This window comes from Rhodococcus oryzae (assembly GCF_005049235.1).
Lineage (GTDB): Bacteria > Actinomycetota > Actinomycetes > Mycobacteriales > Mycobacteriaceae > Rhodococcus_G > Rhodococcus_G oryzae.
The window spans coordinates 1-57,671 of the sequence record NZ_SUMD01000017.1 but is presented as its reverse complement, the minus strand read 5'-3'; the positions used below and the strand labels follow the sequence as shown (position 1 = coordinate 57,671).

Below are 57,671 nucleotides of genomic sequence, written 5' to 3'. Positions count from 1 at the left end.
CAGCGCGATCATGCTGAACGGGGTGTCGCGGGTGATCTCCTTGACCGCGGTACCGAACTGCTCCTCGGGGCTCGCGGGGGGAGCCGGTGCGGGCTCGGGTGCCGGCGCCGGTGCTGGTGCTGGTGCGGGAGCCGGTGCGCCGCCTGCGATGTCGCCGGGCGCGGTCAGCTGCGGGATCTGGATCGACGGCGGAAGCGAGATCCCGGGGGGCAGCGGCAGGTTCTGCGGCAGCGGGATCTCGGTGGGGAGGTTGGCCGGGATCGGGATCTTCTTCAGATCGGAGAGGTGGAGGTCGGGCAGGTCGAGTCCGGTGATGTCCTTGAGCGGGATCACGATGTCGGGGACCTGCGCGAGGACCACCTCGGCGATCTGCGTCGGGACGGCCGACGGCGCGGAGGTGGTGGTGGTACGGACGCCGGTGGCGCTGGTGACGCCCCAGACCGCGAGCGGGCTCGCGATCGCCAAGGCGGCAACCGTGCCAAGAACGATTGACGGCTTTGGTCGGCGGTAAGGCAAAAGGGACTCCCTCAGTTGTGGTTCGCGGGTGTCGGTGTCAGCAACTGGTGGTACAGGTGTGACGGTTGTTGCCATCGCTAGTCACTCTTGCCACACTAGTCACAAACTTTCCAACGCTCAACCTTAACTTGAGGCTTTCGAGATCGGCACGTACGCGCCACCGCGCGTCATCCCGTATGTCGCGCGCTGACGATCAACTCCGTCGATGAGGAGATCAGGGTATGGCGAGGACCCGAAGGAAGAAGTTTGTCGTCGGTCGACCGATGCGGGGCGGCTGGACACCGCTCGCGATGCGGGCCGCGATCCTGGGGCTGGCGCCCGCACTCCTGGTCGGCGGCACCGTCGGCGTTGTGGTCGCGACCAGGTCCGCGGGTCCGGATGTCGCCGAGACCGTCGCGGCCGACGCCCCGTACACCCTGACCGGCTACGGCCACGGTCACGGCCGGGGGATGGGGCAGTGGGGCGCGTACGGCTACGCCAAGCAGGGCTGGACCGCCGAACGCATTCTCGGCTACTACTACGGCGGAACCACACTCGAAGCCTTGGGGGACAAGACGATCGGCGTCCGGCTCATGGGCCTGGACGGCAAGGGTCTCGATGTGTTCTCTGATTCGCCGATGGGAGTGGCGGGCCGGACCGTGGCGCCAGGGGAGGCCGCGCATCTCACCGCGGCCCCCGGCGGTGGCGCGACGGTGGTCGTCACCAGGGGCTGCGACGGCGAGGTGCTGTGGCAGGAGTCCACCGCGCACCCCTGGCTGGACCCCGTCGATCTCGGCCCGGACCGGCCGGCGAACGAACACCTGAAGCTGTGTGGTGGCGGCGCGCCGTTCCGCGGCTCGCTCGGCGTCGCGCTCGAGGGCGACGCGCCCCGGGTCGTCAACCACGTCGGCATGGAGGACTATCTGCTCGGCGTCGTGCCAGCGGAGTCGAGGGCCGAATGGGCCGACACGGGCGGCGCGGAGGCGCTGCGCGCGCAGGCCGTCGCGGCCCGGTCCTACGCGGCGGCCGAGAGCCGGTACGCCTACGCGGAGACCTGCGACACGCAGGACTGCCAGGTGTACGGCGGCTCCTCCAAGGAGAACCCGAAGACCACCGAGGCCGTCCGCTCCACCACAGGCAAGGTGCTGATGAGGGAGGGAAAGCCGGTCTCCGCGGAGTTCTCGGCGTCGACCGGCGGGTACAGCGCAGGCGGCGCGTTCGGGGCCGTCGAGGACCTCGGCGACACCGAATCGCCCAACCACAAGTGGACGCAGACCCTGACCGCGGGCGAGATCGCCACGGCGTTCGGTGTCGGCGAGCTGCATTCGATCGAGGTCACCTCGCGCAACAACCTAGGGCCCGACGGCGGGCGGGTCACCGGGCTGAAGGTGGCGGGCTCGACCGGCACCAAGGAGGTGACCGGCGACGAGGCGCGCACCAAGCTGGGGCTGAAGTCCGACTGGTTCACCATCACCGAGGGCGTCGGGCCCGCCGCGCCGCCGCCTGCCTCCGCCCTGGCGGCGCCCGGCGTAGACAACGCCGACCCGACAGGGGCGGTGGAGCCGACCGACATCGAGCGCAAGTACGCGGAGCTCGGGGGACATCTGGGCGTGCTCGGGGCCCCGGTCGGGCCGGAGTTGGCCATGCCCGACGAGGCGGGACGGTTCCGGATGTACACGCACGGGGCCATCGTCTGGACCAAGATCACCGGCGCGCAGGTGCTCGATGCCAGCGTCCTGACGGCCAAGCTGCCCGGATTGGGGAGCTGACCTGCGATGAGTTTCGGCTGCCTCCCGGGTCACAACATGTGAGAGTGGAAACCACGACCCGGGAGGCAAACGATGCAGATCTACCCCTCACTCTGGTTCGACGATCAGGCCGAGGAGGCCGCGAACTACTACGTGTCGATCTTCAAGAACTCGAAGATCCTGACGATCGCCCGGTACCCGGCGGGAGCGCCAGGCCCGGAGGGCAGCGTGATGACCGTGGACTTTGAGCTGAACGGGCACCGCATCAACGCGATCAACGGCGGCCCGCAGTTCACCTTCACCGAGGCGGTCTCCCTGCTCGTCGACTGCGATTCGCAGGAGGAGGTCGACGAGTACTGGGCCAAGCTGACCGCGGACGGTGGGCAGGAGGTGCAGTGCGGCTGGCTCAAGGACAAGTACGGACTTTCCTGGCAGATCGTGCCGCCCGGATTCGACGAGATGATGGTCGCCGGCGATCCCGTGAAGTCGCAGCGGGCCATGCAGGCGATGATGCAGATGAAGAAGCTCGACGTGAACGAGCTTCGACGCGCGTACGACGGGGAGTAGCAGCCGTCCCCCCCCCCGCGCCCTCTGCTTCAGGCAACGCCTCCCGAGGCGCCGCTGATCGGGTAGTCCACGTAGCCGCCTGCGGTGCCCGAGTAATAGGTGTCGGTGTCGCCCGTGGCCAGCTCGTGGTCCAGCGCGAACCGGCTGACGAGGTCGGGGTTGGCGATGAAGTGCGTGGCGAACGACACGGCGTCGGCGATACCCGCGTCCACGAGGGCGTTCCCGGATTCGCGATCGAACCCGTTGTTCGCGATGAGTGGGCCGTCGAACTGCCGTCGGTAGCGGGCGATCGCGTCGAAGTCGGGCGTGGCGCCGGGCGCGGTGGGGTTTCGTCCGCGCAGGTGGAGGTACGCCACGGGGTGGTCGGCGAGGGCGGCCACCAGCTCGTCGTAGTCGGCGAGTGCCTGATCGTCGGCGACGAAACGATCGCCCGCTGTCCAGTACGGCGACAGGCGGACCCCGACGCATCGTCCGTTCCACGGCTCCGCGACCGCATCGAGGATCTCGAGCAGCAGGCGCCGCCGCCTGGCGCTGTCGCCGCCATAGGGATCGGAGCGCCGGTTGAGGCGTGGGTTGAGGAATTGCGGGACCAGCGTCGAGCCGATGGCATGGACCTCGACCCCGTCGAACCCGGCGCGCCGGGCATTCTCCGAGGCTCGGTGGTAGTCCGCGATGGTGTTCTCGATGTCCACCACGGTCATCGCGCGCGGCGTGACAGTGTTCTTGAATCCGTCATGGGTGAAGGACAACTCGTGCGGGTTGATCGCCGATGGGCCGGCGGGCAGCTCGCCGCGCAGGTGGTCGGGGTGCGAGGCGGCACCGTTGTGCCAGAGTTGCACCAGGATTCGACCGCCGACGGCGTGCACGACGTCGGTGACCCGACGCCACGCCGTGACCTGCTCCTCGCTGTAGATGCCGGGCACGTTGACGAACCCGATCGCCTGCTCGCTGACCCAGGTCCCCTCGGTGATGATCAATCCCGCGCTCGCTCGCTGGGCGTAGTAGGCGGCATGCATCTCCGTCGGCGCCAGCCCGTCGTTGGCCGCGCGAGCCCGGGTGGTCGGGGCCATGACGATGCGATTGGGGAGCTGGAAGTCTCGGAAGTCCGCTCGCCGCAGCAGTGGCTGCTCGAGCGCGGTCGTGTGGGTCCTGGTCATGTTCTCTCCTCATCGTCGGGCCCGGTGGTGCCGGGGTCGGTCGGATCGCCTCGGCTGCGTTGTGCCTCAATGACGTAGACGGAGCACGGCGCGGAAAGGTGACCGATGGGTGATCAGGACGAGCTCGCACAGCGATTCGAATCGGAGCGCAGCCACCTGCGGGCGGTCGCCTACCGGATGCTCGGCTCGCTGAGCGAGGCCGACGACGCGGTCCAGGAGGCGTGGCTGCGCCTGAGCCGTGCGGACGTCAGCGAGGTGGAGGATCTGGCCGCCTGGCTGCGGACCGTCGTGGCGCGCCTGTGCCTGGACATGCTGCGCAGCCGAAAGTCCCGACGGGAGGACCCGGCAGGGCAGCAGGTCCCCGACCGCTTCGTAGCGGACGTCACCGGAAGTGATCCGGAAAACGAAGCGCTGCTGGCTGATTCGGTCGGACGCGCGCTGCTTGTCGTGCTGGACAGGCTGGTTCCCGTCGAGCGAATCGTGTTCGTGCTCCATGACATGTTCGCGGTGCCGTTCAGTGAGATCGCCCCGATAGTGGGGCGGACCCCCGTCGCCACCAAGAAGGTCGCCAGCCGCGCGCGCCTGAGAGTGCAAGGTGTGGAATCGATTTCACGCGCCGACCTGGGCGTCCATCGACACATCGTGGAGGCATTCCTCGCCGCGTCGCGCAGCGGCGACCTGAACGCGCTGCTGGCGGTGTTGGCGCCCGACGTCGTGCGGACGGCCGACCCGGCCGCCCTGCCTGCCGGTGCGGCGACCGTGGCCCGCGGTGCGCGCGCGGTGGTGGAGGGCGTCATGGCGTTCGGCAGGCGGGCGCGGTTCGCCGAGGCGGCCCTCGTCGACGGTGCCGTTGGGGTGATCGTGGCCCCACGCGGGCGGTTGCTCCTCGCTCTCACCTTCGCGATCGAGGACGACCGGATCGCGGAGTACGAGGTGATCGCCGACCCGGTGCGTCTGAGTGAGCTGGATCTGGCCGTCCTCGCCAAGTGATTGACAAAGTTGCTCATCTGTCTCACTCTCGACACATGACAACGACTATGTCCGGCCAGGCCGCCTACGTTCCGCCCTCGGCAGAGTCCTGGCGTGACCCCTGGGGCATGTACGCGGCGCTGCGCGAGCACGACCCGGTCCACCACGTGGTGCCCGAGGGGTCGCCCGCCGACGACTACTGGGTGCTGACCCGGCACGCCGACGTGTACGCGGCCGCCCGCGACCACGAGACGTTCTCCTCCGCGGACGGCCTGACCACGAGCTACGGCGAGCTCGAGAAGATCGGGCTCAAGGACAACCCGCCCCTGGTGATGCTGGATCCGCCGGTGCACACCGACTTCCGCCGCCTGGTCGCCCGCGGGTTCACGCCGCGTCAGGTCGAGGCCGTGGAGCCTGCGGTCCGCGAGTTCGTGGTCGAGCGCATCGAGGGGTTGCGCTCGGCGGGCGGCGGCGACATCGTCACCGAGCTGTTCAAGCCGCTGCCGAGCATGGTGGTGGCGCACTACCTGGGCGTTCCCGAGGAGGATCGCGGGCAGTTCGACGGCTGGACCGAGGCGATCGTCGCCGCCAACGCCAACGGCGACCCGCTCGAGGCGGCGACCGCGGTCGGTGACCTGATGGGCTACTTCGGCGGGCTGATCGAACGGCGTAAGGCCGACGTCGCCGCGGGCAGGGAAGCCGACGACACCATCTCGCACCTCGTGGCCGCCGGCATCGCCGCCGACGGTGACTTCGCGGGCGTGCTGTCCATCCTCGGCTTCGCGTTCACGATGGTCACCGGCGGCAACGACACCACCACCGGCATGCTCGGCGGCTCCTCGGCGCTGCTCACCCAGCACCGCGACCAGCGCGCCCTGCTGCTGGAGGATCCGTCCCGCATCCCCGACGCCGTCGACGAGCTGCTCCGCCTCACCTCGCCGGTCCAGGGCCTGGCCCGCACGACCACCCGAGACGTCACGATCGAGGGCGTCACCATCCCCGCGGGCCGCAAGACGCTGCTGGTCTACGGATCCGCCAACCGCGACCCCAGGGCCTACGGCGCGAACTCCGAGGAACTCGACGTGCTGCGGGCGCCCCGCCAGATCATGACCTTCAGTCACGGCAGCCACCACTGCCTCGGCGCCGCGGCCGCGCGCATGCAGGCCCGCGTCGCGCTCGAGGAACTGCTGGCCCGCTGCCCCGACTTCGAGGTGGACGTCGACGGCATCGAGTACGCGGCCGGTAACTACGTCCGGCGGCCGACGCACGTACCGTTCCGGCCATGAGTTCCGGAACCTGGCTGCGCGACGAACGCACCGATCTCGCGGCGGAGCGCATCCTCGACGCGGCCGCGGAGCTGTTCGTCGAGCGTGGCGTCGCGACGACCGGCATGGCCGAGGTCGCCAAGGCCGCCGGGTGCTCGCGCGCGACCCTCTATCGCTACTTCGAGAACCGCCGCGCGCTGCACCTGGCGTTCGTGCACCGGGAGGCGCGGCGGCTCGGCGAGCGGGTGACCGGTCTGGTGGCCGGCATCGAGGATCCGCGCGAGCGGATCACCGCGGCCATCCTCGCCTCGGTGCACGAGGTGCGCGCGACACCGACGCTGGCCGCCTGGTTCGGGCTCGGCGACGCGGGCATCGCCTCCGAGCTGGCAGGCACCTCGCAGGTGATCGAGGTGCTCGGCTCGAGCTTCCTCGCCGACGTGTGGGGCAGCGACGACCGTGAGATCTCCAGCCGGGCACGGTGGTTGGTGCGGGTCATCGTCTCGCTACTCACCGTCCCTGGCGCCGACGATGCCGACGAGCGGGCGATGATCGAGCAGTTCGTGATCCCCGTGCTGATGTCGGGAGCGGATCGGGTCTGAGGACCTCGATCCGCACGGCGACGGGCTCAGATATGGACGGTGTCCACGATCTGCCCGATGCCGTAAGTGACGAGCATCGCGAGCGCGCCGCCCAGCACCACCCGCAGCACGGCCTTCCCGCGTGGTGACCCGCCGAGCCGGGCGCTGACGCTGCCGGTCAGCGCGAGCGCGACCAGCACCGCGACGAACGTGATCGGCACGCGCGAGGTGGCGGGCGGGACCAGGATCGCGATCAGCGGCAGCAGGGCGCCGAGGGTGAAGGAGATGGCCGAGGAGGCCGCCGCCTGCCACGGATTGGTCAGCTCGTCGGGGTCGATGCCCAGCTCGGCGTCGGCGTGCGCGGCGAACGCGTCGTGCGCCGTCAGTTCCTCCGCCACGGTGCGGGCGGTCGCGGGGGTCAGGCCCTTGGCCTCGTACAGGGACGCGAGCTCGTCGAGTTCGGCGTCGGGCAGCTCGGCGAGTTCCCGGCGTTCCTTGGCCAGCAGCGACCGCTCGGTATCGCGCTGGGTGCTGACCGAGACGTACTCGCCAAGGGCCATGGACACTGCCCCGGCCGCCAGCCCGGCGATGCCCGCGGTGAGGATCGGGCCGCGCGCGGTGCTCGCCGCTGCGACGCCAACGACCAGACCGGCGGTGGAGACGATGCCGTCGTTGGCGCCGAGTACGCCCGCCCGCAGCCAGTTCAGCTTCGCGGAGAGCCCCTGGACGTGCGGCTCCGCCGGATGCGAGCCCGGGAGTTGATCCGGATCGGTGCTCATACGCGGAACGCTATCGGCATCAAGATGGCTCGGCCAGCAATGCAAGGCTCGCCGAAGTCGCGCCGCCGTACCCTCTGCACGTGAGCATCGAACCGGAACCCTGGCCGGATGCCGGGGCCGTCCACGCCGATCTGCTGGCGGCGAAGACGCGGGTGTTCGACCCGTGTCGGTTCGCCTGCTCGGCTCCCGTGCCCGAGCCGGAGAGTGCGGCCTACGGGGCCCACGAGTTCACGGTCGACGGCCGCCCGATCCGATTCCGGGTCGCCAAGACGACACCGAAGAAGGTCGGCCAGTTCGTCACCCTCTGGAAGCGGTCCGCGCAGGGCCCCATCGCGCCCTTCGACGTCGACGATCTGGTCGAGTTGTTCATCGTCAGCGCCCGCGACGGCGATCGCCTCGGGCAGTTCGTCTTCCCGAGGCGGGTCCTCGCCGATCGCGGTGTGCTGTCGCGCGACGGGGCGGGTGGGAAGCGGGCGATCCGTGTGTACCCGCCGTGGGCCGCGCCGACCAGCCGCCAGGCCCGCGGCACGCAGGCGTGGCAGCTGGACCATTTCCTGCCGATCGCCGATGCGGCCGCCCTCGACACCGCCCGCGCCCTGGCGCTCTACCGGGCCTAGGTATGTCACTCCCGCCGCGCCCTTGACATTGACGCAGCGTCAACCTTCACCATGGTTTCCATGAGCGATTGGTCGATCCAGGACCTGGCCAAGGCGGCTGGGACCACGAGCCGCACCCTGCGGCATTACGGCGAACTCGGGCTGCTCGAGCCGAGTCGCATCGGGGCGAACGGATACCGCTACTACGACCAGGACGCACTCGTCCGGTTGCAGCGGATCCTGCTGCTCCGCGAACTCGGCCTCGGACTCCCCGCGATCGCGGGGGTGCTCGAGGGCCAGCGGGATACCGCCACGGCGCTGCGCACGCACCTGGACCTGCTTGAACAGGAACGGGACCGGGTGCAACGGCAGATCGAGTCGGTACGGACGACCTTGCTCAAAACGGAGAGAGGAGAGCCACTGATGGCACAGGAAGCATTCGACGGCTTCGACCACACCCAATACAAGGACGAGGTCATCGAGAGGTGGGGCAAGAAGGCCTACGAGAGCAGCGATCGCTGGTGGCGCGGTCAGACCGACGCCCAGCGCCGGGATTGGAAGGCACTGGTGGCGCAGCTCAACGCGGACTGGGCCGACGCCGTGGAGTCGGGCGAGGCGTTCGACGGTGAGCGGGCGCAGGACCTGGCCCGTCGCCACGTCGAGTGGCTCGGCGGCATCCCCGGCACGCCGGGATGCGGCGCGGCTCCGAACAAGGAGTACATCCTGGGCCTTGGCGAGATGTACGTCGCGGACGAGCGCTTCGCCGCCAACTACGGCGGAACGCTCGGCGCGGCCTTCGTCCGGGACGCGTTGGCGGTGTACGCCCTGCGCAACCTGTAGGCGACAGCGCAACCTGTACCGATAAGGCGTGAACTCCGGCTGCAGACGGAGTTCACCCCGGCGCGGTGGCCACCGGATCGCCTGTGACGTACCACCCGGCAGCCACGGGTTGCCCGGGACCTCCACGCCAGGTCCGATACCCTGGTTGCCCGTGACCTCTGTAACCCCAGGCCCCGCCACCTCTGGCCAGTACGACCTGATCATCGTCGGTTCGGGTTTCTTCGGACTGACCATCGCCGAGCGCGCGGCGACCGAGCTGGGTAAGCGGGTCCTCGTGCTGGACCGTCGGCACCATCTCGGCGGCAACGCCTACTCGGCGGCCGAGCCGGAGACCGGCATCGAGGTGCACATGTACGGCGCGCACCTGTTCCACACCTCGAACAAGCGGGTCTGGGACTACGTCACCCAGTTCACCGAGTTCACCGGCTACCAGCACCGCGTCTTCGCGATGCACAACGGCCAGGCCTACCAGTTCCCGATGGGCCTGGGTCTGGTGTCCCAGTTCTTCGGGAAGTACTTCACGCCGGACGAGGCCCGGGCACTGATCGCGGAGCAGGCCTCGGAGTTCGACAGCAAGGACGCGAAGAACTTCGAGGAGAAGGCGATCTCGCTGATCGGCCGGCCGCTGTACGAGGCGTTCATGAAGGCCTACACCGCCAAGCAGTGGCAGACCGACCCGAAGAACCTGCCCGCGGGCAACATCACCCGGCTGCCGGTCCGCTACACCTTCGACAACCGCTACTTCAACGACACCTACGAGGGCCTGCCGGTCGACGGCTACACCGCGTGGCTCGAGAACATGGCCAAGGACGAGAAGATCGAGGTCCGGCTGAACACCGACTGGTTCGACGTGCGGGACGAGCTGCGGGCCGCGAGCCCCGACGCCCCCGTCGTGTACACCGGCCCGCTGGATCGCTACTTCGACTACTCCGAGGGCGAGCTGGGCTGGCGCACTCTCGATTTCGAGACCGAGGTGCTGCCTACCGGTGACTTCCAGGGCACCCCGGTGATGAACTACAACGACGCGGACGTGCCGTTCACCCGCATCCACGAGTTCCGGCACTTCCACCCCGAGCGCGAGTACCCGTCGGACAAGACGGTCATCATGCGCGAGTTCTCCCGCTTCGCGGAGAGCGAGGACGAGCCGTACTACCCGATCAACACCCCCGAGGACCGCGAGAAGCTCGAGGCCTACCGGACGCGGGCCAAGTCGGAGACCGCGCAGAACAAGGTGCTGTTCGGCGGGCGCCTCGGTACCTACCAGTACCTGGACATGCACATGGCCATCGCGAGCGCGCTCAGCATGTTCGACAACACCCTCCGGCCGCACCTCGAGACCGGTGCGCCCCTCGGCAACGGGAGCGGCGAATGAGCCCCCGGCACCTGATGGAGCAGGACACCCTCTTCAGCGAGGACGTCGAACCGCTCGGCAAGGCGTTGCTGCAGCGGGTCATCCTGCCCCGGCCGGGCGAGCCCCTCGACGTGCGCACCCTCTACCTGGAGGAGGCGACCACCAACGCCAGGCGCGCGCACGCGACCTCGCGGACCTCGCTGTCGATCGGCGCCGAGTCCGAGGCCTCGTTCTGCACCTACTTCAACGCCTTCCCGGCCAGCTACTGGCGCCGCTGGTCGATCCTGACCTCCGTCGTGCTGCGCCTGGAGCTGTCCGGTCACGGGCGGGTCGACGTGTACCGCTCGAAGGCCGACGGCTCCCGAATCCACGTGGAGGGCAGGGAGTTCCAGGACGGCGACGTCGCGGTGGAGTTCGAGGTGGAGCTGGCTCCGTTCGAGGACGGCGGCTGGATCTGGTTCGACATCACCTCCGACACCGAGGTGGTGCTCGAGAGCGCAGGCTGGTACGCCCCGATGGAGGCGCCCGGCGCAGGCCGCGTCGCGGTCGGCATCCCGACCTTCAACCGGCCGACGGACTGTGTCAAGGCGCTGGCCGCGCTCGGCTCGGACCCGCTGGTGCTCGGCGCGATCGACGCCGTGATCATCCCGGACCAGGGCACCCGCAAGGTGCGCGACGAACCCGGCTTCACCGAGGCCGCCGCGGTGCTCGGCGACCGGCTCGCAATCCACGATCAGGCGAACCTCGGCGGATCCGGCGGCTACAGCCGCGTCATGTACGAGGCGCTGAAGACCACCGACTGCGAACACATCCTGTTCATGGACGACGACATCGAGATCGAGCCGGACTCGATCCTGCGCGCGCTGGCGCTGTCCCGGTTCGCCAAGACCCCGACCCTGGTCGGCGGGCAGATGCTGAACCTGCAGGAGCGCAGCCACCTGCACACCATGGGCGAGGCGATCAACCGCGGCATCTTCATGTGGTCGGCCGCCCCGAACGTCGAGTACGACCACGACTTCTCTCAGTACCCGCTCAACGACCGGGAGAACTCGAAGCTGCTGCACCGCCGCATCGACGTCGACTTCAACGGCTGGTGGATGTGCATGATCCCGCGCCAGGTCGCGGAGGAGATCGGCCAGCCGCTGCCGCTGTTCATCAAGTGGGACGACGTCGAGTACGGCCTGCGGGCCCGCGAGGCCGGCTACCCGACGGTGACCATGCCCGGCGCGGCCATCTGGCACATGGCCTGGTCCGACAAGGACGACGCCATCGACTGGCAGGCGTACTTCCACCTGCGCAACCGCCTGGTGGTCGCGGCGCTGCACATGCCGGGTAACGGCAGGGGCCTGGTCGTCAACACGGTCAAGGCCACCCTCAAGCACCTGCTCTGCCTCGAGTACTCCACCGTCGCGATCCAGAACAAGGCCATCGCCGACTTCCTGCAGGGTCCCGAGCACATCTTCGAGCTGCTGCCCACCGCGCTCGGTGAGGTCCGGGCGATGCGCGAGGACTTCCCGGACGCCGTCGTGCTGCCGTCGTCCACGTCACTGCCGCTGCCCTCGGGGGCCGAGGTCGGCGCGGTCGGTGAGCCGGGTAACCCGCTCGCGAAGCTCGTCCGCCTCGGCAAGGGCCTGGTGCACAACGTCCGGCCCGCGCACGAGCAGCACCACGAGCGCCCGCAGCTCAACGTGCCGACCCTCGACGCGCGCTGGTTCCTGCTCTCCCAGGTGGACGGCGTCACCGTCACCACCGCGGACGGCCGCGGCGTCGTCTACCGCAAGCGGGACCCGCGTCAGGCCTGGGGCCTGCTGAAGGAGGCCATGCGGCTGCGCCGCGAGCTGGCCACCCGGTTCCCCGAGCTCAAGCGCGTCTACGCCGACGCGGTTCCTTCGTTGACCAGCAAGGAGAGGTGGGAGAGTGTCTTTCATTACCCGGCGTAGGCCAGAGGGTGCCCTGCTCGACGGCACCGTGACAACCGAGTCCGCCGCCGAGGTGAAGATCCTGGGCACCATCCAGTCCACCATCGGTGCACAGCCGGGCGTGATCGCAGCGGCCCGCGGCATGTCGCACTTCGGTGAGCACGCTCTCGGCTGGGTCGCGATCGCGGGCGTGGGAGCCGCGTTCGACAAGCCCCGCCGCCGTCAGTGGGCGGGCGTCGCGGTCGGCGCGGTCGGCGCGCACGCCGCCTCCATCGTCATCAAGCGGGTGGTCCGGCGTCCCCGGCCGAACGACCCGAGCGTGGCCGTCAACGTGTCGACGCCGAGCAAGCTCAGCTTCCCGTCGTCGCACGCCACGTCCACCACGGCCGCCGCGGTGCTACTCGGCCGGCTGACCGGGCTACCCTTGCCCGCGGTGCTGGTGCCCCCGATGCTGCTCTCGCGGCTCGTGCTCGGGGTCCACTACCCGACCGATGTGCTTGCCGGATCCGCCTTGGGCGCAGCCTCGGCCGCAGTGGTGCTGCGTGCCGAACGGAAGTTTGGAGAGAAATGAGCGAGCACCCGACCGAGGTCTCCGGTCCGCCGAAGTCGCTGCCTGCCGGGATCGTGAAGGCACTGCGCCCGCGTCAGTGGGTGAAGAACGTCCTGGTGTTGGCCGCGCCGCTCGCCGCAGGTTCGGTGAACCAGGTCGAGGTGCTGCTGCCGGTGGCGCTGGCGTTCGTCGTGTTCTGCATGGCCGCGTCCGGCATCTACCTGGTCAATGACGCGATGGACGTCGAGGCCGACCGGGCGCACCCGACCAAGCGCTTCCGTCCGATCGCCGCCGGCGTGCTGCCGGTCCGCCTCGCCTACGCGATGGCCGTGGTGCTGCTGGCCGGAGCCATCGGCCTGTCCTTCTTCGCGAACTGGCAGCTCGCGGTCGTGATGGCGGTGTACATCGGCATCCAGCTCGCCTACTGCTTCGGCCTCAAGCACCAGGCCGTCCTCGACATCTGCATCGTCTCGTCCGGCTTCCTGCTGCGGGCAATCGCCGGTGGCGTCGCCGCCGAGATCCCGCTGTCGCAGTGGTTCCTGCTGATCATGGCGTTCGGTTCGCTGTTCATGGCGGCGGGCAAGCGCTACGCGGAGCTGCAGCTCGCCGAGCGCACCGGGGCGAAGATCCGCAAGTCGCTCGAGTACTACACCGGCACCTACCTGCGGTTCGTCTGGACGCTCTCGGCGACCGCGGTGGTGATCTGCTACGGACTGTGGGCCTTCGAGCGGGACCAGGTCAACAACACCAACTGGTTCGCGATCTCGATGGTCCCGTTCACGATCGCGATCCTGCGGTACGCGGTCGATGTCGACGGTGGCGAGGCGGGGGAGCCGGAAGAGATCGCGCTCGGCGATCGGGTGCTCCAATTCCTCGCGATTGCTTGGATTGGAGCGGTGGGTGTCGCTGTCTATATCGTCTGACCGGCCCCACGTGGAGAACACCGAGGCCACCGAGCAGGCCGGCTCCGCGATGCGGTTGCCCGCATGGCTGCCCCGCTCGGTGTTCCTCGGTGGGATCGCGCTGACCGCCGCCCTCTTCGTCTGGGGTGGCTGGGAGCGCCGCTGGATCGCCGACGACGGGCTCATCGTGCTGCGCACGGTCCGCAACCTGCTCGCAGGCAACGGTCCGGTGTTCAACGCGGGGGAGCGGGTCGAGGCCAACACCAGCACCATCTGGACCTACCTGGTGTACGCGTTCAGCTGGCTCACGCAGGCCCGCCTCGAGTACGTGGTGCTCGGCATCGCACTGGTGCTCTCCGGTGGCGCGATCGTGCTGGGCATGCTCGGGACCGGCGCCCTCTGGCGTGGGCTGGGCCGGGGCGCCGGGCGCTCCGCTCCCGCCACCTTGCTGCTGCCTGCGGGCGCGCTGGCCTATATCGCGGTGCCGCCCGCCCGCGACTATGCCACCTCCGGGCTGGAGTCCTGCCTGGTCATCTTCTGGATCGCCCTGCTGTGGCTGCTGCTGGTGCGCTGGACTCAGCGCCCGCCGACCACGGCCTCGGTGCTGATCCTCGCCTTCATCGCGGGCCTCGGACCGCTGGTCCGGCCCGAGATGGTCATCCTCGCCGGCCTCGCCCTGCTGATGATCTTCCTGGCGCCCGGCACCTGGAAGCTGCGCGCGTCGATCGTCGCGGTCGCGGGTGCGGTCCCGGTCGGCTACCAGATCTGGCGGATGGGCTACTACGGGCTGCCCTATCCCAACACGGCGGTCGCCAAGGACGCAGGCGGCGCCAAGTGGGGTCAGGGCTTCACCTATCTGTGGAACCTGGTGGGGCCGTACTGGCTGTGGTTGCCGCTGCTCGTGCTGGCCGTCGCGGTCTTGGTGTCCCGGCCCTGGTCCGGCGCGGGTGCCGCCGCCGACACCGCAGGCGGCTCCGCCGCAGTGAAGCCGGGCGGCTCAGCCGTCGTGCGATGGCAGTCGCGGCTGCGCACCCCCGGCGCGGTGGTCGCGGTCATCCTGGTCACCGGCCTGCTGCTGATGATCTACTCGCTGCGGGTCGGCGGCGACTTCATGCACGGCCGGGTGCTGCTGCCCGTGCTGTTCTGCTTCATGCTCCCCATCGCAGTGCTGCCGATCCGTATCCCGGCCCGCGAGGACTGGGGCACGACACGGTCCACCGCGCTGTTCGCGGTCGGTGCGGGCGCCTGGCTGATCACCGTGATCTGGGCGATCTCGGTGACGAACTCGTCCGGCATGCCGAACGGCACCGTTGTCGGCAAGTCCGGCATCGTCGACGAGCGGAACTTCTACGCCCTCAACACCGGTCACCAGCATCCGATCCTGGCCGAGGACTACCTGGACTACCCGCGGATGCGCCCGATGGTCGAGGCGATCGCCAACACCCCGGACGGCGGCCTGCTGTTGCCTGCCGCGGCCTTCACCTACTGGGACGTGGTGCCGCCGCCGGAGCCGATCCCCGAGGGCGGCGCCGGGCACACGGTCTACTTCCTCAACCTGGGCATGACGAGCATGAACGTCGGACTCGACGTGAAGGTGATCGACCAGATGGGCCTGGCCTATCCGTTGGCCGCGCACACCAAGCGGCTCGACGACGGCCGGATCGGCCACGACAAGGCCCTCTACCCGGACTGGGTGGTGGCCGACACCGGCATGGTCGACATCCACCCCTGGCTGCCCTGGTACATGGACGAGGAGTGGGTGGCCGACGCCAAGGTCGCGCTCACCTGCCCCGAGACCCAGGAGGTGCTGGCGTCGAGCCGGGGGGAGCTCACCCGCCAGCTTTTCATCCGCAATTTCAAGCGCGCCTTCGACTACGCCAAGTACCGTTTCGACCGGGTTCCGGCCTACGAGCTCCAGAGGTGCAATCTGGTGCCTCCGCCGGTGGAACCCAGATGAGCGGGTGTCGAGTAGGCGTCGCTTACTTCGTCGTGCGAACTTGTCTCAGACGTGTAACGATGGCTACCAACGGGTCGATATAGATGTCGTGTGTGCCTCGGGGAACACAAGCCGAGGCACCGTTTGTCAGTGCTCGCTGTGTGACATACGCTCCACCGAGCGCAGTGTGATCTTGATCAGTTCCACTGTCGCTTCCACATGTGTGGGGGCGATAGAGCATGGCTTCCGCCGGATCGTCGGGCCGCTTCGGCGGGCACCGCAGAGAAGAAAGAGAGCAGTATTCATGCGTATTGGCAGACCGAGGTTTTCTGAGCGCCTCAAGCAGCGCGCCCTCGGCCTCACAGCAGCCGCGCTCGTCCTGCCGATGGCTGCAGGTATTGCCGGCACCGCCGTCGCAGGTGCCGCCCCGGTCGCGCACCGCGCGCCCGCAGGCGGATTCGAAGAGGTCTTCGTGCCCTCCGCGATGGGCCCCATCAAGGTTCAGATCCAGTGGGCGGCCCATGGTGGCAACGCCGCGCTGTACCTGCTCGACGGGTTGCGTGCGCGCAACGACCGCAACGCATGGACCTTCGAGACGAACGCGCTCGACCAGTTCCGCAACGACAACGTCACCCTGGTGATGCCCGTCGGCGGCGAGTCCAGCTTCTACACCGACTGGATGTCACCCTCGAACTTCAACGGCCAAAAGGGCACCTACAAGTGGGAGACCTTCCTCACTCAGGACCTGCCGGCCTACCTCGAGACCCGTGGCGTCTCGCGCAGCAACAACGGCGTGCTCGGCCTGTCGATGGGTGGCTCTGCCGCACTGACCCTGGCCGCACACCACCGCGACCAGTTCAAGTTCGCCGGCTCGCTGTCGGGCTACCTGAACATCTCCGCGCCGGGCATGCGTGAGGCGATCCGCGTCGCGATGCTCGATGCCGGCCGCTACAACGTGGACGCGATGTGGGGCCCGCCGTGGAACAAGCAGTGGCTGCGCAACGACCCGTTCGTGTTCGCCCCGCAGCTCAAGGGCCTGTCGATGTACGTCTCGGCCGCCAGCGGCCTGCCCGGTGCGCATGACAACCCGCGCGCGCCGATCGACTACTTCAACACCGCGAACGGCATGGCGCTCGAGGCGCTCTCCCTCGCCAACACCCGCGCGTTCCAGGTCCGCCTGGGCACGCTCGGTATCCCGGCCACCTACAGCTTCCCGGCCCGGGGCACCCACGCGTGGAAGTACTGGGAGTCCGAGCTCTGGAATGCGCGCCCGCAGATCCTGTCGGCGCTCAACGCCTGATCGACCGGCTCAGGTCGCGGCGTAAACCGATGATGCCGCCCCTCGTGCCGATTCAGGCAGCGTGGGGCGGCATCGCCGTATCCGGACCGGACCAGCGCCGCGACCATGGGGTTCTTACCCCGTAGAAGTAACAATTGCACCACCCGTCACAGCGCGTCACCCCCTGGCGACGGCCCCCTGCGTGTAAAAAGAGCACGAGTGTAGGTGTCGCTCGATCGAACGACATCTATGCGGGCCGGGGGGACGGTCGAGGTCCGGATCTTCCGGGCCGAGGTCACAGCACTGGGGCCAAACAGCAGAAGGAGTGTCACGGTCAGATGCGAACAGCACTGAGGAATCCGGGAACGCGTCCCGGGGGGAAGGCGTCCGCACCGGGCGCGCGCGGCAGGGTCTTGCGACTGCTCGCGGCCGCACTCGTGCTGCCGACCGCGGCGGGCCTGACCACCGCGACCGCGACCGCATTCGCGGCGCCCGAGGCCTCCGAGACCACGACCACCACCACCACGACCACCACGACGACGGCGCCGAAGGCGACCACTACGGCGAAGGTGCCTGCGGCCGAGACTCTCGAGCCGGTCGCCACCACCAGCGAGGCCGTCGCCACCACCACCGAGGCTCCCGCGCGGACCACGGTGGAGCAGACCACGACGGTCGCGCCGACCACAACGCCCGAGGCCGCGCCCGCCGCCGCCCCCCGGGCGCCGCAGGCCGCGCCGTCCGTCGCCCGCGCAGCCGCGCCGGTGCTGTCGATCCCCGGCGTCTCCAAGGTCGAGTGGATCACCGACCGGCGCGTGGCCCTGTGGGTGGACTCCGCCGCGATGGGCGCACCGTTCCAGGTGCAGGTCCTGCTGGCCAGGGACTGGAACTCGCGGCCCGACGCGTCATTCCCCGCGCTGTACATGCTCGACGGTCTGCGCGCGCGCGACGACGAGAGCGGCTGGACGATCGAGACCGATGCCGCGAACTTCTACGCCGACAAGAACGTCAACGTGATCATGCCGGTCGGCGGCGAGTCGAGCTTCTACGCCGACTGGCTCGCGCCGGACAACGGCAAGTTCTACAAGCTGGAGACCTTCCTGATGAAGGAGCTCCCGCCGGTCCTCGAGAACGGGCTGCGGACCACCACGACGCGCGGCATCATCGGCCTGTCCATGGGCGGCACCTCGGCGATGTTCCTCACCGAGCGCAACCCCGGCTTCTTCAAGTTCGCCGGGTCGTTCTCCGGCTACCTGAGCACCACCTCGCTCGGCATGCCGCAGGCGCTGCAGTACGCGATGACCGACGCGGGCGGCTACAACGTCTCGAAGATGTGGGGCCCGCCGGGCGCCCCCGCGTGGGCGGCGCACGACCCGTACACGAACGCCGAGAAGCTCAGGGGCGTCAGCCTGTACGTTTCCAGCGGCAGCGGCATGACCGGTCCCTACGACCAGCCGTCCGGGATCCCCGGCGTCTCCACCAACTATGCGGGCATGGGTCTCGAGATCCTGTCCCGGCTCAGCTCGCAGAGCTTTGCCACCAAGCTGAACAAGCTCGGCATTCCCGCGCAGATCAACTACCGCCCGTCCGGCACGCACTCCTGGCCGTACTGGCAGTTCGAGATGCACCAGGCCTGGCCGCAGGTGGCCAATGCCCTCGGTGTCGACGCCAGCGCCCCGAACTGTGGCACCAGCGGTGACATCGGCGCGGTCGCGAACGCGAACCCGTGGCTCAGCGGCTGCGTCACCGGCGAGTACGACGTCGCGGGTGGCAAGGCGCAGGACTTCCGCAACGGCCGGATCTTCTGGTCGGGCGCTACCGGCGCGCACGTGCTGACCGGCATGATCGGCGGCTCGTACCAGGCCAACGGCGGTCCCGCGGGGCCGCTCGGACTGCCCTCCACGGACGAGAACGGCACCCCGGACGGTCGCGGACGCTTCAACCACTTCCAGCACGGCTCCATCTACTGGACCCCGCAGACCGGCGCGCACGCGGTCCGCGGCGCGATCCGGGACGAGTGGTCCCGTCAGGGCTGGGAGCATGGACCGCTGGGCTACCCGATCCTCGACGAGGTGAAGGCACCGGGCAAGGACGGCGCGATCCAGGGCTTCGAGATCGGCGCGATGTACCACAGCCCGCCGAACGGGACCCACGCCGTTCAGGGCCTGATCATGAAGAAGTACGGCGAACTGGGCTGGGAGGGCGGCTGGCTCGGCTTCCCGAGGACCAGCGAGGTCCCGGTCAAGGACGGCGGCCGCTTCAACGAGTTCGAGAACGGCAACATCTACTGGAGTCCCCTCAGCGGGGCCTGGTCGGTGCGCAACGGCCCGATCTTCGATGCGTGGAAGAGCCAGAACTACGAGAACGGCAGGCTGGGCTTCCCGGTTGGTGACCAGCGCGACATCGCGGGTGGGATCCAACAGGACTTCCAGGGCGGAAACATCACGGTCCGCAACGGAAACGCCGAGATCCACAACCGTTAGCCCCCTTCGCGCACGGGCCGGTGGCCGGGTGAACCCGGCGACCGGCCCGTTCGCGTCGGTAGCCTGTTCATCGACACCCGCGTGGCCGTTGGCACCTCGTCCGCCGGGTGGGTCGCACCCGCAGATCACGAATCCGAGGACTGAACACCATGCTTGTTTCCACTCGTAACTCCCTGGCCCGGGCGCTGACGATCGGCGCGCTCGCTGCGGTCACCGGCGGGCTGCTCGCCGGGTGTGGCAGCGACGACTCGACCGCCAGCAGCACGCCCACCCTGACCACCCATTCCAAATCCGCGCCCGCACCCGAGACCTCGATCGAGGTGCCCCCGTTCACCACCCCGGCCGTCGCCGCGACCGCACCCCCGGAGACGCCCCAGGCGGTCCCGAGCGGGTTCCCCGGCCCCACAGAGGCCCCCGCGCTCGACGACCGCGGAAAGGCCTACCTGGACGCGCTCAAGAAGGGCGGCATCGCCGTCGCCGACAACGGCGACATCGCCATCGTGACCGCGAACTACATCTGTGGCGCCAAGGTCAGCGGTGCGAACAGCGAAGAGGTCACCGCCTACGTCACCGGCATGGCGGGCGCGGAGGCCAGCATCACCGGTGCCACGATGACCCCGGAGCAGGCCGCCGCGGCCGCCCAGGTGTACATCGACGCCGCCAACAACCATTACTGCAAGTAGTCGCGGATGAATGCTGCCGGACGCAAGGGCCGCAAGTCGGGGCGCGGTGTGCTGCGCCTGCTCATCGTGCTCATCGTGGTGCTGCTCCTCGCGCTCGTCGCGTTGGTGGCCTGGTACCTGCTGGCCGGGCGGGTGCCCGCGCCACCGCCGGGCCCCGGCCCGGAGCCGGAGCGGCCGAGCGCCCAGCCGGCGAGCTGCCCGGACGTCCAGGTGGTCGCCATCCCGGGCACCTGGGAGTCGAGCGCGATCGACGATCCGTTCAACCCGGGCGCGAACCCGGCGTCGTTGATGCTCAACATCACCCGGCCGCTGCAGGCGCAGTTCGAGGGCCAGCGCGCGGAGGTGTACACCGTCCCGTACGTGGCGCAGTTCTCGAACCCGGTGGCTCTCCCGCCGGACGGTCAGATGTCGTACAACAAGAGTCGCGGCGAGGGCACCGCACGGGCCAGCGAGGCGATGTCGGCCATGCACGCGAACTGCCCGCTCACGACTTTCATGTTGTTGGGCTTCTCGCAGGGCGCGGTCATCGCCGGTGACCTCGCCTCGTCGATCGGTGAGGGCACCGGGCCGGTGCCCGCGGACCTGGTGCTCGGCGTCGGGTTGATCGCGGACGGCAGGCGCGAGCCCGGCACGGCCCAGATCGTCGGCACGCCGGTGCCCGGTGTGGGCGCGGAGCTGTCGCTCGGCGGCCTGAAGGTGCCGGGAATGACGATGACCGGGGCCCGGCCGGGTGGTTTCGGGTCGCTCGGCGATCGGGTGGTCGACATCTGCGCGCCGTCGGACGGTATCTGCGACGCCCCGCCGAACGCCTTCAAGCCGGCGAATTTCCTCGCGAGCCTCGCCCGGATCGGCGAGTACGTCAACAACCCGGTGCATGCCATGTACAACTCGTTCGTGGTGGATCAAAACGGCACCACGGCCACACAGTGGATGACAAACTGGGCGGCCGACAAGGTGAGGTCCGCGCCGACCCCAGCTCACGAATAGTGGGAACGGTGCGATGCCGATAGAGTGTCCCACCGGCCACGTTGCCGTACCGCGCCGTCCAGGTCCCCGTTGTGCCCAGGTTTCAGGAGAAATGATCGATGAGTTCCGCCGACGCACCCGCGCCGCGTAAATTCCGGTTTGCCGCCGGCGGAGAGGGTAACGCCGAAGAGGGCGGTGCCCGCCGGTTCATCAAGTTGGCACAGAAGGCCGAGGAGCTCGGCTACGACAGCTTCATGATTCCCGACCACCTCGGTAATCAGGTCGGCCCGATCGCCGCGCTGGGCGCCCTCGCGGTGGCGACGGACAAGATCCGGATCGGCACCGCGGTGCTGGCCAACGGATTCCGGCACCCGGCGGTGCTGGCCAAGGATGCGGCGACGATCGACGTGCTCTCCGGCGGACGGCTCGAGCTCGGCATCGGTGCGGGCTGGATGAAGGAAGAGTTCGACAAGGGCGGCATCACGTACGACAGCCCGGGCGTGCGCATCGCCAAGCTCGCGGAGTCCCTCGAGATCCTCGACACGCTGCTGCGCGGTCAGGAGTGCAACTTCCAGGGCGAGTACTACCAGATCAACGGGCTCAAGGGCAGCCCGCGGCCCCGGCAGGGCCCGCGCCCACCCATCGTGGTCGGCGGCGGTGGCCCGAAGATGCTGGCGCTGGCCGCCAAGTACGCGGACATCATCTCGCTCGCCCCGCCCAGCAACAAGGACGGCAAGATGCTGCTGTCCGGCATCACGATGGAGGCGACCGCCGCGCGTGTCGAGCGCATCCGCGAGGCAGCGGGCGACCGGTTCGACGACATCGAGCTGAACTGGACGATCACCACGATCATGCCGACCGATGATCGGGAGGCGATGGCCGAGATGGCGCTTGCGGCCCTGGACAACGGGTACCCGCCGAACATCGAGGTGGACGTCAAACTCACGGTAGAGCAGATCCTGAACTCCCCGTATCTCGCATTCGGCTCCTACGAGGAGATCGCGGACCAGATCCGCAGCGTGCGGGCGCAGACCTCCATGTCCTACGTGGGGATCTTCCCCACGCAGATGGAGGCATTCGCTCCGGTGATACCCCTGCTCAAGGGTGAATGAGAACGGCACTGTCTGTAACATGCTGTTGGTTTGGGATGGGGCGCGCGTCGTTACCGATCTGAGACCTGCACGCATTGCCACCACTAGTCACTATTTGCACGATCCCACGCGGCTGCAGGGGACGAAGCTCACCGGTGTTCGTCGCGATCGCCGGGAGCTTGCCTTGGAGGAGAAGGTATGAAGAACTTCGATGACTACGTCGACGACGCCGGCAACATCAGGCTGATGCCCGGCAGCACCCTCGTCGATCACGTCGAACAGCACACCCGCGAGAACGCGGACGAGCTGGCATACCGCTATATCGACTACTCGCGCGAGCGGGAAGGTGAGGTGCACGAGCTCACCTGGACCCAGTTCGGCAACCGGCTCCGAGCCGTCGCCGCCCGCCTGCAGCAGGTGACCGAGCCCGGTCAGCGGGTCGCGATCCTGGCGCCGCAGGGTCTGGACTACGTCATCTCCTTCTTCGCCGCGATGCACGCGGGCACCATCGCGGTGCCGCTGTTCGATCCGGACGAGCCCGGCCACGGTGACCGCCTGCACGCGGTCCTCGGCGACTGCAAGCCGTCGGCCATCCTCACCGCGTCGACCTCGGCAGCGGGCGTCCGTCAGCTCTTCCGTTCGCTGCCCGCGGCGGAGCGCCCCCGCATCATCGCGGTGGACGCGATCCCCGACACCGTCGGTGAGACCTGGGTATACCCCGAGATCGGCCTCGACGACATCGCGTACCTGCAGTACACCTCCGGTTCGACCCGGGTGCCCGCGGGCGTGGAGATCACCCACCGGGCGGTCGGCACCAACGCGCTGCAGATGGTGGACGCGATCGAGCTGACCACCGATTCCCGCGGCGTCACCTGGCTGCCGCTGTTCCACGACATGGGCCTGCTCACGGTGATCCTGCCTGCACTGGGCGGCAAGTACATCACCATCATGTCGCCGCGCGCGTTCGTGGCGCGCCCGTACCGCTGGATCAAGGAGTTGGCCGCGATCACCGATGGCGCGGGCACCTTCGCCGCGGCTCCGAACTTCGCCTTCGAGCACGCCGCGGCCCGCGGACTGCCGAAGGACGGCGAGACCCTCGACCTGAGCAATGTCATCGGCCTGATCAACGGCAGCGAGCCGGTCACCACCTCGTCGATGCGCAAGTTCAACGACGCGTTCGGGCCGTACGGCCTGCCGAAGACCGCGATCAAGCCGTCCTACGGCATGGCCGAGGCGACGCTGTTCGTTTCGTCGACCAAGCACAGCGACGAGGCCAGGGTCATCTACGTCGACCGCGCCCAGCTCAACGAGGGCCGCATGGTCAAGGTGGACAAGGACGCCGAGGGCGCCATCCCGCAGGTCTCCTGCGGCTACGTCTCGCGCAGCCAGTGGGCCGCGATCGTGGACGCCGACACCGGCGCCGAGCTCGAGGACGAGAACGTCGGCGAGATCTGGCTGCACGGCAACAACATGGGCCAGGGCTACTGGGGTCGCCCCGAGGAGACCGAGCAGACCTTCCACAACCGGCTGTCCTCGACGATCGCCACGGGCAGCCACGCGGACGGCGCGCCCGAGGACTCGAACTGGATGCGCACCGGCGACTACGGCGTCTACGTCGACGGCGAGCTGTACATCACCGGTCGCGTCAAGGACCTGGTGATCGTCGACGGTCGCAACCACTACCCGCAGGACCTCGAGGCCACCGCGCAGGAGGCGAGCGCCGCGCTGCGTCCTGGCTTCGTCGCGGCGTTCGCGGTGCCCGCGAACCAGCTCCCGAAGGAGGTGTTCGAGGCCGGCGCCGGGCTGACCTTCGACGCCGACGACGCCTCCGAGCAGCTCGTGCTGGTCGGCGAGCGCGCGCCGGGCGCGGGCAAGGCCGATCCGGCCCCGATCGCGGACGCGGTGCGCGCGGCGATCTCCACCCGGCACGGCGTGACCGCCCGTGACGTGCTGCTGGTGCCCGCCGGATCCATCCCGAGGACCTCCAGCGGCAAGATCGCCCGGCGCGCCTGCAAGGCCGCTTACATCGAGGGGACGCTCCGTGGTGGTTACACGCAGACCGCGTTCCCCGATAGCGTGTAAAACAACCTTCTTCTTGACGGGTAGCGTGGTGTGTTGATGGCTGAGACAGAGATGACGGTCGCGCAGCTGCGCGAATGGCTGCGCAACTGGGTTGCCGAGGCGACCGGGCAACCGGTCGATCAGATCTCGGATGACCGTCCGATGGAGGAATTCGGGCTCTCGTCCCGGGACGCCGTCGCTCTGAGCGGGGAGATCGAGGAACTCGTCGGCATCACGCTGAACGCCACGGTCGTCTATCAGCACCCCACGATCGCCGCGCTGGCGACCCTGATCATCGAGGGCGAGCCGGAGGTCCCCGACGAGCCCGAGGACGCGGCGTTCTACGCGATCAAGGACACCTCGCAGTCGCACGACATCGCGATCGTCGGCATGGCCAGCCGGTTCCCCGGCACCGGTCACACCCCCGGCGAGATGTGGCGGCTGCTGATCGAGGGCCGCGACGCGGTCACCGAGCTGCCGGAGGGTCGCTGGGACGAGTTCGCCGCGGACTCGCAGATTGCTGAGGCGATCGCGAAGGCCAACACCAGGGGCGGCTACCTCGACGACGTCAAGGGCTTCGACGCGGAGTTTTTCGCAATGTCGCCGCTCGAGGTAAAGAATGTCGACCCGCAGCAGCGGTTGGCCATGGAGCTCACCTGGGAGGCGCTCGAGCACGCACGCATCCCGGCGAGCGAGCTCAAGGGCGAGCAGGTCGGTGTGTTCATCGGCAGCTCCGCCAACGACTACCAGCTGCTCGCGGTCAGCGACCCGGTGCACGCGCACCCCTACGCACTGACCGGGACCTCGACGTCGATCGTCGCGAACCGGGTGTCCTACTACTTCGACTTCCGCGGACCGTCGATCGCGATGGACACCGCGTGCTCGTCCTCGCTGGTGGCCGTGCACCAGGCGGTGCGCTCGCTGCGGTCCGGTGAGTCCGACCTCGCCCTGGCCGGCGGCGTCAACATGCTCGTCGCGCCCGCCGCGACCCTCGGTTTCAACGAGATCGGAATGTTCGCTGAGGACGGCAAGATCAAGGCCTTCTCCTCCGACGCGAACGGCATCGTGCGCGCCGAGGGCGGCGGCCTGGTCGTGCTCAAGCGGCTCGAGGACGCCGAGCGCGACGGTGACGACATCCTCGCGGTGATCGCCGGCTCGGCCGTCAATCAGGACGGCCGTTCCAACGGCATTGTCGCGCCGAACCCCGATGCGCAGGCCGCCGTCCTGCGGCTGGCGTACCGCGACGCGGGGATCGCCCCGTCCGGCGTCGACTACATCGAGGCGCACGGCACCGGCACCATCCTCGGCGACCCGATCGAGGCGGACGCGCTCGGACGCGTCGTCGGCCGCGGTCGCGACGCCGGCAAGCCGGCGCTGCTCGGCAGCGCGAAGACCAACTTCGGTCACCTCGAGGCCGCCGCGGGCGCCGCGGGCCTGATCAAGGTCGTGCTCGCGATGCGCGAGGACAAGCTCCCGCCGTCGCTGAACTACGCGGGCCCGAACCCGTACATCGACTTCGACAAGGCGCACCTGCAGGTGATCCCCGAGGCCACCGACTGGCCGCGGTACACCGGCCGCGCCGTCGCGGGCGTCTCCGGCTTCGGCTTCGGCGGCACCAACGCGCACGTCGTGGTCCGCGAGTACGAGGCGCCTGCGGCGCCCGTGAGCACTTCCGGCCCGGATGAGGACCAGAAGGACTCACAGGCCACGGAGTCGCTCGATGTCGAGGCGGAGGCCGCGGGCGTGCTCGCCGACGCCGCCGAGTCGATGGGCGTCGAGCCGGTCGTGGTCGCCGAGCAGGCCGAGCAGGCCGAGGCCGACGCGGAGCCGATGCCGGTGCTGCTCGCCGTCTCCGCCTCGATGCCCTCGCGCCGCCGCCGCGCCGCCGCCGACCTGGCCGACTGGCTGGAGACCGAGGCAGGCAGCACGACCCCGCTCGAGGACGTCGGCCGCACGCTGGCCCGCCGCAACCACGGCCGGTCCCGCGCGGTGGTGCTCGCACGCACCCGCGCCGAGGCCATCACCGGCCTGCGTGCGGTCGCCGCGGGCAAGCCCGGCCAGGGCGTGCTGTCCGCGGACGCACCCGCCTCCAACGGACCGATCTGGGTGTTCTCGGGCTTCGGCTCGCAGCACCGCAAGATGGCCAAGCAGCTCTACCTGAACAACGCCGTGTTCCGGAAGACGGTCGACGAGGTCGACGAGCTCATCGAGTACGAGGCCGGCTACAAGATGGCCGAGAAGTTCCTCGACGACTCGGTGGACTACGACGTCGAGACCGCGCAGGTCGGTATCTTCACCATCCAGATCGGCCTGGCCGCGGTGCTCCGCCACCACGGCGCCGACCTGGAGGCCGCGGTCGGTCACTCGATGGGCGAGGCGGCCGCCGCGTATGCCACCGGCGGGCTCTCGCTCGAGGACGCGGTCCGGGTCATCACCGCCCGCTCCCGGCTGATGGGCGAGGCCGAATCGACGCTGTCCGGCGACGACATCCGGTTGATGGCGCTCGTGGAGTACAGCGCGGCCGAGATCGAGGCCGTGCTCGGCGACTTCCCGCACCTCGAGGTCTGCGTGTACGCCGCGCCGACCCACACCGTCATCGGTGGCCCGCAGCCCGAGGTGGAGGCCATCGTGGCCCGCGCCGAGGCCGAGGAGAAGCTCGGCCGGATCCTGCAGACCAAGGGCGCCAGCCACACCTCGCAGGTCGACCCGATCCTGGGCGAGCTCGCCGCGGAGCTGGCCGGCATCGAGCCGCACAAGCTGAAGGCCGGGCTGTACTCCTCGGTCGACAAGGAGACCTTCTACCGCGCCGGGCACGACCCGATCCATCCGGTCGAGTACTGGACCAAGGGCCTGCGGCACAGCGTGTACTTCACCAACGCGGTCCGCCTCGCCGTCGACGCCGGGCACACCACGTTCGTCGAGCTGGCCCCGAACCCGGCGACGCTGATGTCGGTCGCGGCCACCGCGTTCGACGCGGGGCTGCACGACGCGCAGCTGATCCCGACCCTCAAGCGCAAGGAGGACGAGGAGCTGGGCGTGCTCAGTGCCCTCGCACAGCTCTACGTCCACGGCCACCCGGTGAACCTGCCGTCGCTGTTCGCGGACGGCGGCTACGCGGACCTGCCGCGGACCGCGTTCCTCCGCAAGGAGCACTGGCTCGACATCCGCATCTCCTCGGGTGGCAACGCCCGGGTGCCCGGTGCGCACGTCTCGCTGCCCGACGGCAGGCACGTGTGGGAGGTCGAGGCCGCCGCGGTCTCCGACCTGAATGCGCTGGCGACCGAGGCCGCCGCGCAGGTGCTCGCGGATGTGGTGCTGACCGCCGCCGTCGCGCGCGGCGAGATCCCGGCCGCGGGCACGCTGACCACGACGCTGAACCCGCACCCGGGCGGCGCGTCGCTGCAGGTGCACGCCAAGACCGCCGACGGCTTCGCGCTGCTGCTCGACGCGGTGGTGACCGCGGGTGAACCGCTGCCCGAGCTCGTCGTCGCCGCGGCAGCTCCATCGCGCTCCAGCTCCCCGATGGAGGAGCTGCCCGAGGTCGTCGAGTCCTTCGGTGACCGTTGGGACCCGAGCAGCTCGCAGTCGATGGAGGAGCGGCTGGCGTTGATCGTCGCCGAGTCCATGGGCTATGCGCCCGAGGATCTGCCCGCCGAGATCCCGCTGATCGAGCTGGGACTGGACTCGCTGATGGCGGTGCGGATCAAGAACCGTGTCGAGTACGAGTTCGACATCCCGCAGCTGCAGCTGCAGGCGGTCCGCGACGCGAGCCTGCGCGAGGTGGAGAAGTACCTGCGCTACGCGATCGACAACCGTGAAGAGGTGGCCGCGCTCGCCGAGAAGCAGCGCGTCGAGAAGGAGGCCTCCACCGCGGCCGCCGCGGAGGAGGAGGCGCTCGCCGACGAGGACACCAGCCCCGTCACCGAGGCCGAGGCCATCGTCGCCGCTGCCGCCGCCGAGCAGGCCGCCCCGGCGCCTGCAGCGGAACCCGAGACGACGGTCGACGCCCAGCAGGCGACGGCGGAGGCGACCGGAACCGATGTGCCTCCGCGTGACGCCGCCGAGCGGCTGACGTTCGCGACGTGGGCGGTCATCACCGGCCAGTCCGCGAAGGGCATCTTCAACACCCTGCCGGTGCTCGACGACGAGACCGCCGAGAAGCTGGCGGCCCGGTTGACCGAGCGTGCGGGCGGCGAGGTGACCTTCGACGACATCCTCGACTCGGAGACCATCGAGCAGCTCGCGGAGAAGGTGCGCGAGCACCTCGAGGACGGCGTCCGCATCGACGGGCTGGTCCGCACCCTGCGCCCCCGTCCCGAGGGATCCACCACGGTGCCGGTGTTCGTGTTCCACCCGGCCGGTGGCTCGACGGTGGCCTACGAGCCGCTGCTCAAGCGGCTGCCCGAGGGCACCGCGATGTACGGCCTCGAGCGCACCGAGGGACCGATCGAGGAGCGCGCCAAGGCCTACCTGCCACTGGTCCGCGAGATCCAGGGCGACGGTCCGTACGTGCTGTACGGCTGGTCGCTGGGCGGCGTGCTGGCGTACGCGGTGGCCAAGCTGCTCCGCGAGGAGGGCGCCGACGTCCGGATCGTCGGACTGATCGACACCGTGATGGCGGGCGAGAAGGTCGAGGACACCCCGGAGGAGATCAAGGCCCGCTGGAAGCGGTACTCCGCCTTCGCGAAGAAGACCTACAACGTCGACGCCCCGCTGCCGTACGACAAGTTGGCGGCGGCCGAGTCCGACGAAGCGCAGATCCAGATCCTGATGGACCTGCTGAAGATGAGCGGGACCAAGATCCCCGGCGGCATCCTCGAGCACCAGCGCACCTCCTGGCTGGACAACCGCGCCATCCAGACCGCGAAGCTCGAGCAGTACGACGGCGACGTGGTGCTGTACCTGGCCGACCGCTACCACGACGATGCGATGGCCCTCGAGCCCGCGTTCAGTACCCGGCAGCCGGACGGGGGCTGGGGCGAGTGCGCGAAGAACCTGGAGATCGTCCATGTCGGTGGCGATCACATCCAGATCGTGGACGAGCCGTACATTGCCAAGGTGGGGGCGGACCTGACCAAGAAGCTGGCCGACATCGAGGCCGAGAATCGGAGCAACTGAGTGAGCACCACTACGGCCGAGAAGCTGGCGGACCTTCGCGAGAAGCTCGAGCTGTCGAAGGCGCCTGGGAACCCGAGGGCCATCGCGAGGCGCAAGGAGAAGGGCCTACCGACTCCGCGTGAGCGCATCGACATGCTGCTCGATCCGGGCAGCTTCGTCGAGGTCGGCCAGCTCGCCCGGATGGCAGGCGATCCCAACAACCCGTACGGCGACGGCGTCGTCACCGGGCACGGCACTGTCGAGGGCCGCCCGGTCGCGGTGTTCTCGCACGACCAGACCGTCTTCGGTGGCGCGGCAGGCGAGATCTTCGGCCGGAAGGTCTCCGCGATCCTCGACTTCGCGATCAAGATCGGCTGTCCCGTCATCGGGATCAACGAGTCCGCAGGCGCGCGCGTTCAGGACGCCGTCGCGTCGGTGGCCTGGTACGCGGAGATGGGCCGCCGTCACGAGCCGCTGTCCGGACTGTGCCCGCAGATCTCGATCATCCTCGGCAAGTGCGCCGGTGGAGCCGTCTACGCGCCGATCAACACCGACGTCGTGATCGCCACCGAAGAGTCGTATATGTTCGTCACGGGTCCGGACGTCATCAAGTCCGTCACCGGTGAGGATGTCAGCCTCGAGGACCTGGGCGGCGCCCGCAAGCAGGCCGAGTACGGCAACGTGCACCACGTCGCAGCCGACGAGAAGGCCGCGTTCGAGTGGGCCCGCAAGTACCTGAGCTACATGCCGTCCAGCTGCACCGAGAAGCCCCCGATCGTGAACCCCGGCCTGGAGCCGGAGATCACCGAGGACGACCTCTCGCTCGACACCTTCATGCCGGACGCCGACAACGCCGGCTATGACATGCACGACGTGCTGCTCAAGATCTTCGACGACGGCGATTTCCACGAGGTGCGCAGCCAGAGCGCGCAGAACATCATCACTGGCTTCGCGCGGGTGGACGGCCGCCCGGTTGGCGTGGTCGCGAACCAGCCGATGTCGCTCTCCGGCGCGCTGGACGCGTCCGCCTCCGACAAGGCCGCGCACTTCGTGCAGGTCTGCGACGCGTACGACATCCCGCTGGTGTTGGTCGTGGACACCCCGGGCTTCCTGCCCGGCGTCGAGCAGGAGAAGGTCGGCGTCATCAAGCGCGGCGGCCGGTTCCTGTTCTCCTATGTCTCGGCCACCGTGCCGAAGGTGACCGTCGTGGTCCGCAAGTCCTACGGCGGCGGTTACGCGGTGATGGGTTCCAAGCAGCTCGGCGCCGACGTGAACTTCGCCTGGCCGACCGCCCGGATCGCCGTGATGGGCGCGGAGAGCGCAGTCGCGGTGATCGGCCGCAAGCAGATCGAGGCGGCGGGCGAGAACGCCCCCGCCGTACGCCGCCAGCTGATCAACTACTACAACGAGCACGTCGCGACCCCCTACGTCGCGGCGGAGCGTGGCTACATCGATGCGGTGATCGAGCCTGCTGCCACCCGCCTCGAGATCCGTAAGGCGCTGAACCTGCTCCGCGACAAGGAGCTCCCGAAGAACCCGCGCAAGCACTCGCTGATCCCGTTCTAGCGCAGGGCGATCGCGCCGCCCGCGGGGCTCACGCCGGATCGACAGGTCCGGCGTCGGGGTCCGCGGTCGGCGTCAGCAACCGTGTCCGCATCAGGTCGAGGACCTGATCGAGCGCGGCGCGGGTGGGCTGACCGGGCTCGTCGATGAGGTGCTCGGTCAGCACCGAATGTGGGGGCAGCAGCCCTTCCGGGTTCGCGGCGCCGCCGTCGATCTCGACGGCCACGAAGGCGTCGCCGAGCTGTTCGCGGAGGAAGTCGAAGCGTTCGGCGGGTGAGAGCCGGTCGGAGTCGAAGCGCAGTCCCAGGACGGTCAGCCCGTTCGCGCAGCGCTGCTTCACCCTGGCCAGGTCGCCGGGCGAGATGTCGATGGTCCGCCGTCGGCGCGCGGAGACGGCGAGGGGCAGCGAGGGCTGCGACAGGACCGGGGCGATCAGGACGTCGTCCACGGCCATCGCGAGCGCGTAGCCACCGGTGAAGCACATGCCGACCGCGCCGACCCCTGGTCCGCCGCATCGATCGTGCTCGTGGGCCGCCAGCGCCCGCAGCCACGTGACCACCGGCGAGCTCCGCCCGGTCGCCAGCATCGTGAACTCGCGGCTGACGCAGACCGGGACCATCGTGGTGACCGTGTCGGCCGCCGTCGCGACCCTCCCGTGGGCACCCGGATTCGGATCCCGGCCGGGGCGCCCGAACAGGTGCGGAAGCACTGCCGTGCACCCGATCTCGGCGACGCGGCGGGCGAACTCGAGCACCTTCGGGGTGATGCCCGGGATCTCCGCCATGATGATCACCGCCGGACCGGTGCCGCGGCGGTAGATTGCGCGCGTCGTGCCGTCGTGGGTGAAATGTGCGGCCTCGAAATCGCTCAGGTCGTCGTCCGGCATGTACCGAGTATGCGGTCGCCGACCCTCCGATGCGACGAAGACCGGCTCCCCGTGTGGGGAGCCGGTCTTCGTCGGGCGGGCGACTACTTCTCGTATACGCGCATCATGCCGGGGCTCCAGAAGCCGGAGCGTCGCACCTCGCCGGTGTCGACGACGGCGGCCTCAGCCTGCGGGAAGTACGGCGTGTACCGCTCCAACGCGCCCCAGTCACGGCCCCAGTCGTCGACCAGGTAGGTCGGCACCGTGGACGCCTCGGCGAGCATCTCGGTCCAGCCGAGCGGTCCGCCGTTCTCGTGGCTCTGCCAGGTGTCGGTGGAGCTGACCGCGAGCGGGCGGTCGGGGAGGATGCGGAATCCGGGGACCTCGGCGACGCCGTACTTGTGGTCGAACGGGCGCTGGCAGGGGAACTGCAGGCCGACCGCCCAGTCGAGCAGCACCGGCTGGGTGGTGCCGATGTAGTCGTTGAGCGACTGCAGCTGCGGCACCCGCGGCGGGGTGAACGCGAGCCACTGATCGCCGGTCAGGTTCGGGTCGTTCGCGACGATCCTGACCACGTCGGTGCCCGCGGGCAGCTCGTCGATCGGGACCCGCAGGTTCCGCCAGGACGGCGCCGGGCCGATGTCCTTGGGCAGGTAGGTGCCGAGTGCGGTGATCGTGCCGTCGGCCTCGCGGTGCCCGGACTCGAGCAGCAGCGACTGACCGTAGGTGACCTCGCCGTCGTTGCTCTCCGACCAGATGCGCCCGGCCGCGGAGATCACGACCAGCGGCGACTGCTCGCTGCGCGCAGGCAGTCCGTACCAGCTGGAGGTCAGGCTGGCCGGCTCCTGGACGCCGGTCTGGTAGCTGCCCAGAACCGGTGTGGTCGCGGGGTTCAGGCCGTACGGCAGCTTGACGTTGCTGCCGTTGACGCCGACCGCCCCGGTGCCGCCCTCGGTGCCCGCGCCCGCGCCGGTGGCGAAGTTCGGGCCGACCGTCTGGCCGTCGGTGTTCGACTGGCCGGGCTTGACCTCGGTGTAGTCCGCGGACAGGTCGGTGGGCACGCCGTTCGGGCTGAACCCGGTCGGATTGCTGCCGCCGAGGGGGTTGCTCGGGTTCACGGGTGGGTCCGCCGGGTCGATGACCGGCTGCAGTCGGCCGGCGTTCGGATCCGCCTCGGTCAGCACGTCGTCGGCCAGACCGCACGGCGACCCGGTGACGGCGTCGATGTTGGAGCGGGCCAGCGAGTACGCCGGGTACTGGGAGACCGCGCCCTTGGCCAGCGAGAGCACCTCGAACAGCACCATCAGCGCGGCCACCAGGGTCAGCGGCACGGCCGCGAACTTCTTGATGCGCCTGCCCTTCTCGCTGGACGCCTTCACCTCGGTGCCGATGAAGTCCTCGCGGAAGTACTGCCAGGCGACGACCAGCACGGCGACCACGAACAGGGCGAGCAACGCCGAGTTGAGCTGCCTGCCTCCGAGCGAGACGGTCTTGTCGAACCACGGGATGCCGTAGCTGGAGACGTACCACCAGCCGTTGATGCCGGAGAAGGAGAAGGCGAGCACCAGGAGCAGTCCCGCCGCGAACATGGTGCGGTTGCGGCGCGAGCGCAGCGCGGAGGCGGAGACCGCGACCGCGGTGAGCGCGGCCAGCGAACCGGCGATGCCCGCGTACGCACCGAAGTGGTGGGTCCACTTGGTGGGGTTGAACATCATGAAGAAGATGGTTCCGAACACCACGCCGAGCAGACGCCACGACGGGCCGACCGCCGCGCCAGGGATCTTCTTGCGGCGCAACAGCACGAACAGGGTGGTGAACAGGCAGAGGACCATCACCAGGAACGCGAACCGGCGGGCCACGGAACCGTCGACCGTCTGCACGAACAGGTAGTAGTACCGGAGGAACTCCTCGTACCAGTTCATGTTCGGGCCGATCAGGCTGCGCACCCGGGTGGCCTCGCGGACGCCCGCGAAGGTCTGGTCGGCGAACACCACGACGAGCACCACGGTGCCCGCCGCGAGCAGCGGGGAGATCAGCGGCCAGGCACCGACCTCGCGGTGCCTGCGGACCAGGATCCGCACCATCGGCCGGGCGCCGGCCAGCAGGGCCGCCACACACATCAGGCCGGTCGGGGCGGCGCCGAGCGAGAACGCGGCGATCAGGATCGCGACCGCGGCGGGCAGCAGCCTGCCGGTGGCGATGGCGCGCTCCACCGAGCACCAGGTCAGCAGCGCGCCGAGGGCCACGATCGGCTCCGGGCGCAGGCCGTTGTTGTAGGCCATCCAGAACGCGAGGAACACCAGCCCGCCGGTCCACACCGCGGCGGAGCTGTGCCGAACCGCGCGGCCGAGGCGGGGGATCACCTCGCGGCTGATGACCAGCCAGCAGAGGATGCCGGCCAGCAGCGCGGGCAGGCGCATCCAGGGGCTGGCCGTGGAGATCTTGGCCATCGCGGCCAGCACCTCGTAGTACCAGCCGAACGGGGCCTCGGGGACGCCGAACCAGCGGAAGTAGTTGGCCATGTAGCCGGCGTGCTCCGACACCCGGGCCATCGTCAGCAGGTAACCGTCGTCTGCGGTGTTCGCGCCGATGAAGTGCCAGAGCAGGAGGATGGCGACGACCGCGCCGTCAACCGGCTTGAACCGCCACCAGTGCGACGGGAAGAAGCGCCGGTGGCCGCGGCCGTCGGTTCCGTCGAGTCGGGCGAGCGCGACCAGCGAGGAGATGGTCAGCAGGACCGCGAGCACCATCGCCACGCTCTTGATCAGCGTGGGGGAGGAGGTGAACCGGGAATCGATGTTCGCCGTCAACGAGAGCCCGGCGGGTGCGGGGCCGTCCAGGCTGGTGAAGACGCCAACCACCTGAGGCCGCAGGTCTCCGGTCAGGGTGCCGGTGACCGGGTTGCCGCCGATGGACAGCCCCTCGAAGGTGGCGGTGGTGCTGTTGATGTCGGAGCTGAAGGTGATGGCCGTGCAGCCACCGGTCTCGACCCGGGCGCGCGGGGCGGACGCGACGACCACGTTGCGGTCGAGCACGTCCACGGTGTCGGCGGTGACCCGCATGAACATCGCGTTGAGCGGGGCATCCGTGCCCTGCGGCGGGGCGGTGGCCAGCAGCAGGCCGCCCTCCGGGGGCAGCTCGCGGACGAGCGCGCACGGCACCGTCGCCTGCAGGTCGATCGGCACCTGGGCCATCAGCGGCGCGTCGACGCTCGCGGTGACCCCCGCCTGCGGCCAGTTCAGGGTGGACGTCGTCTGGGTGACCGGCAGGAACGGCGTCGCCACCGCGAACAGCGCACCGAGCAGACCGGTGACGACCGCGATCAGCCGCGCGGTGCGGTACTTCGCTCTGAAGTCGACCGGTGGCGGCGGTGCGGAAATGGCTGGTTCGGGGGCTGTCACGACGTCGGGCACGGTTCACGATGGTAGGCGAGGGTCGGTCGGCGTTCACATCGCTACGGAGAATCTCTGTAATCGGTGATCCACGCCCCCGTGACGCAGCCACAATCCCCAGCTCAGCGGCCTGGTCGGCCGTTCAAGCGGACGGATCGGGCTGCGATCACGGGGTCCGCGATCGCAGCCGCCGTCACCGCGCCGGGATCGGCCCCGGGTCCCACAGTCCGGAGCGGGTCACGGTCGCGGTGTCCACCCGTGCAGGCACCGCGGATTCGTCGAGCGGGGTGAACAGCTCCAGCGAGCCCCAGTCGCGGTCCCAGTCGCGGTCGAGGTAGCTCGGCATCGTCTGCGCGGAGAGCAGCAGGTCGGTCCAGCCGAGCGGTCCGCCGCCGAGGCTGTCCTGCCAGCCGTTGGTGGAGTCGGCGCCGACCCGGTCCGGCAGGATCCGGTACTCGGGCGTCTCCGCGACCCCGTACTCGTGGTCGAACGGCCGTTGGCACGGGAAGGACAGGCCGACGGACCAGTCCAGCAACACCGGTGCGCTCGACCCGACCACCTCGTTCAGCGTCCGCAGCTGCGGCACCCGGGGCGGCGTGACGGCCAGCCACTGCCGCTGGGAGAGGTCGTGGTCGTTCGCGACCAGCCGCACGGCGGTGGCATCGGCCGGGATGTCGGCCATCGGGACTCGGAGGTTCCGCCACGACGGCGACGGGCCGATGTCGATGGGCAACAGGCTGCCGCGTGGCTCGATCGTGCCGTCGGCAGCGGGGGCGCCGTACTCGACGACCAGGTCCTGGCCGTAGGTGACGACGCCGTCGGCGTCGACGGACCGGATCCGGCCCGCGGCGGTGACCACCAGGATCGGGGCCGCATCGCTTCGCTCGGGAAGCCCATACCACCCGGAGGTGAGCTTCGCGGTGGACTGCTCACCGGTTTGGTAGCTGCCGAGGACCGGGGTGCGCGCCGGGTCGAGCCCGAACGGCAGGGCAACGGAGCTGCCGTTGACGCCCGTGCTGCCGGTGCCGCCGCCGGTGCCCGACGCGGTGCCGGAGGTGGTCGTGGTGGCGTCGCTGTCGATGGTGTTCGCGCCGCCCGCAGCCTTGTTCTCCTCGTCGGCGGTCAGGTCGACGGATACCCCATTGGGGGTGAAGCCGGCGTCCGCCTCCGCGCCGAGCGGGTTGTCCGATGGGCTGACCGGGATGAGCGTGCCTGCGTTCGCGTCGGACTCGACGAGCACGTCGTCGGCCAGCGCGCAGGTGTCGCCCGCGAGTGCCTCGACGTTCGAGCGGGCCACCGAGTACGCGGGATACTGCGCGACCGCGGCCTTGGCAAGGGACAGCACCTCGAAGAGCACCACGAACGCGGCCGCGAGCGTGAGCGGCGAACCGAGCAGCGCCCGCAGCCCGCGCGGCGGGGCAGCCTGCTCCTCCGGCCGGTACGGGGCCCGCAGGTGCTGCCAGCCCGCCAGCAGCAGTGCCAGCACCGCCAGGCCGAGCAACGCGGTGGAGAAGGCGTTGCCGCCGATGGACGGCGGCTTGTCCCACCACGGCACGCCGTAGCTGGAGACGTACCACCAGCCGTTCGAGCCGGTGAAGGCCAGCGCGAGCAGGAACAGCACGCCCGACGCGAACAGCGTGCGGTTGCGGCGCGAGCGGAGCGTGGCCGCGGCGACCGCGACGGCGGTCAGCGCGGCGATGGAAGCGGCCAGGCCCGCGTACACGCCGAAGTGGTGGGTCCACTTGGTGGGGGTGAACATCATCAGCACCAGCGAGCCGAACACGATGCCGAGGATGCGCCGCGACGGACCGGCGGCGGCGCCAGGGATCTTGCCGCCCCGGCGCAGCATGATCATCGCGCAGACGACCAGGCAGAGGATCATCGTGAACACGCCGAACCGGCGGGCCAGAGACCCGTCGGGGGAGACGTTCATCAGGGCGTCGTAGCGGTGGTATTCGTCGAACCACTTCACGTTCGGGCCGACCAGGGTGCGGACCCGGGTCGCCTCGAGCACGGTCGCGAGGGTCTGGTCGGCGAAGACCACGGCCAGCACCAGGGTGCCTGCCGCGGCGACCGGCGCGAGCAACGGCAGCCACCCCACCTGGCGGGCCCGGGTGACCAGGATCGCCGTGATCGGCCGGGCGCCGACGATCAGCGCGGCGACGGCGATCACGCCGGTCGGCCCGGCCGCCAGTGAGAACGCCGCGATGAGCACGCCGACCGCGGCGGGCAGCAGCCTGCCGGTGGCGATCGCGCGTTCGATCGAGCACCAGGTCAGCAGCGCGCCGAGGGCGATGATCGGCTCGGGCCGCAGGCCGTTGTTGTAGGGCAGCCAGAACGCGAGGAACACCAGTCCGGCGGTCCAGATCGCGATCCGGTTGTGGCGCACGGCGTTACCGAGGCGGGGGATCACCTCGCGGCTGATCACCATCCAGCAGAGGATCCCTGCGAGCAGCGCGGGCAGGCGCATCCAGGGGCTGGCCGTGGAGATCTTGGCCATGGCGGCCAGCACCTCGTAGTACCAGCCGAACGGCGCCTCGGGGACGCCGAACCAGCGGAAGTAGTTGGCCATGTAGCCGGCCTGTTCCGACGCCCGGGCCATGTTCAGCAGGTAGCCGTCGTCGGAGGTGTTCGCGCCGATGAAGTGCCACAGCGCGAGGGTGCCGACCACCAGGCCGTCGACGCCGGTGAAACGCAGCCAGTGCCGGGGCAGGAAGCGGCGCGCCGCGCGGCCGTCGGTGCTGTCGAGGCGGTGCAACGCGATCAGCGCGATCAGCGTGGCCAGCGTCCCGACGACGATCGCGAGCAGCTTGAACACCGTGGGGCTGGAGGAGAACCGCGAATCGATGTCCGCGCGGACCTCGAGGCCTGCGGGGGCGGTGCCCCCTGTGCCGTTTGCGGCGGTGCCCTGGAGGTCGCTGAAGATGCCGACCATCTGCGGGCGCAGGTCGTCTGCGACGTCGACGCTCAGCGGCTCGCCCGCATCGTCGGTGAGCCCGGCGAAGGTGGCGGTGGTGTGCGCGGCGTCCGAGAACACGGTGATCGCCGAGCACTTCGTCGCGACGTCGGCCAGCGGTGCCGAGAGCAGCACGCTGTTGCGCAGGATCACCTGGACCTCGCGGCCGGTCTCGCTCGCGGGATCGCCCGCGACCTTGACGGTGAGGCCGTCGAGTTCGGCGTCCGCCGCCTGCTTCGGGGCGGTGGAGAGCAGGACCTGCCCGTCGGGCGGTAGCTGCGTCGCCACCGCGCACGGGATGTGCGCGCTGAGGCTGAGCGGTTCGTAGCTGACCAGCGGCGCGGACACGCTGGTCAGGGCGCCGTTCTGCGGCCAGGACACGCTGGCGGTGGTCTGCTTGACCGGCAGCAGCGGGGTGAGGACGGCCAGCAGCAGCCCGGCCAGACCCGCGACAACCGCGATCAGGCGGGCGGTGCGCAGGGAGGTGCGGTCGGCTGGCGTGGATTCAGGCGCGTCGGACACAAGGTCCGATCGTATGGGACGGCGCCCGGGTCAGTGCCCCGCGGCGACCAGGGCGCGCACATCCCACACCCAGACGTCGTCGGCGGCATGACCGCTGTCCCGGAGCAGCTCGCTCACCGTCTCGCGGAGCACCTGACGGTTCCTTCCCGGCGGGAGCACGAGCGCGTCGGCCCGCCAGAACCTCAGGTCCGCGACCGCCTGCGCGCGCAGTCCGTCGGTGATCGTCGGCGCTGCACCGGTCTTGTCCACCTGGGCCAGCAACAGCGCCGTCGGCCGATCGTCCGGGCCGTACTTGGCCTTCTTGGCGGCGCCTGCCGGTCCGACGAAGTAACCGCCCGCGAGTGGGAAGCCGAAATCGGCCTTGGCCTGCCAGGACAGCGCGCGCGCATCCTCGGGCCGGGGTAGCGGGACCGTCACGATGGAGCCGTCGTCGACGTATCCGCGCCAGGTCCCGTCGGCGAAGAATTCGGGAGCGGGTTTGCGGTCGACCGCGGGCAGCGGCATCGGGGTCAGCGGCAGCAGCGCGAGCACCAGACAGATGCACCAGGGCACCAGCGTCGCCCGCTCGCGGACGGCCCGGTCCGTCGCCATCGCGAGCAGCAGCGCGATCGGGGGGACCGCGCCCATCGCGAACCTGGTCTCGAGCACCGATTCGAGCAGCGGGACGTGCTCGAACCAGGCCCACGGCAGGGTGATCCCGGTCTTGTTCCGCCCGACGGTCAGCTCGGACCCGAGCGAGAGCACGCCCATCGCGAGCGTCGTCACCGTCGCCGCCCGTGCGAGCGGCGACCGCCACAACCAGGCCGATGCCGCGGCGACGAGGGCCAGCAGGGGCCAGCCGAAGTAGGCGTTCTCCTCCGTGGCGCCGATCGAGACGTCCTGCCCGGGGTTGGTGCGCCCGCCGAGCGACTGCTCCGGGAATTGCAGCAGCGCCTTGAGGTCGTTGCCCATCGCCCCGTGGTCGATGACCCGGTAGCTCTGCGGCCCGAAGAACTGCCACCACAACGGGATCGCGGTGATCGCCAGCGCGATCGCCGCCGCGAGCAGCAGCGGCCGCCACGCGGACCGCACCGCGGCGCCGGCGAGCCGCGGCCGAAAGGCGAAGTACGCCACCGTGAACACCGCGAAGGACATGGCGCAGATGAGCAGCGGTTCCTCGCCGAGCAGGATCTGCGCCGCGACCAGCAGGCCGAGCGCGATCGTGGTCCGGACGCCTGCACCGCGGCTGAGCCGGATCACGCAGCCGAGGATCAGCGGCAGCAGCGCCAGCGCCACGAAGTTCGGGTGACCGTTGGCGTGCGAGATCATCCCCGGGGCGAACCCGCACAACAGCCCGCCGACGGCCGCCGCGGCCCGCGATCGCACCGCGAACCGGGACAGCAGCCAGTACCAGGCGAAGGCGGTCCCCGCCAGGCCCGCGGTCAGCACCAGCGTCCAGGTGGCCGTCGGTCCGAACAGCAGCGTGACGGGCGCGAGCGGGATGCTGACGCCGAACATGGCCGTGTTGGCCATCAGGTTCACGCCGTCCGGGTAGTTCTGCAGGAGCGTGCCGAGGGGGTTCTCCAGTCGGGTGACCGAGTGCGCCGCGACCGCGAAGAACCACTCCCACATCCGCTGGTCCTGGCCGCTGCCGATCAGGTAGCCGACGGTGGGCGAGCGCCACTGGCGGCCGAGCACCACCATCGCGAGCGCGGTGAACCCGAGCGCGGCGGCCACGTCCGGCCCGGCCCGGTGTCCCCGCAGGCGCCCGACGACGGCGCGCGCGGACCTCGGTGGGGTCGAGGTCCTCGCGGGGTCCGCCAGCATCGGTGCCTGGGGCATTGCACGTTCCTGTCCGTCGGCGGGCCGACGGATTGCCGAGCCCTTGGCCCCGGCCACCGTACTCACCTGCCCTGTGAGGTTCCTGTCGGCGGTCGGCCGGGCTCAGGACCGGGCGGCCACGAAGCGGTCCATGCAGCGCTCCGCCACCGCGGTGATCGTCAGCGCCGGATTGACCATTGCGGAGGACCCCGGCAGCAGGGCGCCGTCGACGACGAACAGGTTGGAGTAGCCGTCGACCTGGCCCTCGTGGCTGCACGCGCGGCCCATCACCATGCCGCCGAGTCCGTGCCACGTGCACCCGGAGCCGAAGTCGCTGAGCCGGGTGTAGATCGGGATCCCGGTGGCGGGCGAACCGAACCGGGTCTCGGTCCGCTCGTGGAAGCGGCCTGCGAAGCTCCGCCCGCGCGCGTCCACGTCGCTGCTCGACTCGCCGAACGGGTAGTTCAGTTCCGCCCGCCCGGTCGCCGGGTTGTAGTCGATCGAGCCGCGTTCGTCCGAGATGACCTGGATCAGGTTCGCCATGTTCGAGCCGCCCGCGATGTCCGGGAACGGTGACGCCTCCCAGGACATCGAGATCGGGCCGTCCGGATTGTCGTCGTCGTACATCACCGCGACGCCGGGGCCGCCCTGCTTCGCGCCGCAGTCCCGGCGCAGCAGTCCGCGGGCGATCAGGAAGTCGCCGTTGTTGCCGTATCCCTTGCCGACGTGGTCGTTCAGCCGGGTCAGCGTGCCCTTCGCCTTGGCGGTCGCGAGCAGCGCGGAGGTGTAATACGAGCCGGCCGCCATGAACACGTAGTCGGCCACCAGCGTCTTGTGTTCACGCACCGCGCCGGATTCGTCGATCCGCTTGACCACGACCTCGAACCGGTCCTGCCCGGAGATCTCCCGGATCTCGATGACCTCGTGCAGCGGGAGGATCGTCACGTTCCCGGTGGCCTCGGCCGCGGGCAGGTAGTTGCGGTCGACGCTGTTCTTGGCGCCGGAGTTGCTGCCGTACGGGCCCTCACCGATCGAGTACGACGCGGGGGTGCGGCCGGCGAGTTCCTCGCGGACGACGTCCCAGTCGACGCAGAAGTCGTGCAGGACGGGCTCGCCACCGAAATCCTCGATGTAGTCCAACCAGGCGCGCGCACCCCGGTAGGCGGGGTTCGCGAGGAGGTCCGCCGGGAGGGGCGAGGTGCCCAGCATCTTCTTGGCGCGCGGGTAGTACGTCCGGTCGAGCTCGTCGTAATCGATCTGGGCGGGGAAGACCGTGGCGAAATCCTTGCGCCGGGGCTGCGGCGTGAACGCGCCGAACGCGAGCGAGCCGCCTCCGACCCCGACGCCGTAGATGGCGTCGATGCCGTTGCCGTACACCCGGTCGATGAGGCCCGGGTACCGGGCGATGGACTGCAGCCGCGTCAGCTGGTTGATCGGCGGGTGGTCGGCGAACCATGCGGATCGGCCGTCGGGTTCGTTGATCGTGCAGAAGGTGGTGCCGTCCGGGTTGACCGGCCAGCGCCTGCCGCGCTCGAGGACCGTGGTCCGGACGCCTGCCTGGCCGAGCCTCAGCGCCGCGACCGCGCCACCGAATCCGCTGCCGACCACCACGGCGGTCTTGCCGCTCAACGCCGTTGGGGAGGCGCCCGCGCGCGCGGCGGAGAGGGGCCCGACGGCCGCCCCGGCGGCCAGGGCGCCGACGCCGAGGGCGGCGCCGCGCAGGAGGGACCGGCGGTTCGGGTGGGGTTGCGGCGCTCGCTCGACGATGGTCACGTCGGCAACCTACGCGGCCGCTGAGGAAACGAACAGTTAAACGATAAAGGTGTGAGCGCCGCTTGGGAAGCGACGTCGGGCTAGTGCGGTTTGCCGGATGCCGTGATGGGCCCGGGCAGGGCGCGGTCGAGCAATTTCATGTAGCGGCCGAGCTCGCCGGCCGCGGCGAGCGTGGCGAGACCCTGTGCGGTCAGCTTTCGCTGCCAGTCATTCAGTGCGGCGGCCAAAGCGTCTGTGCCTCCCGCGCTTCGGACCTGCTGGACCACGGCGGCGATGCGGTCCAGCGGGTAGCCCCCTCGTCGGAGGAGGTGTGCGAGCTCGGCATCGCGGACGTCGATCGCGCTGTAGTGGCGGTATCCGGTGGCCCGGCCCCGCGCCGGGGCGAGGATTCCGGCGCCCTCCCAATTGCGAAGCGTCGCAGGGGTGACGCGGAGGTGGTGCGCGAGTTCGCCGATGGTTCGGGTCTCGGCGTCATTCGATGGGTCCGTGGCGGTCCCGGATTCGGCCGTCAGGTGATGCACCGAGCTCTTGACGGCATCGAGGGTTTCCCGGTCGCGGAGCGACTGGACGTGGCCGCGGTCGATGATCATCAGGGCGTCGTCGAGTTCGCCATGGTGCAGCGCGTTCATGATCTGGCCGCCGATCGCGTGGCCGTACGCCGGGAGGAGCGCGAGGTAGGCGCGCAGCGCCGCCGCATGTACCTCGGTGTAGACCCGGTAGCCGCTGGGCGTGCGGTCGGCGGGTGGGATGAAGCCGTCCCGCTCGTAGTTGCGGACCGCCTGGGTCGAGATGCCGTGCTCGCGCGCGAGGTCGGATGGTCGCAGCTTGATCATCGATTTGAGACTTTACCGGGCAATTCGGTAGCTGTTGCTTCACAAGTCTCAACCGATCTTTCAACGATACGATTGAGACACATGAGCCAGGACATTCGAGACTTCGTACCCGCATCATGTGACATCTTCGCGCTCGGTGAGCCGACGCACCTGGAACCCGCGTTCGCGTGGGTCCGCAACGAACTGTTCGCGCAGCTGGTCGACCGCGGCTTCCGGTCGATCGTTCTGGAAACCGATCGCGTGGCCGCGCTCACCGTCAACGATTTCGTGCAGGAGGGGGTCGGGAGCCTCGATCAGGCGATGAGCGAAGGCTTCTCGCACGGCTTCGGGGACCTGGACGCCAACCGTCAACTGGTTGCCTGGATGCGCGACTACAACGAGAACCGGCCGCCGACAGAGCGATTGGCCTTCCACGGCATGGACGCTCCGATGGAGAACACCAGCGCACCCAGCCCGCGACGCTATCTCGAACACGCCAGCGACTACCTGCAACTCGACCTCGACATCGCGGGCCTCTGCGGCGATGACGAACGCTGGAGCCGCGCGGAAGCGGTGATGGACTCGGCCGCGTCGATCGGCGCCACGGCCGGGGCCGAACGGCTGCGGACGACTGCCGACGATCTGCTCACCACGCTCTACGTACGGGCGCCGGAACTGATCGCGACGACGTCACGCGCCGAATGGCACAGGGCCGAAACGTATCTCACCGCAGGCCTCGGCCTGCTCCGCTACCACAAGCAGGCGGCGCAGCTCATCGACGAGAGCGAGCGGATATCACTCCTGCTGGGCACCCGCGATGCGCTCATGGCCCGAAACCTCCTCGACATTCGACGCATCGAGGATCGGCGGGGAGCGACGATGGTCTTCGCGCACAACAGCCACCTGCAGGAGCGCCCGAGCACCATGCGGATGAGGGGCATGGACCTCGAGTGGTTCAGCGTCGGCGCCATCGTCGGGTCGCTGGTGGGCGACCGGTACGCCTTCATCGCGGGCAGCCTCGGCCGCAGCGACACGATCGGGCTCGGCGACCCGGAGCCGGACACCCACGAAGGCTTCCTCCAGGCCCGGATCGCCACCTGGGGCCTGACGCCCGCCACCGAGGTCGCCGCCGCGCGCACCCGTACCGACGCCACCCCGGCGCAGGGTTACTTCCCGCTCGACCGGGCGACCCTCGACACGGTCGGCGCGATCCTGCACATCAGCTCAGGCGCAACGGCGCTCACGCACACTCCCGGCTAGGCCTCGTCGGGGCCGGACAGCCACCACACGTTGTGCCAGGCGTCGACGAACCGGGCGAGGGAGCTGTCGCCGTAGAACGGCGTGGTCGACGTGAACCCGGTAGCCTCGGTCGCCGGCGCGCCGGAGTACCTCGTCGCAGTCGGTGACGTTCACCTGGAGCAGGGCGGGGGTGAACGCCCAGTCGGGCTTGGGCATCCTCAACAGGACACCCGGGTCGTGTCGACCCGGGTGTCCTGGCTGGTAGGTGATCCGGACTGCTCCGAAATCCTTGCGCGGTTAGTCGGGTTATTTCCGCCAGAACAGGTGGTGGGCCACACCACTCGGGCTGGGCACGATCTCGAGGTGGAACCGATCGCGCAGCTCTTCCGGCGACTCCCAGAGCCGGAGTCCGGTTCCGAACGTTATCGGGGAGACCGCCACGTGCATGGTGTCGACGAGGTCGGCATCGAGGAACTGCTTGATGGCGGTGACTCCGCCGCCGAGTCGGACGTCCTTGCCCTGCGCTGCCTCGCGTGCCTGCTCGAGGATCGTGGCCGGGTCGCCGTCGACGAAATGGAACGTGGTGTCGGAGAGCGTGAACGAGGGCCGCTTGTGGTGGGTCATGACGAATACCGGGGTGTGGAACGGTGGCTCGTCGCCCCACCACCCGAGCCATTCGTGATCCTCCCATGGGCCGCGCTGGGGACCGAACTTGTTGCGTCCCATGATCTCGGCGCCGATGTTGCGGGCGAAGTCTCGTGTGAAGTAGTCATCGAGGCCGCGGCTGCCGCCGGGGTCGGTGCGGGTGGGCCAGCTGGCCGTGGCGCCGCCCCACGCGAACATGGCACCGGGGTCGAGGCCGAACGGGCTCTCGAAGCTCTGGTTTTCCCCGGCGCCGATTCCGTCGCTCGAAACATTGAAGTTCTGGACTCGCAGTAGCTGACTCACTCTGTGCTCCCACTCTCGATGATGGTGATCAAAGTAGAGACTCCCCGAGACGCACAAACTCATCGGAAGGCTGACCGGCATCCCCCGAACGGCACGGAAATGGACGTCCACTGGGCTCTCGGGCCGGAGGATTCCCGGCGGCGACCCTCGCCGTCGGAGGGCGGGCGGCTACGAGGCAGCCTCGCGGCGCGAGGGCGGATCGGCCAGCGCCTCGGCGACCAGATCCAGCGACAGCCCGAGGACCTGGGCGAGGGCGGCGACGGTGAAGAACGCGGGCGTCGCGATCCGGCCGGTCTCGATCTTGCGCAGCGTCTCCACGGAGATGCCCGCGTCCAGTGCGACCTCGACCATGCTGGCCTCGCCGCGGGCTCCGCGCAGCAGCTCGCCGAGTCGCTTGCCTCGCTCGAGTTCTTCCGCCGTCAGCGGCACGCGCACCATGTCCCCTATAGTAATACCGGTATAGTTATTGGCAATACGGGAGAGGTGGGCATGGTCGAGATCAAGACCGAGGATGAGGTGCGTTCGATGAGGGAGGCCGGACGCGTGGTGGCGCAGGCCCTCGCGGCGGCGCGGGCGACGGCAGCGGTCGGGGTGAGCCTGCGCGACCTCGACGCGGCCGCCGCGGCGGTGATCCGGGAGGCGGGCGCCACCCCGGCCTTCCTCGACTACCACCCCGCCTGGGCGCCGTCGCCGTTCCCCGGTGTGGTGTGCGCCAGCGTCAACGACGCGATCGTGCACGGCATCCCGACGGACCACCGGCTCGCCGACGGCGACCTCGTCAGCCTGGATTGCGGGGCCTATCTCGACGGATGGTGCGGTGACTCGGCGATCAGCTTCGTGGTCGGCGAGGCCGACCCCGAGGACCTGAGCCTGATCGCGGACACCGAGGCGGCGCTCGCGCGGGGCATCGAGGCCGCGCGGGTGGGGAACCGGATCGGTGACATCGCCGACGCCATCGGCGCGTTCGCCAGGAGCAGGGGACGTGGGGTCCTCGCCGATCACGGCGGCCACGGGATCGGCCGCGCCATGCACGAGGACCCCGACGTGCCCAACGAGGGACGGCGCGGCCGGGGGATGAAGCTGCGCGCGGGCCTGGTGCTCGCGCTCGAGCCGATGCTCATCGGCGGCGGCACCGACGACTACCGGCACGACCCGGACGGCTGGACGCTGCGCACCCTCGACGGCACCCGCGCGGCGCACAGCGAACACACCATCGCCATCACCCCGGACGGGCCGCTGATCCTCACCGCCGCCTGAGGGCCGCGATCACGAGGTCGCCGTCAGGTGATCGAGCAGCACCGGCGCGAGGGTCTCGGGCGGGACGTCGTGGAATCCGCCGTCGAGCGTGCGGTGCCGGGCGCCGGGAATCATCTCCGCCACGGCGCGGGCGGGCAGCTGCAGCGACGGCGGGCTGGCGGCGCTCGCCAGTGTCAGTGTCGGAGCCGAGATCCCGGCGAACCGGTCTGCGGTCAGGGGTCGCACCGTGATGGCGCCGTCGTAGCCGAGGGTGTGCGCCAGAGATTCCATCCCCGCCCACATCGGCGACTGCCTGGTCTGCGCGACCGCCTCCGGCGGCAGCCCGACCGCCGCGGTCATGAAGTACTCGACGGCCTCCCCGCGGCGGTCCTCCGCAGTGAAGGTGGCCAGCCGGGCCAGGTAGTCGTCGGGGAGCTGCGGGCCGCCCTCTGTCTGGAACGGCGGTTCGAAGATCGCCACCGAGGTGACGGGCAACCCGGCGGCGGCCGCGTCCAGGGCCAGGATCGCGCCGGACGAGAGGCCGAACAGGCCCGCGGACCCGCCGACGTCCTCGATCAGGGCGGCAAGATCCTCGATCTCGCGGTCGACCGCGTACGGCGCGGTGTCGCCGCTGTCTCCGCGGCCGCGTCGGTCGTACGCGATCGCGGTGGACCCGGGTGCCAGCGTGGCGGCCAGGGCGGCCGCGGTCGCGCGGTCGTTGAAGGCGCCTCCCACGATGATGATCGGCGGGCCGTCGCCCGACCGCTCGTACGCGATGACGGTGCCGTCCCGCGAAATCGCCTTGTGCACGGGGTTCTGCTGCGGTGTTTCGGACGTCTCGGACATGGGCTTCCCTCGTTCCTCGGATCGTGTTCCTCTGTACTGACCGGGCGGGGCACGAAAATTCATCGCGCGAGACCGATGAGTTTCCCCCACGCGGCGGGTCTGTACTCGGGAAGGCATTCGACGAAGGGTGGGAAACGATGACAGAGGGCGCGGTTCAGGAGGACTTTGCTCCGCTGGCGGAGCCGTATCGGCGGGAGTTGTTGGCGCACTGTTACCGGATGTCCGGTTCGGTGCACGACGCCGAGGACCTGGTGCAGGAGGTGTACCTGAAGGCATGGCGCGCCTACGAGAAGTTCGAGGGCCGCTCCTCGCTACGTACCTGGCTGTACCGGATCGCGACGACCACCTGCCTGACCGCGCTGGAGAGCAAGGGCAAGCGCCCGCTGCCCACCGGTCTCGGCGCGCCGAGCTCGGACCCGGCGGGCGAGCTGGTCGAGCAGGGCGAGGTGCCCTGGCTCGAGCCGATCCCGGACGCCCTGCTCGGCACCGCCGCGAGCGACCCGGCTGTGGTCGCGACGTCCCGCGAGAGCATCCGGCTGGCGCTGATCGCCGCCCTGCAGTTCCTGCCGCCGAAGCAGCGGGCGGTGCTGATCCTGCGCGAGGTGCTGGCCTGGCCTGCCGCGGAGGTTGCGGAACTGCTCGGCATCAGCACGGCGGCGGTGAACAGCGCCCTGCAGCGCGCCCGCGCGCAGATCGATCAGGCCGCGCCCGCCGAGGATGCCGTCGTGGAGCCGGTCGCGCCGGATCAGCGCGAGCTGCTCGACAAGTACATGGCGGCCTTCGAGACGTACGACATGGCCGCGCTCAAGGAGCTGTTCACCCAGGACGCCGTCTGGGAGATGCCGCCCTTCGTCGGCTGGTACCAGGGCCCCGATGCAATCCGCACCCTCATCGAGAACAACTGTCCCGCAAATGGTCCCGGGGACATGAAGCTGATCCCCACGGTGTCGAACGGGCAGCCCGCATTCGCGATGTACATGCGTGATCCCGACGGCGGGTACTCCGCCTTCCAGCTGCAGGTGGTCTCGCTCGGCCCGTCGGGGATCGGTCATGTGACGGTGTTCTTCGACGTGTCGCTGTTCGGCAAGTTCGGGCTGCCCGAGACGCTGCCGGTCGGGTCATGACGGGCGCCGCGGTCGCGTGGCCGCTGGCCGACCCGGTCGCGTTGCTGGAGCGGTCGATCGCCTACACGTTGGGCAGCCTGCAGCTCGTGACGGAGGAGTCGATGGACAGGGCCACGCCCTGTCGCGGATGGGACCTGCGCATGCTGTTGGCGCACATGAACGACGCCCTCGGCACGCTGCAGGAGGCCGCCCTGGACCGGCACATCGCGCTGGCTCCCGCCGCTGCGGCGCCCGATCCCGAGTCCGATCCCGTTGCGGCGCTGTGCGATCGCGCCTGTCGACTGCTCGGGGCATGGGCGCGCTCGGGTGACCCGGAGGGGATCCAGATCGGTGGCGTCTCGATGGCCGCGGGCATCGTGCCCGCTGCCGGTGCGCTGGAGATCGCCGTGCACGGGTGGGACGTGGCAAGAGCGTGCGGACGCAACCGGCCGATCCCGCCGGACCTCGCCGAGGAACTGCTCACCTGTGCAACGCTTTTCGTCAGTGATGCGGACCGACCGGCCCGGTTCGCCGCCCCGGTTGAGTTGCCGGCGGGGGCGGGACCGGGGGAGCGGCTGCTGGCCTTCCTGGGCCGGGATCCGCGGCCCTAGGCGCCGGCGATGGTCCGGAGCACCTCGAAGGTCTCCTCCTCGTCCTGCTCGGTGCCGTGGTCGCTGAGCTTGACGATGACGGTGCCGGTGGCCGGGTCGACGTAGGTGTACTGGCCGTAGACACCGAGCGCGGACAGGTCCGGGCTGTCGGGCGTGGGGTGCCACCACTGCGCGGAATATCCCCACGGCGAGGTCGAGACCTGGTGCGGGGCAGGGGCGCTGATGCGTTCGATCCAGGCAGGCGGGACCACCTGGGTGTCACCCACCCGCCCGCCGTCGAGGACGAGCCGGCCGACCTTGGCGTAGTCGCGGGCGGTCGCGTTGAGGCAGCAGAACGCCTTCTCCTGACCGCCGTCCCGGTCGAGGTTCCAGGTTGCGCCGTCCTCGGCGCCGATCGGGGCCCACAGGTTCCGCTCGAGCAACTCGGTCAGCGGTTTGCCCTCGACCCGGGCCAGCACCTGTCCCAGGAGCTGGGTCTCGACGCTCCGGTAGTCGCCCTCGCTGCCCGGGGCGAAGGTGACCTCGCGGTGGTCGGCGACGAACTCGTCGAGGTCCTGGGTCAGGTACATCCGGGCGGTGCCGGTCAGCGGCCAGTACGGGTTGTAGTTCTCGGACACATCGACGCCCGCGGTCATGTCCAGCAGGTTGCGCACCGTCACGGTGTCGTACTCCCCGCCGGTGGCGAGCTCCGGCAGGACGTCGACCAGCCGGTCGTCCTCGCTGAGCTTGCCCGCGTCGATCGCCTGACCGATCATCAGCGAGACGACGGACTTGGCCATCGACCACGAGGCCAGCGGCGTCGTGGCCTCGACGCCGTCGCGGTACCACTCGTGGGTGAGCGCGCCGTCCCGCAGCACCAGGAAGGCGTTGGTGTGGGTGGTCTCGAGGAACTGCGCGACCGGGATCTGCTCGCCCCGCCACGGCACCGTGTCCGGCAGCGGCATCGAGTTCGACTGCAGCGGAGCGGGATCCGGCGAGGCCGCCACCGCGCGAGATGGATACAGCTCGCCCTGCTTCGAGGGTGCCTCGGTCAGCAGCCGGGCCAGGGTCGGCGGCGCGGGGATCTCGAGCGCCGCGGCGGCCGCATAGGTCGCCGCCACCAGCGTCGCGGCGGCCACCGGGACGACGATCGCGGCCGTGCGCAGTCGGGAGCGCTTGCGAGGCGGCTCGGCGACGGTGGGCTCGGCAGCGGTGGTGGCGGGCTCGGTGGTGGTGCTGGGCTCGGTCATGCGTGGAGTGATCCTCGATATCGGGGGTGGGTGGGTCTTGGGCGCCGTGCGGGGCCGGGTCAGTCCGTGCGCACGCGGGCGGCCCTGGCGTCGAGCGCGGTCCAGAAGGCCTCGATCATGGTGGCGAGCACCAGGTCCGGGCCCACCTCGGCCAGGGCCGGTGCGTGTGCGGCGATCGCGGGGTAGCGCACCGGGTCCGCGCCGACATACTCGTGGGCCCAGGCGCGTTCGTCGCCGGCGCGCAGGTTGTCCGGTAGCAGCGCGTGGCCGGCCAGCATCCCCGCGTAGGACAGCACGGCCTCGGCCATCATCCGTTGGTAGCGGACCACATCCGCCGGCTCCAGCCCCAGCTCGCCGAGCGCGGTGAGCATCATCTCGACCAGGGCGAACTCGCCGGGGCCGCGGGTCGTGCGCGGGGCCACGGCGGCGCCGACATGGGGATGCTCGGTGAACACCGCGACCACGGCTCCGGCGAGGTGTTCCATCCGCTCCTTCGGGCCGAGCCCGGCGGGGACGCGCTCGTGCGCCATCGTCAGCAGGCGGTCGCCGACGGCTCGCAGGAGCGCGTCCTTGTCGGAGAAGTGCCGCCACACCGCCGAGCGGTCGACGCCGAGCTCCTCGCCGAGGGCGCGTCCGGTCAGTCCGTCGGGGCGGCCCCGCGCGGCGATCCGCACGGCGGCGTCCACGATCACCTCCGGCGTCAGTCGCGCGCGCGTACCGTCCTCGGCCATCCCTGTACCCCTCCCGCCGTGAGTCCTTCTGGCCCGACAGGGGCCGGAAGGACTCACAGGTGCGTGCCATCAGCGTTGTCATCAATGATGACATCACTGATGTGGCAGTGGGGGCAAACGGTGAAAGTGCTAGGCGGCGCCCTCCCAGGCGAACGGTGCGAACGGCGGGTCCAGCGGCGCCTCGGTCATCCGGTTGGCAAAGGTGGACAGCGTGTAGGTGCCGACCCCCAGTACGACCTCGAGGGCGTTGCGGCGCGTGAAGCCCCGCTCGAGGAACGCCCTCATCTGCTCCTCGTCGACACCTCCCGCCGCGTCCAGGACCGCGAGCGTGAACACGCGGATGGCGTCGAGCCGCGGGTCGGTGAGCGGTTGCCGGGCGCGCAGGGCCGCGACCAGCTCCGCCGGCGCCGCGGCGCGGGTGAGTGAGGCGGTGTGTAGGGCGACGCAGACGTGACACTCGTTACGTGTCGCGATGGTCAGGACCAGCACCTCGCGTTCGAGCTCGGTGAGCGTGCTGCGCTCGAACAGGGCGTTCGACCGGGTGAAGGCCTGCAACAGCTCGGGCGATTCCGACATGAGCGCCGCGGGGGCGGGCAGGAACCCGAACTTCCCCTCGATGGCCGCCATGGTCGGGCGGGCGGCGTCGGGGGCGGTCTGGGCGGTGTGATGGGTGAAGGGCATCTGGAGTCCTCTCTGGGGTAATATCGTCAACGTGGTTGTCCATATAGTAAACATGGTTGTCTATATTCGGCAAGGGGTGTGCCGTGGCCGTCGATGAGAGCCCCGGCTACGAGCTGCCGCTGCTGCTGTTCGCCGGATTCCGGACCCTGATCGACGAGGTGCATCGCCAGCTGGCGGAGCAGGGGCACCCGGACATGCGCCCCGCCTACGGATTCGCGATGCAGGCGATCGGGATCGCGGGGACCAGCGCGAGCGAGCTGGGCCGAAGGCTCGGCGTCTCCAAGCAGGCGGCGGGCAAGACGGTCGATCGGCTCGAGGGCCTCGGTTACGTGGCGCGCGAGAGCGACCCGTCGGACGCCCGAAGCAAGAGGGTGGTGCTCACGGAGCGGGGGCTCGACAGCCTGCGACGCTCCGCGGTCGCCTTCGACCGGCTGCAGGCGGACTGGGCGGCGACGATCGGGCTGGAACGGCTGCGCGCGTTGGAGTCCGATCTGCGCACCGTCACCGCTGGTCAGGGCTTCCGTCTCGACGCGCAGGCCTGGTTCGGCGGATAATTGACCCGTGCGCGATGAGTTTCGCGGTCGTCGCCGGTCTATATGGCAACCGCTTCGCGCGCCGTGCACGAAGCAATCCAGCATCGGAGCCCGCCATGACCACCACGCCGCACACCACGACCACCGCACCCGCCGCCACCGGCTCGGCCGCCCCCTCGCGGGGTGCCCGGATCGCCGGCCTGATCATCACCGGTCTGGTCGTCGTGTTCTTCCTCTTCGACTCGCTCACCCACATCGCCAACGTCGAGCAGGTGCGCACCGCGATGGCCGACCTCGGGTTCGACCCGAGCCTGAACAGGGTCTTCGGCGTGGTGCTGCTGATCTGCCTCGCCCTCTACGTCGTGCCCGTCACGTCGATCCTCGGTGCGGTCCTGCTGACCGGATACCTCGGCGGCGCCGTGGCGACCAACCTGGTCACCGAGCAGCCGATCCTGAGCACCACCCTCGCGCCGATCTACTTCGGCATCCTGGTGTGGGGCGGGCTGTACCTGCGCGATCTGCGGGTGCGCGCGATCATGCCGCTCGTCCGCGGCTGACCGACCTCGCATGCCGTCCCCCACGCCGAACCGGTGTGGGGGACAGCCGTGTTCAGCCGACCCGGGTGACGATCACGAACGGACCGACCTCGGTGGTGGTGAACCGGGGGTCGTCGAACAGCTTCTCCGGGAAGGTCACGGTGTAGCGGCGCACGTTCGGGTCGTTGGGGTACACGTCCTCCGCCAGACGCAGCGTGTAGCCGTCGGACCCCTTGCGGAAGACGAACACATCCGGTGTGCGCCAGGGGCTTTCGTCCATCGCCCGGACCAGCTCGTCGGGGCTCTCGGTCTCGGCCCAGTCGGCGATCGCGGCGGCGCGGCGGTCGAACTGCGCCAACGGGTTCGCGTAGTGCGACGTCAGCGACTGGAAGCCGAAGTACGGGTAGAAGCTGAGGAAGCTGGTGTCGGCGGTGAGCACCACGGTGTCGGAGCGCGGTCCCGGGCGCTGTGCGGTGATCGCCGCGTCGACCTCGTCGTAGTAGGAGGCGGCGCCGGGCGGCCGCTGGTCCGCCCGCTCGCCGTTGCCGTCGGTGTCGGTGTACGCGGTGGTGATCTCGGAGGCGAGCACCTGCGGGATGTTCTGGGCGAACGCCACCGCGCCCAGCGCGCCGATCGCGACGATCGCGGCCCGGACCCGCGGGTTCTCGCTGGTCGCGAGGATCGTCCAGCGCGCGAAGTCGAGGAACCCGAAAACGCCTGCGGCACCGAGCAGCACGAGCAGCACTGGTTCGAGGCGGAAGGACAGCAGGGTGTTGCCGATCGCCGTCACGGCCATCGAGAGCAGCCACCAGGCGTACACGGCGGCGACGCCGATCCCGAGCGCCTGCGCGCGCCGCGAGGAGGCGGCGCGGCCGACCAGCCACACCGTGCCGAGCAGGCACAGGCCACCGATCAGCGAGAAGTGGAACATCGGCAGGGGCAGACGGGCGCCGCCGTCGGGCAGGTAGTGCAGTGCCGTACCCGAGCTCGCGGTCGGGCCGGTGCGCATCGCGTTCAGGTACGGCAGCCACACGATCAACGCGATGAGCCCGGCGATCACCCCCGCCACCGCCAGCCGGAACAGCGGGTCCAGCGCCGCCCGCATCCCGTTCGCCCGCACCGCGAGCGCGGCGGCGAGCACGGCCATCAGCGTCACCGCGAACGCCGCCCAGCCCAGGTACAGGGTGTAGAAGGTGGCGGCGACGCCGAGGAAGACGCCCGTCCCGACGATCGCACCCCAGCCGTCGGCCCCGCTCCGGCCCGGTCGGTACAGCCCGCCCCAGGCCAGCACCAGCACCGGTGGCAGCAGCACCACGAGGACCGCGCTGTACGCCTCGGGGGACGCGTAGGCCAGCGCGATCGCCGTCACGGCCGTCGCGACCAGCACCGCCACGTGGTCGCGGATGAGCTTCGACCACAACACCAGCGACACGACGGCGGCCACCGCGATGGAGGCGATCGCGTACGGCTTGAACGCTTCCCAGCCCTCCATGCCGAGCAGATTCGCGACCCGTCCGCCGACCCAGAACCAGCCCGCCGGATAGAAGGAGGGCAGGTCCGCATAGGTCATGTCGTCGAGCCGGGCGGTGTCCGTCATCCGGGTGAGGAACTCGGTGCGGAACTCCTGGTCCACCGAGATGCCGTGCAGGTACAGCTTCGTCGCGGCCAGCGGCATCCCGAGGGTGACCGTGACGAAGCCGGACAGCGCGGCCCAGGACAGCAGTTTCGCCGCGACCACCGCGCGGCGGGCCCGCAGCAGCCACACCGACAGACCCAGCGCCGCCAAGGTCACGACCTGCCCGACCGTGGTCAGGGCCTGGGTGACGTTGGAGGAGTTGAACGCCGGCCAATCCACCAGCCCGAAGGCGATCAGCCCGACCGCGGCGACGGCGGCCGCGACGACCGCCGCCAGCCCCATCTCCCCGGCGGTGGACGCCGCGCGACGCAGCGGATCCCTGCGGGCCGCGGACGTGCTCGGAGCTGTGTCGGGGATCGGAGCTGCGGGAGCGTCAGTCACGAGCACTGAGCTTAGTGAACCGACGAGAAGCCGGACGCGAGCGCCGCAGATCGACCGCCGCAGACCCATTCCGTGGTCCAGGGGGTGGCCGAATCGGCACCCTTGGGTGCCTGGTGGTGTGGGCTTCGCTACCTCATATTTGTTGTAGTCCACCCGGACCCGACCCCGACGGAAAGCCTCAGATGATCTCTCGCATCGCAAAGACGCTCGGCATCGCGTTACTCGTCGCCGCGGGAGTGATCGGCGCCACCGCCTCGGTCGCCCAGGCGGAGATCCGCAGCTCGGCCGAGGGAACGCAGGCGGTCGTCTGTGTGCACGACGGCAAGGAATACAGCGTCGGCAGCAAGATCTATCTCCCGGACGGCAGCTACCAGACCTGTGAGACCAACGGCCAATGGCGGCGGGTCATGCCGGGATGAGCGACGTGCGGCCCGGCCCGAACGACAAAACGGCCCCACCGCGATGCACTGCGGTGGGGCCGATTCGTCGGGTGCTGCGGGTCGTGTGGGGCTAGATCGGCAGCTTGCGGAAGATCGCCCGCGGCACGTGCCGCAGTGCCATCATCACGAAGCGCCAGGGGCCCGGAGTCCAGACGATTTCCTTGCCCTTGTCGGACGCGGCGACGGCGAGCGAGGCGACGATGTCCTTGTTGACCGTCAGCGGGGCTTCCTTGACGTGCGCGCTGAACTGGGTGCGCACCATGCCGGGCCGGACCACCGTGACCTTCGGTCCGAACTGGGCGAGGGCCTCGCCCAGGCCGAGGTAGAACCCGTCGAGTCCGGCCTTGGTGGAGCCGTAGACGAAGTTGGCGCGCTTGACGCGCTCGCCGGCGACCGACGACATCGCGATGATGCGGCCGAAGCCCTGCGCCTTCATCTTCTCGCCGACGAGCACACCGACCGACACCGCCGCGGTGTAGTTGACGTTGGCCACCAGCACGGCCTTGCGCTGGTTCTGCCACAGCTCCTCGGCGTCGCCGTCGAGCGCGAACGCGACGATCGCGACGTCGACGTCGCCCTTGGACCAGGCCGCGTCGATCACCTTCGGGTGCGACTCGGTGTCCACGGCGTCGAAGTCGACGACCTCGACCTCGGTGGCGCCCTTTGCCTTCAGCTGGGCGACGGCGGCGTCGCGGCCCGGATCGCCAGGCAGCGCGGCCAGGATCACCCGCATCGGAGCCTTCTTCAGGTACTCCTCGCAGATGGCCAGGCCGATCTCGGAGGTGCCGCCGAGGAGCAGCAGGGTCTGGGGGTTACCCACGGCGTTGATCACAGTTCCAACCTTCTGGACATATCGGAGGCGAAAACGCCTGTGGGGTCGTACTTGCGGCGCGTCGCGATCCACTCGTCGATCCGCGGGTACATGGCGTGGAAGGTCTCGGCGGTGGTCCGCGAGTCCTTCGCGGTGTAGAGCCGTCCGCCGAATTCGAGGACACGCTTGTCGAGTTCGGTGACGAACTCGTTCAGGCCGGCCTTGATCGGGAAATCGACGCAGACGTTCCAGCCGTGCATCGGGAAGCTCAGCGGCGCCTGGTTGCCCTCGCCGAACAGCTTGAACACGTTGAGGAACGAGTAGAAACCCGACCGCTGGATGTCGACGATGATCTTCTTGAACTCGTCGACCGCCTCGGGCGGCACCACGAACTGGTACTGCAGGAATCCGTTGGATCCGTAGGCGCGGTTCCACTCCCCGAACAGGTCGAGCGGGTGGTAGAACGCCGTCAGATTCTGGACCTGGTTGGTGGCGTTCTTCGTCTTCCGGTAGTACAGCTCGCCGACGATCGTGAAGTCGAGCTTGTTGGCGAGGCCGTTCGGGAAGATGTCCGGGAACGTCACCAGCGGCTTGGCGTTGAACCGCAGCGGATCCTTCTGCAGCTTGGCCGGCAGCTGGTCCAGCTTCGCCAGCGAGCCGCGGGACACGGCCGCTCGGCCCAGCTTCGGCGGCGCGGAGATCGCGTCGAACCACGCCGACGAGTAGTCGTAGTTTTCCTCGGAGCCGTCGCTGTGCAGCGCGATGGTCTCGTCGAGGCTGGTGGTGCGGACGCTGTCCGCGATGAAGTACGCCGTCTCGGTGGGCGTCATCTTGATGGTGGCGCGCAGGATGATGCCCGTCAGGCCCATGCCGCCGACCGTCGCCCAGAAGAGCGCGGCCTTGGGATCGTTGCGCCCGCCCTTGGGGGTGAGCGTGCGGACCTTGCCGTCGGCGGTCAGCAGGTCCAGCGACATGACGTGGTTGCCGAAGCTGCCGGCGCTGTGGTGGTTCTTGCCGTGGATGTCGGAGCCGATGGCGCCGCCGATCGTGACCTGGCGGGTACCCGGCAGCACCGGAACCCACAGGCCGAACGGCAGGGCCGCCTTCATCAGCTGGTCCAGGTTCACACCGGCGTCGACGTCCACCAGGGCGGTGTCGCGATCGATGCGATGAATGCGATTGAGCGCATTCATGTCGATGACCAGGCCGCCTGCGTTCTGCGCCGGGTCGCCGTAGGACCGGCCGAGCCCGCGGGCGATGACGCCGCGCCGCAGGTGGGACGGCTTGCCCTCGTTCTGCTCGGCGACCTGCGCGACCGCGCTGGCGATCACCTCGACGTCGGGCGTGGACAGCACCTGGGCGGTGGTGGGCGCGGTGCGCCCCCAGCCGGTCAGGGTGCGGGTCTGGGTGGTCAGAGGCTGCGGCTGCACGGCGGCGGCCGGGGACTCTTCAGCTGTCGTGGACATCGTTGTAGAGGTTACCTGGCGGTAGTGGATCCGACCCCTGGCGAGTGTGCAGGTATGGCCGCCGCCACTCGACGTTTGGCCCGGTAGCTGCACACTCGGCCGGGCGGGACTAGACGATGAGGCCGGCGGTCTGGGTGCGGGCGCGGTCGAAGCGGGCGGAGACGTCGTTCCAGTTGACGATGTTCCAGAAGGCGTTGACGTAGTCGCCCTTGACGTTCTGGTAGTCGAGGTAGAAGGCGTGCTCCCACATGT

At 69.7% G+C, this 57,671-nt stretch carries 46 protein-coding genes (1 of these 46 running past the window's edge); 27 read left to right on the top strand and 19 right to left on the bottom strand.

The genetic code is table 11. The features are described from left to right. A protein-coding gene (locus FCG67_RS23950) for an N-acetylmuramoyl-L-alanine amidase (RefSeq protein ID WP_136912066.1) crosses the window boundary here: on the bottom strand, nucleotides 1–516 show its 5' end (the start). Its footprint begins 1,743 nt before the window's first position; 516 of the gene's 2,259 nt are visible here — the first part of the coding sequence; it begins with the start codon at nucleotides 514–516; its stop codon lies beyond the left edge, outside the window. Nucleotides 517–737: 221 nt separating this feature from the next. Here FCG67_RS23950 and FCG67_RS23945 point away from each other — a divergent pair, with 221 nt between their 5' ends. Together FCG67_RS23945 and FCG67_RS23940 are read left to right on the top strand one after the other, a co-directional pair. Beyond that, entirely contained in the window at nucleotides 738–2,264 is a 1,527-nt protein-coding gene (locus tag FCG67_RS23945) for a SpoIID/LytB domain-containing protein (protein ID WP_246045255.1), read from the top strand. 72 nt (nucleotides 2,265–2,336) lie between these two features. After that, entirely contained in the window at nucleotides 2,337–2,810 is a 474-nt protein-coding gene (locus FCG67_RS23940) for a VOC family protein (RefSeq protein WP_136912065.1), read from the top strand. A gap of 29 nt (nucleotides 2,811–2,839) precedes the next feature. Here FCG67_RS23940 and FCG67_RS23935 read toward each other — a convergent pair whose 3' ends face one another. Beyond that, nucleotides 2,840–3,967 (bottom strand): alkene reductase, encoded by a 1,128-nt coding sequence (locus FCG67_RS23935; RefSeq protein ID WP_136912064.1) that lies wholly within the window; start codon nucleotides 3,965–3,967, stop codon nucleotides 2,840–2,842. Between the two features lie 105 nt (nucleotides 3,968–4,072). On the opposite strand from FCG67_RS23935, the gene FCG67_RS23930 reads away from it, so the two are divergent. The 3 genes from FCG67_RS23930 to FCG67_RS23920 are packed head-to-tail and all read left to right on the top strand — an operon-like array spanning nucleotide 4,073 to nucleotide 6,800. Further along, nucleotides 4,073–4,957 carry a sigma-70 family RNA polymerase sigma factor gene (locus tag FCG67_RS23930; RefSeq protein ID WP_136912063.1) on the top strand — a complete coding sequence of 295 codons (885 nt, stop codon included), beginning with the start codon at nucleotides 4,073–4,075 and terminating at the stop codon, nucleotides 4,955–4,957. 35 nt (nucleotides 4,958–4,992) lie between these two features. Next, nucleotides 4,993–6,222 carry a cytochrome P450 gene (locus FCG67_RS23925; RefSeq protein ID WP_136912062.1) on the top strand — a complete coding sequence of 410 codons (1,230 nt, stop codon included), beginning with the start codon at nucleotides 4,993–4,995 and terminating at the stop codon, nucleotides 6,220–6,222. Further along, nucleotides 6,219–6,800: a TetR/AcrR family transcriptional regulator gene (locus FCG67_RS23920; protein WP_136912061.1), complete on the top strand. Its 582-nt coding sequence runs from the start codon at nucleotides 6,219–6,221 to the stop codon at nucleotides 6,798–6,800. Before FCG67_RS23925 ends, FCG67_RS23920 begins: the two co-directional genes overlap by 4 nt. 26 nt (nucleotides 6,801–6,826) lie before the next feature. Here the strand turns inward: FCG67_RS23920 and FCG67_RS23915 are convergent, their stop codons facing one another. Beyond that, a complete protein-coding gene (locus FCG67_RS23915) occupies nucleotides 6,827–7,558 on the bottom strand; it encodes a VIT1/CCC1 transporter family protein (protein ID WP_136912060.1) in 732 nt (243 codons plus the stop codon). 80 nt (nucleotides 7,559–7,638) lie between these two features. On the opposite strand from FCG67_RS23915, the gene FCG67_RS23910 reads away from it, so the two are divergent. The 15 genes from FCG67_RS23910 (at nucleotide 7,639) to FCG67_RS23840 (ending at nucleotide 30,875) form a co-directional block, all read left to right on the top strand. After that, nucleotides 7,639–8,175, top strand: coding sequence for a MepB family protein (locus FCG67_RS23910; protein WP_246045254.1), 537 nt, complete (start codon nucleotides 7,639–7,641; stop codon nucleotides 8,173–8,175). A 60-nt stretch (nucleotides 8,176–8,235) separates the two neighbouring features. Beyond that, entirely contained in the window at nucleotides 8,236–8,994 is a 759-nt protein-coding gene (locus FCG67_RS23905; protein ID WP_136912059.1) for a MerR family transcriptional regulator, read from the top strand. Nucleotides 8,995–9,145: 151 nt separating this feature from the next. Continuing rightward, a complete protein-coding gene (glf, locus tag FCG67_RS23900) occupies nucleotides 9,146–10,366 on the top strand; it encodes a UDP-galactopyranose mutase (protein WP_136912058.1) in 1,221 nt (406 codons plus the stop codon). Continuing rightward, complete coding sequence (locus tag FCG67_RS23895) at nucleotides 10,363–12,285, top strand: glycosyltransferase (protein WP_136912057.1); 1,923 nt, start codon at nucleotides 10,363–10,365, stop codon at nucleotides 12,283–12,285. The genes glf and FCG67_RS23895 overlap by 4 nt, the downstream gene beginning before the upstream one ends. Before the next feature lie 28 nt (nucleotides 12,286–12,313). Further along, nucleotides 12,314–12,835: a phosphatase PAP2 family protein gene (locus tag FCG67_RS23890; protein ID WP_246045260.1), complete on the top strand. Its 522-nt coding sequence runs from the start codon at nucleotides 12,314–12,316 to the stop codon at nucleotides 12,833–12,835. Further along, nucleotides 12,832–13,737 carry a decaprenyl-phosphate phosphoribosyltransferase gene (locus FCG67_RS23885; RefSeq protein WP_136912056.1) on the top strand — a complete coding sequence of 302 codons (906 nt, stop codon included), beginning with the start codon at nucleotides 12,832–12,834 and terminating at the stop codon, nucleotides 13,735–13,737. Before FCG67_RS23890 ends, FCG67_RS23885 begins: the two co-directional genes overlap by 4 nt. A 49-nt stretch (nucleotides 13,738–13,786) precedes the next feature. Further along, nucleotides 13,787–15,673 carry an arabinofuranosyltransferase AftB family protein gene (locus tag FCG67_RS23880; protein ID WP_246045259.1) on the top strand — a complete coding sequence of 629 codons (1,887 nt, stop codon included), beginning with the start codon at nucleotides 13,787–13,789 and terminating at the stop codon, nucleotides 15,671–15,673. A gap of 283 nt (nucleotides 15,674–15,956) precedes the next feature. Further along, the gene (locus FCG67_RS23875) at nucleotides 15,957–16,952 is read left to right on the top strand and encodes an alpha/beta hydrolase (protein ID WP_136912055.1); all 996 of its coding nucleotides are present in this window, start codon (nucleotides 15,957–15,959) and stop codon (nucleotides 16,950–16,952) included. Nucleotides 16,953–17,269: 317 nt separating this feature from the next. After that, the gene (locus tag FCG67_RS23870; protein WP_211243311.1) at nucleotides 17,270–19,411 is read left to right on the top strand and encodes an alpha/beta hydrolase-fold protein; all 2,142 of its coding nucleotides are present in this window, start codon (nucleotides 17,270–17,272) and stop codon (nucleotides 19,409–19,411) included. 149 nt (nucleotides 19,412–19,560) lie between these two features. Then, nucleotides 19,561–20,094 carry a DUF732 domain-containing protein gene (locus FCG67_RS23865; RefSeq protein ID WP_136912054.1) on the top strand — a complete coding sequence of 178 codons (534 nt, stop codon included), beginning with the start codon at nucleotides 19,561–19,563 and terminating at the stop codon, nucleotides 20,092–20,094. A gap of 6 nt (nucleotides 20,095–20,100) precedes the next feature. Then, nucleotides 20,101–21,081 (top strand): cutinase family protein, encoded by a 981-nt coding sequence (locus FCG67_RS23860; protein ID WP_136912053.1) that lies wholly within the window; start codon nucleotides 20,101–20,103, stop codon nucleotides 21,079–21,081. A 98-nt stretch (nucleotides 21,082–21,179) separates the two neighbouring features. After that, the gene (locus tag FCG67_RS23855; protein ID WP_077043216.1) at nucleotides 21,180–22,172 is read left to right on the top strand and encodes an LLM class F420-dependent oxidoreductase; all 993 of its coding nucleotides are present in this window, start codon (nucleotides 21,180–21,182) and stop codon (nucleotides 22,170–22,172) included. A gap of 177 nt (nucleotides 22,173–22,349) precedes the next feature. Continuing rightward, nucleotides 22,350–24,233, top strand: a complete 1,884-nt coding sequence (gene fadD32, locus FCG67_RS23850; RefSeq protein WP_136912052.1) for a long-chain-fatty-acid--AMP ligase FadD32 — start codon at nucleotides 22,350–22,352, stop codon at nucleotides 24,231–24,233. Between the two features lie 51 nt (nucleotides 24,234–24,284). Continuing rightward, entirely contained in the window at nucleotides 24,285–29,330 is a 5,046-nt protein-coding gene (pks13, locus tag FCG67_RS23845) for a polyketide synthase Pks13 (RefSeq protein WP_136912090.1), read from the top strand. Next, the gene (locus FCG67_RS23840; RefSeq protein ID WP_136912051.1) at nucleotides 29,331–30,875 is read left to right on the top strand and encodes an acyl-CoA carboxylase subunit beta; all 1,545 of its coding nucleotides are present in this window, start codon (nucleotides 29,331–29,333) and stop codon (nucleotides 30,873–30,875) included. Between the two features lie 28 nt (nucleotides 30,876–30,903). Here the strand turns inward: FCG67_RS23840 and FCG67_RS23835 are convergent, their stop codons facing one another. The 6 genes from FCG67_RS23835 to FCG67_RS23810 form a co-directional block, all read right to left on the bottom strand. Next, complete coding sequence (locus FCG67_RS23835; RefSeq protein WP_136912050.1) at nucleotides 30,904–31,758, bottom strand: dienelactone hydrolase family protein; 855 nt, start codon at nucleotides 31,756–31,758, stop codon at nucleotides 30,904–30,906. Nucleotides 31,759–31,841: 83 nt separating this feature from the next. Continuing rightward, on the bottom strand, nucleotides 31,842–35,150 hold the full coding sequence (locus FCG67_RS23830) for an arabinosyltransferase domain-containing protein (protein WP_136912049.1): 3,309 nt from the start codon (nucleotides 35,148–35,150) through the stop codon (nucleotides 31,842–31,844). Between the two features lie 172 nt (nucleotides 35,151–35,322). Further along, on the bottom strand, nucleotides 35,323–38,607 hold the full coding sequence (locus FCG67_RS23825; RefSeq protein ID WP_246045252.1) for an arabinosyltransferase domain-containing protein: 3,285 nt from the start codon (nucleotides 38,605–38,607) through the stop codon (nucleotides 35,323–35,325). Nucleotides 38,608–38,637: 30 nt separating this feature from the next. Then, nucleotides 38,638–40,428, bottom strand: a complete 1,791-nt coding sequence (locus tag FCG67_RS23820; protein WP_136912048.1) for a glycosyl transferase — start codon at nucleotides 40,426–40,428, stop codon at nucleotides 38,638–38,640. A gap of 102 nt (nucleotides 40,429–40,530) precedes the next feature. Beyond that, a complete protein-coding gene (locus FCG67_RS23815; RefSeq protein ID WP_136912088.1) occupies nucleotides 40,531–42,174 on the bottom strand; it encodes a GMC oxidoreductase in 1,644 nt (547 codons plus the stop codon). An 86-nt stretch (nucleotides 42,175–42,260) separates the two neighbouring features. Beyond that, the gene (locus tag FCG67_RS23810) at nucleotides 42,261–43,013 is read right to left on the bottom strand and encodes a TioE family transcriptional regulator (protein WP_136912047.1); all 753 of its coding nucleotides are present in this window, start codon (nucleotides 43,011–43,013) and stop codon (nucleotides 42,261–42,263) included. Nucleotides 43,014–43,094: 81 nt separating this feature from the next. Between FCG67_RS23810 and FCG67_RS23805 the strand changes: the two genes are divergently transcribed. After that, on the top strand, nucleotides 43,095–44,252 hold the full coding sequence (locus FCG67_RS23805) for an erythromycin esterase family protein (protein WP_136912046.1): 1,158 nt from the start codon (nucleotides 43,095–43,097) through the stop codon (nucleotides 44,250–44,252). A 285-nt stretch (nucleotides 44,253–44,537) separates the two neighbouring features. Here FCG67_RS23805 and FCG67_RS23800 read toward each other — a convergent pair whose 3' ends face one another. Further along, a complete protein-coding gene (locus tag FCG67_RS23800) occupies nucleotides 44,538–45,179 on the bottom strand; it encodes a dihydrofolate reductase family protein (RefSeq protein ID WP_136912045.1) in 642 nt (213 codons plus the stop codon). Between the two features lie 168 nt (nucleotides 45,180–45,347). Then, nucleotides 45,348–45,617, bottom strand: coding sequence for a helix-turn-helix domain-containing protein (locus FCG67_RS23795; protein ID WP_136912044.1), 270 nt, complete (start codon nucleotides 45,615–45,617; stop codon nucleotides 45,348–45,350). Between the two features lie 51 nt (nucleotides 45,618–45,668). On the opposite strand from FCG67_RS23795, the gene map reads away from it, so the two are divergent. Then, nucleotides 45,669–46,436, top strand: a complete 768-nt coding sequence (map, locus tag FCG67_RS23790; protein ID WP_136912043.1) for a type I methionyl aminopeptidase — start codon at nucleotides 45,669–45,671, stop codon at nucleotides 46,434–46,436. 9 nt (nucleotides 46,437–46,445) lie between these two features. On the opposite strand, the gene FCG67_RS23785 is transcribed toward map, so the two are convergent. Further along, nucleotides 46,446–47,261 carry an alpha/beta fold hydrolase gene (locus FCG67_RS23785; RefSeq protein WP_211243310.1) on the bottom strand — a complete coding sequence of 272 codons (816 nt, stop codon included), beginning with the start codon at nucleotides 47,259–47,261 and terminating at the stop codon, nucleotides 46,446–46,448. Between the two features lie 137 nt (nucleotides 47,262–47,398). On the opposite strand from FCG67_RS23785, the gene FCG67_RS23780 reads away from it, so the two are divergent. Then, on the top strand, nucleotides 47,399–48,385 hold the full coding sequence (locus FCG67_RS23780; RefSeq protein ID WP_136912042.1) for a sigma-70 family RNA polymerase sigma factor: 987 nt from the start codon (nucleotides 47,399–47,401) through the stop codon (nucleotides 48,383–48,385). Continuing rightward, entirely contained in the window at nucleotides 48,382–48,975 is a 594-nt protein-coding gene (locus FCG67_RS23775; protein ID WP_136912041.1) for a TIGR03086 family metal-binding protein, read from the top strand. Before FCG67_RS23780 ends, FCG67_RS23775 begins: the two co-directional genes overlap by 4 nt. Here the strand turns inward: FCG67_RS23775 and FCG67_RS23770 are convergent. The 3 genes from FCG67_RS23770 to FCG67_RS23760 form a co-directional block, all read right to left on the bottom strand. Next, nucleotides 48,972–50,204, bottom strand: a complete 1,233-nt coding sequence (locus FCG67_RS23770; protein WP_136912040.1) for a serine hydrolase domain-containing protein — start codon at nucleotides 50,202–50,204, stop codon at nucleotides 48,972–48,974. The two genes, FCG67_RS23775 and FCG67_RS23770, sit on opposite strands and share 4 nt — an antisense overlap. 59 nt (nucleotides 50,205–50,263) lie before the next feature. Then, on the bottom strand, nucleotides 50,264–50,935 hold the full coding sequence (locus FCG67_RS23765; protein ID WP_136912039.1) for a TetR/AcrR family transcriptional regulator: 672 nt from the start codon (nucleotides 50,933–50,935) through the stop codon (nucleotides 50,264–50,266). 129 nt (nucleotides 50,936–51,064) lie between these two features. After that, a complete protein-coding gene (locus tag FCG67_RS23760) occupies nucleotides 51,065–51,616 on the bottom strand; it encodes a carboxymuconolactone decarboxylase family protein (RefSeq protein ID WP_246045250.1) in 552 nt (183 codons plus the stop codon). Nucleotides 51,617–51,699: 83 nt separating this feature from the next. Here FCG67_RS23760 and FCG67_RS23755 point away from each other — a divergent pair, with 83 nt between their 5' ends. Together FCG67_RS23755 and FCG67_RS23750 are read left to right on the top strand one after the other, a co-directional pair. Continuing rightward, nucleotides 51,700–52,170 carry a MarR family winged helix-turn-helix transcriptional regulator gene (locus FCG67_RS23755; protein ID WP_246045249.1) on the top strand — a complete coding sequence of 157 codons (471 nt, stop codon included), beginning with the start codon at nucleotides 51,700–51,702 and terminating at the stop codon, nucleotides 52,168–52,170. Between the two features lie 95 nt (nucleotides 52,171–52,265). After that, nucleotides 52,266–52,706, top strand: a complete 441-nt coding sequence (locus FCG67_RS23750) for a DoxX family protein (protein ID WP_136912038.1) — start codon at nucleotides 52,266–52,268, stop codon at nucleotides 52,704–52,706. Between the two features lie 52 nt (nucleotides 52,707–52,758). On the opposite strand, the gene FCG67_RS23745 is transcribed toward FCG67_RS23750, so the two are convergent. Beyond that, nucleotides 52,759–54,603 carry a galactan 5-O-arabinofuranosyltransferase gene (locus FCG67_RS23745; protein WP_136912084.1) on the bottom strand — a complete coding sequence of 615 codons (1,845 nt, stop codon included), beginning with the start codon at nucleotides 54,601–54,603 and terminating at the stop codon, nucleotides 52,759–52,761. 281 nt (nucleotides 54,604–54,884) lie between these two features. On the opposite strand from FCG67_RS23745, the gene FCG67_RS23740 reads away from it, so the two are divergent. After that, a complete protein-coding gene (locus tag FCG67_RS23740) occupies nucleotides 54,885–55,121 on the top strand; it encodes a hypothetical protein (RefSeq protein ID WP_136912037.1) in 237 nt (78 codons plus the stop codon). A 91-nt stretch (nucleotides 55,122–55,212) separates the two neighbouring features. Here the strand turns inward: FCG67_RS23740 and dprE2 are convergent, their stop codons facing one another. The 3 genes from dprE2 to FCG67_RS23725 form a co-directional block, all read right to left on the bottom strand. Further along, nucleotides 55,213–55,974 carry a decaprenylphospho-beta-D-erythro-pentofuranosid-2-ulose 2-reductase gene (gene dprE2 / locus FCG67_RS23735; RefSeq protein ID WP_136912036.1) on the bottom strand — a complete coding sequence of 254 codons (762 nt, stop codon included), beginning with the start codon at nucleotides 55,972–55,974 and terminating at the stop codon, nucleotides 55,213–55,215. Then, complete coding sequence (gene dprE1 / locus FCG67_RS23730) at nucleotides 55,971–57,419, bottom strand: decaprenylphosphoryl-beta-D-ribose oxidase (RefSeq protein WP_136912035.1); 1,449 nt, start codon at nucleotides 57,417–57,419, stop codon at nucleotides 55,971–55,973. Before dprE1 ends, dprE2 begins: the two co-directional genes overlap by 4 nt. Nucleotides 57,420–57,528: 109 nt before the next feature. Beyond that, nucleotides 57,529–57,671, bottom strand: a 143-nt coding sequence (locus FCG67_RS23725) for a Fe-Mn family superoxide dismutase (RefSeq protein WP_246044891.1), incomplete at its 5' end; no start/stop codon positions are given.

Coding starts and splice junctions, on each gene's coding strand:
- FCG67_RS23945 (WP_246045255.1), top strand. CDS start 738: ATGGCGAGGACCCGAAGGAAGAAGTTTGTCGTCGGTCGACCGATGCGG.
- FCG67_RS23940 (WP_136912065.1), top strand. CDS start 2,337: ATGCAGATCTACCCCTCACTCTGGTTCGACGATCAGGCCGAGGAGGCC.
- FCG67_RS23935 (WP_136912064.1), bottom strand. CDS start 3,967: ATGACCAGGACCCACACGACCGCGCTCGAGCAGCCACTGCTGCGGCGA.
- FCG67_RS23930 (WP_136912063.1), top strand. CDS start 4,073: ATGGGTGATCAGGACGAGCTCGCACAGCGATTCGAATCGGAGCGCAGC.
- FCG67_RS23925 (WP_136912062.1), top strand. CDS start 4,993: ATGACAACGACTATGTCCGGCCAGGCCGCCTACGTTCCGCCCTCGGCA.
- FCG67_RS23920 (WP_136912061.1), top strand. CDS start 6,219: ATGAGTTCCGGAACCTGGCTGCGCGACGAACGCACCGATCTCGCGGCG.
- FCG67_RS23915 (WP_136912060.1), bottom strand. CDS start 7,558: ATGAGCACCGATCCGGATCAACTCCCGGGCTCGCATCCGGCGGAGCCG.
- FCG67_RS23905 (WP_136912059.1), top strand. CDS start 8,236: ATGAGCGATTGGTCGATCCAGGACCTGGCCAAGGCGGCTGGGACCACG.
- FCG67_RS23895 (WP_136912057.1), top strand. CDS start 10,363: ATGAGCCCCCGGCACCTGATGGAGCAGGACACCCTCTTCAGCGAGGAC.
- FCG67_RS23885 (WP_136912056.1), top strand. CDS start 12,832: ATGAGCGAGCACCCGACCGAGGTCTCCGGTCCGCCGAAGTCGCTGCCT.
- FCG67_RS23880 (WP_246045259.1), top strand. CDS start 13,787: ATGCGGTTGCCCGCATGGCTGCCCCGCTCGGTGTTCCTCGGTGGGATC.
- FCG67_RS23875 (WP_136912055.1), top strand. CDS start 15,957: ATGCGTATTGGCAGACCGAGGTTTTCTGAGCGCCTCAAGCAGCGCGCC.
- FCG67_RS23870 (WP_211243311.1), top strand. CDS start 17,270: ATGCGAACAGCACTGAGGAATCCGGGAACGCGTCCCGGGGGGAAGGCG.
- FCG67_RS23865 (WP_136912054.1), top strand. CDS start 19,561: ATGCTTGTTTCCACTCGTAACTCCCTGGCCCGGGCGCTGACGATCGGC.
- FCG67_RS23860 (WP_136912053.1), top strand. CDS start 20,101: ATGAATGCTGCCGGACGCAAGGGCCGCAAGTCGGGGCGCGGTGTGCTG.
- FCG67_RS23855 (WP_077043216.1), top strand. CDS start 21,180: ATGAGTTCCGCCGACGCACCCGCGCCGCGTAAATTCCGGTTTGCCGCC.
- fadD32 (WP_136912052.1), top strand. CDS start 22,350: ATGAAGAACTTCGATGACTACGTCGACGACGCCGGCAACATCAGGCTG.
- pks13 (WP_136912090.1), top strand. CDS start 24,285: ATGACGGTCGCGCAGCTGCGCGAATGGCTGCGCAACTGGGTTGCCGAG.
- FCG67_RS23835 (WP_136912050.1), bottom strand. CDS start 31,758: ATGCCGGACGACGACCTGAGCGATTTCGAGGCCGCACATTTCACCCAC.
- FCG67_RS23820 (WP_136912048.1), bottom strand. CDS start 40,428: ATGCCCCAGGCACCGATGCTGGCGGACCCCGCGAGGACCTCGACCCCA.
- FCG67_RS23810 (WP_136912047.1), bottom strand. CDS start 43,013: ATGATCAAGCTGCGACCATCCGACCTCGCGCGCGAGCACGGCATCTCG.
- FCG67_RS23805 (WP_136912046.1), top strand. CDS start 43,095: ATGAGCCAGGACATTCGAGACTTCGTACCCGCATCATGTGACATCTTC.
- FCG67_RS23795 (WP_136912044.1), bottom strand. CDS start 45,617: ATGGTGCGCGTGCCGCTGACGGCGGAAGAACTCGAGCGAGGCAAGCGA.
- map (WP_136912043.1), top strand. CDS start 45,669: ATGGTCGAGATCAAGACCGAGGATGAGGTGCGTTCGATGAGGGAGGCC.
- FCG67_RS23785 (WP_211243310.1), bottom strand. CDS start 47,261: ATGTCCGAGACGTCCGAAACACCGCAGCAGAACCCCGTGCACAAGGCG.
- FCG67_RS23780 (WP_136912042.1), top strand. CDS start 47,399: ATGACAGAGGGCGCGGTTCAGGAGGACTTTGCTCCGCTGGCGGAGCCG.
- FCG67_RS23775 (WP_136912041.1), top strand. CDS start 48,382: ATGACGGGCGCCGCGGTCGCGTGGCCGCTGGCCGACCCGGTCGCGTTG.
- FCG67_RS23770 (WP_136912040.1), bottom strand. CDS start 50,204: ATGACCGAGCCCAGCACCACCACCGAGCCCGCCACCACCGCTGCCGAG.
- FCG67_RS23765 (WP_136912039.1), bottom strand. CDS start 50,935: ATGGCCGAGGACGGTACGCGCGCGCGACTGACGCCGGAGGTGATCGTG.
- FCG67_RS23760 (WP_246045250.1), bottom strand. CDS start 51,616: ATGCCCTTCACCCATCACACCGCCCAGACCGCCCCCGACGCCGCCCGC.
- FCG67_RS23750 (WP_136912038.1), top strand. CDS start 52,266: ATGACCACCACGCCGCACACCACGACCACCGCACCCGCCGCCACCGGC.
- FCG67_RS23745 (WP_136912084.1), bottom strand. CDS start 54,603: ATGGGGCTGGCGGCGGTCGTCGCGGCCGCCGTCGCCGCGGTCGGGCTG.
- FCG67_RS23740 (WP_136912037.1), top strand. CDS start 54,885: ATGATCTCTCGCATCGCAAAGACGCTCGGCATCGCGTTACTCGTCGCC.
- dprE1 (WP_136912035.1), bottom strand. CDS start 57,419: ATGTCCACGACAGCTGAAGAGTCCCCGGCCGCCGCCGTGCAGCCGCAG.